This window comes from Westiellopsis prolifica IICB1, from assembly GCF_004323185.1.
GTDB classification, from domain to species: Bacteria; Cyanobacteriota; Cyanobacteriia; order Cyanobacteriales; family Nostocaceae; genus Pelatocladus; species Pelatocladus prolificus_A.
Genome location: NZ_NAPS01000003.1, coordinates 176,844 through 234,514 on the forward strand (window position 1 = coordinate 176,844; position 57,671 = coordinate 234,514).

Annotated in this window: 20 protein-coding genes and 1 pseudogene (1 of these 21 only partly in view); 20 read left to right on the forward strand and 1 reads right to left on the reverse strand. The window is 41.8% G+C overall.

What is annotated here, in order from left to right:
- From B4U84_RS26375 to B4U84_RS26390, 4 genes are all read left to right on the forward strand, one after another.
- A partial coding sequence (locus B4U84_RS26375; protein ID WP_131121311.1) for an acyltransferase domain-containing protein occupies positions 1-3,062 on the forward strand: 3,062 nt, incomplete at its 5' end.
- Positions 3,063-3,621: 559 nt separating this feature from the next.
- Entirely contained in the window at positions 3,622-8,925 is a 5,304-nt protein-coding gene (locus B4U84_RS26380; protein ID WP_131121153.1) for a non-ribosomal peptide synthetase, read from the forward strand.
- Positions 8,926-9,177: 252 nt separating this feature from the next.
- A complete protein-coding gene (locus B4U84_RS26385; RefSeq protein WP_131121154.1) occupies positions 9,178-11,637 on the forward strand; it encodes a penicillin acylase family protein in 2,460 nt (819 codons plus the stop codon).
- Between the two features lie 89 nt (positions 11,638-11,726).
- Positions 11,727-13,364, forward strand: a complete 1,638-nt coding sequence (locus B4U84_RS26390; protein WP_131121155.1) for a cyclic peptide export ABC transporter — start codon at positions 11,727-11,729, stop codon at positions 13,362-13,364.
- Positions 13,365-13,618: 254 nt separating this feature from the next.
- On the opposite strand, the pseudogene B4U84_RS26395 reads toward B4U84_RS26390, so the two are convergent.
- Positions 13,619-13,906 (reverse strand): annotated as a pseudogene (locus B4U84_RS26395) (transposase); the annotation flags it as partial.
- 137 nt (positions 13,907-14,043) lie between these two features.
- Here B4U84_RS26395 and B4U84_RS26400 point away from each other — a divergent pair.
- The 16 genes from B4U84_RS26400 to B4U84_RS26480 all read left to right on the forward strand — a co-directional run.
- Positions 14,044-15,330, forward strand: a complete 1,287-nt coding sequence (locus B4U84_RS26400; protein WP_017308767.1) for an ABC exporter membrane fusion protein — start codon at positions 14,044-14,046, stop codon at positions 15,328-15,330.
- 72 nt (positions 15,331-15,402) lie between these two features.
- Positions 15,403-16,563 carry an ABC transporter permease DevC gene (devC, locus tag B4U84_RS26405; protein WP_017308768.1) on the forward strand — a complete coding sequence of 387 codons (1,161 nt, stop codon included), beginning with the start codon at positions 15,403-15,405 and terminating at the stop codon, positions 16,561-16,563.
- 12 nt (positions 16,564-16,575) lie between these two features.
- Positions 16,576-17,328 (forward strand): DevA family ABC transporter ATP-binding protein, encoded by a 753-nt coding sequence (locus B4U84_RS26410; protein ID WP_017308769.1) that lies wholly within the window; start codon positions 16,576-16,578, stop codon positions 17,326-17,328.
- Positions 17,329-17,440: 112 nt separating this feature from the next.
- On the forward strand, positions 17,441-17,893 hold the full coding sequence (locus B4U84_RS26415) for a transposase (RefSeq protein WP_131121156.1): 453 nt from the start codon (positions 17,441-17,443) through the stop codon (positions 17,891-17,893).
- Positions 17,894-19,498: 1,605 nt separating this feature from the next.
- Entirely contained in the window at positions 19,499-27,157 is a 7,659-nt protein-coding gene (locus B4U84_RS26425) for a type I polyketide synthase (RefSeq protein WP_131121157.1), read from the forward strand.
- A 16-nt stretch (positions 27,158-27,173) separates the two neighbouring features.
- Positions 27,174-31,940, forward strand: a complete 4,767-nt coding sequence (locus B4U84_RS26430) for a type I polyketide synthase (protein ID WP_131121158.1) — start codon at positions 27,174-27,176, stop codon at positions 31,938-31,940.
- A gap of 5 nt (positions 31,941-31,945) precedes the next feature.
- Positions 31,946-34,681 (forward strand): type I polyketide synthase, encoded by a 2,736-nt coding sequence (locus tag B4U84_RS26435; RefSeq protein ID WP_131121159.1) that lies wholly within the window; start codon positions 31,946-31,948, stop codon positions 34,679-34,681.
- Between the two features lie 21 nt (positions 34,682-34,702).
- Positions 34,703-35,929: a hydroxymethylglutaryl-CoA synthase family protein gene (locus B4U84_RS26440; protein WP_131121160.1), complete on the forward strand. Its 1,227-nt coding sequence runs from the start codon at positions 34,703-34,705 to the stop codon at positions 35,927-35,929.
- On the forward strand, positions 35,929-36,708 hold the full coding sequence (locus B4U84_RS26445) for an enoyl-CoA hydratase/isomerase family protein (RefSeq protein WP_131121161.1): 780 nt from the start codon (positions 35,929-35,931) through the stop codon (positions 36,706-36,708). The genes B4U84_RS26440 and B4U84_RS26445 overlap by 1 nt, the downstream gene beginning before the upstream one ends.
- A 4-nt stretch (positions 36,709-36,712) precedes the next feature.
- A complete protein-coding gene (locus B4U84_RS26450; RefSeq protein ID WP_131121162.1) occupies positions 36,713-37,462 on the forward strand; it encodes a polyketide synthase in 750 nt (249 codons plus the stop codon).
- A gap of 130 nt (positions 37,463-37,592) precedes the next feature.
- Positions 37,593-37,853, forward strand: coding sequence for a phosphopantetheine-binding protein (locus B4U84_RS26455; RefSeq protein WP_131121163.1), 261 nt, complete (start codon positions 37,593-37,595; stop codon positions 37,851-37,853).
- A gap of 93 nt (positions 37,854-37,946) precedes the next feature.
- Positions 37,947-40,460 carry a type I polyketide synthase gene (locus tag B4U84_RS26460; RefSeq protein WP_131121164.1) on the forward strand — a complete coding sequence of 838 codons (2,514 nt, stop codon included), beginning with the start codon at positions 37,947-37,949 and terminating at the stop codon, positions 40,458-40,460.
- Between the two features lie 85 nt (positions 40,461-40,545).
- Entirely contained in the window at positions 40,546-47,388 is a 6,843-nt protein-coding gene (locus tag B4U84_RS26465) for a type I polyketide synthase (protein ID WP_165490363.1), read from the forward strand.
- 12 nt (positions 47,389-47,400) lie between these two features.
- Positions 47,401-53,985 (forward strand): SDR family NAD(P)-dependent oxidoreductase, encoded by a 6,585-nt coding sequence (locus B4U84_RS26470; protein ID WP_131121165.1) that lies wholly within the window; start codon positions 47,401-47,403, stop codon positions 53,983-53,985.
- Positions 53,982-57,455: a non-ribosomal peptide synthetase gene (locus B4U84_RS26475; protein WP_131121166.1), complete on the forward strand. Its 3,474-nt coding sequence runs from the start codon at positions 53,982-53,984 to the stop codon at positions 57,453-57,455. The genes B4U84_RS26470 and B4U84_RS26475 overlap by 4 nt, the downstream gene beginning before the upstream one ends.
- A gap of 14 nt (positions 57,456-57,469) precedes the next feature.
- Positions 57,470-57,671, forward strand: the beginning of a protein-coding gene (locus tag B4U84_RS26480) for a type I polyketide synthase (RefSeq protein ID WP_131121167.1). 3,830 nt of this gene lie beyond the right edge of the window; the window shows 202 of its 4,032 coding nt (coding positions 1-202); its start codon is at positions 57,470-57,472; its stop codon lies beyond the right edge, outside the window.

The following is a 57,671-nucleotide window of genomic DNA, read 5'->3' on the forward strand; positions in this document are numbered from 1 at the left end:
CCCCTCACTCTCCACCAGTTCTTACCCAACATCACAAACCCGCTCATCGTCCCATTGTCTTTATGTTTCCCGGACAAGGCACTCAATATGTCAATATGGGACGCCAACTCTACGAACATGAGCCGACTTTCGCCCAACACATCGACCATTGCGCCACTCTTGTCCAACCACTCTTAGGACTCGATATCCGTGAGCTGCTTTATCCGCAAACCGAACAACTCGAGTCRGYGCAGCCACTTCTACAACTAACTGCCCTCACTCAAGTGGCATTGTTTGTCGTCGAGTACGCCCTTGCTCAACTCTGGATGGAATGGGGAGTACACCCCACTGCCATGATTGGTCATAGTATCGGTGAATATGTCGCCGCCACTGTTGCGGGTGTGTTTTCCTTGCCAGATGCCCTGGAGATTGTTGCCTTTCGCGGACAACTCATGCAGCAACTTCCCCCAGGCTCTATGCTTGCTGTTTCTCTAAGTGCTGACGCTTTGCAACCTCTGCTGTCTGACTCACTGTCTTTAGCTGCTATCAATGCTCCAAATGCTTGTGTTGTTTCTGGTTCTATCGATGCTATCTCCTCACTCCAACTCCTACTGACTGAGCAAGGCGTCGCTTGTCGGCGACTGCTTACCAATCACGCTTTTCATTCTTCTATCACCGCCGAGCTTCTCCCCACTTTTATCCAGAAGCTCCAACAATTTCATCTTCAACCGCCACAAATTCCTTTTATCTCTAATGTCACTGGTAGTTGGATCGATTCTCAACAAGCCACTTCTCCAGATTACTGGGCGACTCATCTGCGACAAACTGTCTTGTTTGAYTCTGGTTTACAACTTTTGCTCCAAGAATCTGCACAGATTTTTCTCGAAGTTGGACCTGGTTCGACTTTAAGTAAATTTGCCTCTCGTCATCCTCTCAAACACCCCCATCAGTTATTCTTCACCTGTTTAGCTCATCCCCGACAACAATTTCAATCTGATGTTGCCTTCTTACTACGCACTTTAGGTCAACTTTGGTTAGCTGGCGTATCCATCGATTGGTCTGCTTTTAGTTCTCACGAGTTTCGTCACCGTTTACCTTTACCTACTTACCCCTTTGAACGCCACCGTTACTGGATTGAACCAAAATCATCATTACCTTCTTCAAGTCCAAACTCAATCAAATTAGACATAAAACAGAATATTAGTGATTGGTTATACATTCCATCATGGAAACGTTCACTGCTATCCCATACTCATTCATCCTTTAAAGCCAATATACAGAATAAACCATGGCTGATATTTGCTGATGAGCATGGCTTAGGTCTACAGTTAGCAAATAGACTAAGCGACGAAGGCAAAGATGTGATTCTTGTCAAAATAGGAGAAGAGTTTTCTCATGTAAGTAACGGAAATTATACTATTCATCCTCATACCTGCGAGCACTATCAGACACTGTTTCAAGAACTGATTTCTTTCGAGAAAGTCCCAGAGAATATTGCTTATTTATGGAGTTTAGATTCTTTAAGCCATTCTCAAGAAGGAGAGTTTTTAGAATTTCTCAGTTTACTGTTTCTAGTACAAAGTTTAAATAAACAGAGAATAACAGTTCCACTTCAACTTTGGGTAGTGACTAATCAGACGCAGGTTATTAATGGTGCAGAAATTGTGAAGCCTGACAAAGCAACAATTTTGGGATTGTGTAAGGCTATTCCTCAAGAATATCCTCAGATTGCGTGTCGCAATATTGATGTTGTCTTACCGCAAAAAGAGACTTGGCAAGAGAAAAAACTTGTCAACCAAATTTTGAATGAATTCACAACTTTATCCGCTGATGCTGTTGTTGCTTATCGCAGTCATTACCGCTGGATTCAATCATTTGAATCCGTGCGTTCGCAATCAGATATTTCAGATATTGAAGTCAAAATTCCGCTCAAAAAACACGCGACTTATCTGATCGTTGGTGGATTAGAAAGTATTGGAGGTGTGTTAGCAGAATATTTAGCAGAGACTTTTCAAGCCAAGTTGATTTTTCTAGAGAATAGCGTTTTACCTTGTAAACAAGAATACGTAAATTGGTTAGAAATCCACGGTTATCAAAATGATATAAGTCGTAAGATTATAAAACAACAAGAATTGGAAAAACTAGGGGCAGAAGTCATCGTTATATCTGTAGATATGACAAATGACGAACATGTCCGCACAATTCTAACACCCGAACAAATCAATTCAATTCACGGAGTTATCTACTCAATAAATCATAACCATGAGAATTTGTTTTACCAAATTCATGAAATTGGAGAATCTGAATTAGAGAAGACATTATATCACCAACGCAAGGAAATTGTAGCTTTAGACGGAATTTTTCAAGAGAAACAGTTAGACTTTTGCATTTTCCTCTCTTCATTATCTTCGATATTAGGAGGTTTTGGACAAACCATATCTTCAGCAACTCATCTATTTTTAGATAGCTTAGTTTATCAACATAACCAAGCTACCTCTGTGCCTTGGTTAACTATCAATTGGGATAGATGGCAACTAGCATCTTCTAAAGCACAAGAAACACCTTGGCAGACATCAGGAGCAGAGTTAGCTATTAAACCAACAGAAGGTTTAGAAACATTTCAACGAATTCTATCTTTAGGTGAGGTAAATCAAGTTATTGTTTCCACAGTTAATTTACCAGCTAGGTTTGAGCATCTATATAAACACAAACACCAAATAGAAACAAGAGCATCTGCTCAAAAAGACTCTTCCTCCTATCACTCAAGACCTAACTTAAGCAATCCCTACGTACTGCCAACTAACAACCTAGAACAACAGATTGCTCAAATGTGGCAAGAAATTCTTGGTATTGAAAAAGTTGGGATTTATGATGATTTCTTTGAATTAGGAGGAGATTCCCTCATTGCAGCCCAACTTATATCTCGATGGCGCTCAAGTTTTCCTGTAGAACTATCTGTACGCGATTTTCTAACCGAAGAAACAACAGTTGCAAAACAAGCAGAAATGCTTGAGGCTCTTCTCATCGAGAAAATTAACGATTTGTCTGAGGAGGAAGTACAAGTTCTGTTAGCCAGTAAGTAGGACTCTATTGGAAGATTTTTATCCTAACAATGGTGCAAGATGTTGGATGAAAACCTCACAAATAATTTATACTCACATCTTGCACCAATAAAATTTGATGTAATTTAATTACTCAGTATTAAAGTACAACCCTTAATTTGGCTATAAAAACTAATAAAAATCAGGTAGCCTTATCGTGCATCTTTTTACATTGCCTGGGTTTGTACGGAGAGGTGCAAAATCTGAGCATTTAGGTAATCTATATTAGAACTGAACTTTCCCCCAAGAAAAAAGAGCTAACTGTTGACCAGAGAGGGTTTCAAAGTTTTTTGATTCCCTGTTACTCGGTGCAAATTGTCAAAGGGGCTTGCGGAGCAAGCTTGAGGCGTTGACCCTTGTTTTTTTAGCTTACCACAGATGTGCAAATTGTTGTATCACTTACATGGGTACACATATATTGCCCATAAAGGCTAGGTTCTTTATTTGGCAAAGGTTTAAGGGCTGTTTAGTATATTTGGATCGGGGGAAGTTCAGTTAGAACTGCTGTATCAATTTTGAAAACTCCCAAAAATTATTAACAATGGATAAAGACCTCACAAATTTATCATCTGCAAAAAAAGTCCTACTAGAAAAATGGAAAAGTGGTCAGTTTACAAGTCAAAGAATTCCCAAACGCTCAAGCTTAAACCCTGCTCCCATGTCTTCTTCTCAGCAGCGGTTATGGTTTATCGATCAGTACTATCATGGTAGCCCTTTTTACAATATCTCAGGAGCTATTCATCTTAAGGGAAAACTTAATGTTGCTGCTCTGAAACAAAGTTTAAATGAAATCCTCAAGCGTCATGAGGCTTGGCGAACTTGCTTTGTGTCTGTAGACAAACAGCCAATGCAAGTGATTGCTCCAGAATTAACCTGGGAACTACAAACCGTTAATTTAGAGGATTTAGTCAGTCAGAATTGGGAAATTGAAGTTCAGCAAATAGCACATGAGGAAGCAAAAAAGCCATTTGATTTAACTCAAGCACCTCTGGTGAGAGCAACTTTATTGCAGCTAAACAAAGAAGAACACGTTTTTCTATTGACGATGCACCATATCGTTTCTGATGGCTGGTCTTTAGGTGTGTTCGTGCGAGAACTAACAATATTGTATGCAGCTTTCTCTCAAAGTAAATCTTCCCCCTTACCACCACTTCCCATTCAATACGCGGATTTTGCAATTTGGCAACGCGATCGCCTACAAGGTGAATCGCTCAAAACCCAACTTAACTACTGGAAGCAACAACTGAGTGGTGACTTACCCGTGTTACAGTTGCCTACAGATTATTTACGACCCGCTCAAGCTACTTTTAATGGTAGCAAGCAATACTTTAGGCTATCTAAAACCTTAACGGAAGCTGTCAAACAACATTGCCAGCAAGAAGATGTCACTTTATTTATGGCTCTACTTGCAGCATTTAGTGTATTACTTTATCGCTATTCTGGGCAAGAAGACATCTTAATAGGTTCTCCAATTGCGAACCGCAACAGTGTAGAACTCGAAGGAATGCTTGGCTTTTTCGTCAACACTTTAGTTTTACGTAATAACTTAAGCAACGATCCAGACTGGCGAGAGTTTCTCAAAAAAGTTCGCGAGGTCACTCTTGGCGCTTACGCGCATCAAGAATTACCTTTTGAGAAACTGGTAGAGGAATTACAAGTTGAACGTGATTTAAGCCGTAATCCTCTCTTTCAGGTCATGTTTGCTTTACAAAACGCTCCATTACCCGTTCTAGAGGTTGCCGATCTCAGCTTACGTCTTTTGGAGATAGATAGCGGTACAGCAATGTTCGACATCTTCTTGTCGGTTGTTGAAGGGGAGCAGGGATTAATGGGTTTTGTAGAGTATAATACAGACCTATTTGATTCAACATCAATGACTAGATTAATCAGCAATTTTGAAACTTTACTAGAAAATATAGTTGCTCATCCTCATAAACGAATTTCAGAATTTTCATTACTAACACCTCAAGAAAAAGAGGAAATATTAGTAGAGTGGAACCGTACTCATTTAGATTACTTTCAGGATAACTGTATTCATGACTTATTTGAAGCTCAAGTAGAAAAAACCCCGGAAGCAATAGCAGTAGTTTTTGAAGATGAGCAGTTAAGCTATCAAGAACTGAATTGTCGCGTCAACCAACTCGCTCATTACTTACAATTCCTAGGTGTAGATCCAGACACACTAGTGGGGATATATATGGAACGCTCTTTGGATATGGTCGTAGGACTACTGGGAGTTCTTAAAGCTGGTGGAGCTTATGTACCTCTAGACCCAGCATATCCAAAAGAGCGCTTAACTTTTATGCTGGAAGACACTCAAGTCCCAGTGTTACTGACACAAAAGAGTTTGGTCACAAAATTACCTGAGCATAAAGCGCATGTCCTCTGCTTGGACGATGATAAAAAACTAATTCATTCACAAAACCAAAATAACCCAAGCAGTTATGTGAAACCAACAAATCTAGCCTATGTCCTTTACACCTCTGGTTCCACAGGTAAACCTAAGGGGGTGAGTATCGAACACCGTAACACGGTAGCATTTTTAAATTGGGCAAAAACAGTTTATGACTCTCAACAACTAGCAGGTGTTTTAGCTTCAACCTCAATATGCTTTGACCTCTCGGTTTTTGAGATATTCGTTCCCCTTTGTTGGGGTGGTAAAGTCATTCTTGCAGAAAACGTCTTATATTTACCCAACTTGAGAGCTGCTTGTGATGTCACTCTCGTTAACACCGTTCCAAGTGCGATCGCAGAATTGCTGAGAGTGAACGGCATACCTGAAGGAGTATCTACAGTTAATTTAGCAGGTGAGCCGCTTTTCAATCAACTCGTGCAACAACTTTATAACCAAAAGTCAATTCAAAAAGTTTTCAATCTCTATGGACCCTCAGAAGCCACAACATACTCCACATATACCCTAGTAGGAAAAGGAGCCAATTCCTCACCATCCATTGGAAAACCTATTTCCAACACTCAGGTTTACGTGTTGGACAAAGGCTTACAACCAGTTCCTGTCGGAGTTCCTGGGGAACTTTACATTGGTGGCGCTGGACTAGCTCGAGGTTATCTCAACCGTTCCGAACTCACCCAAGAGAAATTTATCTCCAATCCATTCGCTTGTGAAGCGGAGTCTCGTCTGTATAAAACTGGTGACCAAGTGCGCTACCTGACAAACGGAGAAATTCAGTTTCTCGGTCGCATTGACAACCAAGTTAAAATTCGAGGCTTCCGCATTGAACTAGGAGAAATAGAAACTGTTATCAATCAACATCATGCTGTTCAACAAGCTGTTGTCATTGTTGGCGATCGTACACAAAATAATGACCAAAGTCCTCAGGGTTTAGTAGCCTATGTTGTTCCAAACGCACAAGCCCTAATTAACACAGATGAAAATAATTCTTACATTGAGCAAGTTTCAGACTGGGAAAAAGTTTGGTATGAAATCTACACTCAATCTTCCTCATCCCCAGACCCAACTTTCAACACAATAGGTTGGAATAGTAGTTACACATCTCAACCCATTCCCTTAGAAGAAATGCGTACTTGGGTCAACTCTACAGTTGAGCGCATTCTGGAGAACAAACCCAAGCGTATTTTAGAAATAGGTTGTGGTGTAGGATTACTCTTATTCCGCCTTGCTCCTCAATGTCAAAAATACTGGGCGACAGATTTCTCTGCAACAGCTATTCACTACCTCCAAGAGCAATTACTAAAACTAGAAACACTTTTACCTCAAGTCACCCTCTTCCAAAAAAATGCTGAAGATTTTGAAGAAATTGAACTTGAGAACCCAGATGCAATAGTTGTCAACTCTGTCGTTCAATACTTCCCTAGCATTAACTATCTGTTACGCTTCCTAGAGAAAGCAGTCAACGTGGTGCAAGCAGGCGGATTTATTTTTCTAGGGGATATCCGTAACCTACTACTTTTAGACGCATTTCACACTTCTGTTGAACTTTATAGAGGTTCAAGTAACCTGACAAAAGCACAGTTAGAGCAGCGCCTACAAAAAAGCCGACTTCAAGAAAAAGAATTATTCCTAAATCCTGCTTTCTTTGTTGCACTTAAACAAGTTCTCCCAAAAATTAGTCACGTTCAAATTCAGCCAAAACGTGGATATCATTCTCAAAATGAACTCACAAAATATCGTTACGATGTGACTTTGCATATCGGAACAGCCATAAACTACACAGCAAAAGTTTCTTGGTTGGACTGGCAAAAACAAATGTTAACACTAACTTCAGTTCATCAAATCCTAGAAACAACGCAGCCAGAATTTTTAGGCTTAACCCGCGTACAAAATCTTCGAGTACAGGCGGATATTCAAGCAGTACAATGGCTAACGAATCGTCAAAACGCTCAGACTGTCGATGAATTTCAGTCAATTTTAGCTCTCAATAATTCCGCCATCGATCCGGAAGACTTTTGGGCTTTAAGCCAAAAACTTCCCTATACAGTTGAAATTAGCTGGATTGGTTCTGACAGTTCAGGGAGTTATAATGTACTGTTCAAGAGGGATAAAACTACATTTGTCAGATTTCCTGGTGAAAGTGCAGGGCTTATATCTTGGAGTTCTTATGCAAACAACCCACTTCAAGGAAAATTTACTCGTAATTTCATTCAAGAACTACACAACTACCTGACAGAAAATTTAGCGGATTACATGATTCCATCTGCATTAATACCTTTAGACACAATACCTTTAACACCTAATGGAAAAATAGACAGACGGGCTTTACCATCAGATAACACCATACTACCTCGCATTCAAGAAATTTATGTTCCTCCAAAAGATGTTTGGGAAACAGTTCTCATAAGAATTTGGGAAGAAGTTTTAAACATTAGCCCAATTGGTGTAACAGATGACTTTTTTAACTTAGGTGGTCATTCTCTTTTAGCAGTGCGTTTACTAGCTCAAATTAACAAACAATTTGGGCAAAACCTTCCTCTCTCTACGATTTTTCAAAACCCGACTGTTAAAACTTTAGCTCAAACTATCTGCCAAAAAGTCAGTGCAAATTCTCCTTTAGTTGCAATTCAAGCTTCAGGCTCTAAAACACCTTTCTTCTGTGTACATCCTGCTGGCGGAACTATTTTTGCCTATCTCAATTTAGCAAAACTACTAGACGAAGAACAACCTTTTTACGCATTTGAACAAGGTCCTCATCAAAATGAATGTGACATTTTTAATATGTCAGTAGAAGAAACAGCAGCTTACTATATTCAGCAAATGCGTATAGTACAGCCAAAAGGACCCTATATTATAGGTGGTTGGTCATATGGAGGTGTTGTGGCATTTGAAATGGCACAACAGTTACAAAGAGAGAATGAAAAAATTGCTTTGCTTATTGTGTTTGACACTATACTAACTCAAGGGAGTACTCAATTAGCAGAAGATAATGCAAAATACTTAGTTCGTATGGCAGAATTTGCCAAAATATTTTTTGGTATAGATTGGTCTATATCTTATCACGAACTTCAGCATCTAGAACCTGATGAGCAGTTTCATCTTTTAATGAAGAAAGCCAACATCATCAATGATTTGGAAATTCAGCAACATCTCCGTAGTTATGAAATTTTTAAAGCCCACGTAAAATCAATGCAAAGTTATGTCCCTCAAATGTATTCAAACAAAATTACCTTATTTCGAGCTCATGAGCAAGTTAGCCTGGATATGCAACCTACAGCATCCTTGACTGATGACTCATCATTGGGTTGGGCTAAATATTCTAGAGAAAATATCAATATTATTGATATTCCTGGAAATCACTTCTCAATGTTTACTGAACCTTATGTACAAGAATTAGCTTGGCATTTGAGACACTGTCTTGACAACATTGAGTGAGCCAAGCGAAGAAATAGTAACCTCTCACATCATTAGCCCTGTCAAGGTGGATAAAAACTTCAAGAAACTAATAACTCTCTCTCCTCTTACCTCTGTGCCCTTTGAGGTTAAATAAATTACTTTTGAACAGCACAATACACTCAGAGCGCAGAGAAAACGATGAGGAAATGTCCCCTAAATTAAAATTTTAGGACTCACCTTGACAAGGCTACCTCTCATATCATCTCAACTCTTAAAATTATCAGCGATCGTATGCTAGTTAATGGGTTAATAGCAATATTCGTACTAATCGGAGGAATACTTGGAGGTGGTTACCTGTATCTGCGTCGTTCCCTACCTCCACTTTCTGGAACTTTGAAAATTGCTGGGTTACTAGCTCCGGTTACAGTCTATCGCGATAAATCAGCAACTCCCCATATTGTTGCTCAAAATCGCCATGACCTTTATTTTGCTCAAGGATACATCACAGCAACAGATCGTCTCTTTCAAATAGACGCGACCCGTAGAATAGCATCTGGGAAATTGAGCGAAGTTCTGGGAGAGCGATTTGTTGAAACTGATAAATTTTACCGCAACTTAACACTACGTCGAGCAGCAGAAGCTTCAGTAGCTGCTTATCCAAAAGATATCCTAGAAATTATGCAAGCTTATGCTGATGGAGTCAATGCTTGGATTAATCAAGCTAAAAAAGAAAAACGGCTACCACCAGAATTTTTGCTACTGAGATATGAGCCAGAACCTTGGTCCTTAGCTGATTCGATCATCATTGTTAAGTTTTTGGCTTATAACTTAAGTGGAAATTGGTTTGATGAGATTTGGCGGTACCAACTTATTGAGCGTGTTGGACTGGACAAAGCTGCTGAACTTTTTCCAGAGTATCCAGCCGATGCTACCACGACTATGGCTTACATCAGCCAGAATCATTTACCCTTAGAAAAACTACTAGCAACTGCTCAACCACCCGATCCAGAATTAGGTAGCAATAATTGGGTACTAGCTGGTAAAAAAACTGCCACTGGTTTGCCTTTACTGGCAAATGACCCCCATCTATTCACTAGTGCGCCAGCAGCATGGTATCAAACGCATCTTGTTTTAAAGAGTAAAGAAGGTGAAGGTTTGAATGTTTTGGGAGTCGCGTTTGCTGGAATGCCTGGTATTGTAGTAGGACGCAATCAGCATATTGCTTGGGGCTTAACAAATCTTAGAGCTGATGTTCAGGATTTGTACATAGAAAAGCCAAATCCTGAAAATCCTTATGAATTCCTCTACGATGAGCGCTATGAACCAGCACAAGTTTTGGTCGAAACAATCAAGGTTAAAGGGCGGGAAAAACCTATTTTTCATGAAGTCCTTGTAACGAGACATGGTCCAATCATTACTCCCATGTCTCAAGATGTTGAGAAACCACTAGATGTCAAACTAGCACTCAAATGGGTTTCATTAGAGCCAACGACCGAGATAGCTGCAATTGTCAACTGGAACTACGCTCGCAATTGGGAAGAATTTCGCGAAGCTTTGCGTTCTTTCCAAGGACCAGGTCAAAATTTTGTCTTTGCCAGTGTAGATGGTACTATTGCTTACCGTGCCAATGCTAAGATTCCAATTCGTCGTCAAGGCAATGGTACAATCCCCGTACCAGGGTGGACTCAGGAGTACGAATGGCAAGGATTTATACCTTTTGAGGAACTTCCAGAAGTGGTAAACCCAGTCTCTGGGTTTATTGCTACAGCAAATAATAAAGTCATAGATGATGCCTATCCTTACCTGATTGCTTCTAGTTGGGCTCCTCCATATCGAGAACAATGCATTGTCTCACAACTGCAATCTGCTCAGAATTGGCGGGTTAAGGATATGCAAGCTCTCCAAAATGATTTCACTGATTTACAGGCTGCTAAACTGCTTCCGATATTGTTACCTGCATTAAAATCAACATCATTTGGAAAAGCAGCAGCGTCAAAAAACTCTTTGGAGCAGCAAGCGATCAAGATTTTATCTGACTGGGATTTTGTGAATCGTGCGGACAGCAATGCTTCTGCCATTTGGCATGGATGGTATCAAGAGTTACAAAAAGAACTCTTGATTCCTACAGCGGGAATGAAGCTGTTGCCAAAAATGGTTTTAACTTTTGATATCATTACAGACCACCTGATTGTGAATGCAAGTCAAGGACAAGTTGCTTCCATATTACCTGAAGATGGTTTAGCAGGTTTAGCTAAACGTAGCTTCCACAAAGCTTTGAAGAATCTCAAAAAACGATTGGGTTTAAAAATTGCAGACTGGCAATGGGGAAAACTACACACAGTGACTTTTAATCACCCTCTAGGTATTGTTCCGCTTTTAGACCGATTGCTTAATGTTGGTCCCATACCAATTGGTGGTGGATTCGCTACTGTAAACAATCAAAGTTTTGAGAGAAACAAGCCCAATTTTCCTGTTATCCTCGCTGGTTCTTGGCGGTTTGTTACTGACTTATCTACCAAAGAAAAGAGTTGGACTGTCTTAAGCCCAGGTCAATCAGGACACCCATTCAGTCCTCATTATCGAGATTGGGCAAAAGCTTGGGTAAAGGGAGAGTATCAAGAACATAGTTTAGAAATCTCTAAATTATCTCATCCTTTACAACTCAATTTACTTCCAATTCAAGATGCAAAGAGCGCTTCTCTTCTAAATATGACTTACGCAAAGAAACCCAGTTTCTACAAAAAATCATAGGTTTGAACACAAGTTTTCTACGAAGAAACCGGGTTTATAGCCTCATTTGCGTAAGTCCTGCTAAACTGACCTTGTCATTAATAAATAATATGAATTTAATAGGGTTTCTTTTTCGGGCTTCTTGGAAGATTATAGCATTGGCTGCCTTTACAGGTTCACTCAGTGGAATTTGTAGCGCTATTCTTATCGCTGTTATTAATAAAGCAGTTAGTCACTCCAGCACATTCACAAATCAACAACTGTTTTGGGGATTTGTTGGACTTATAACTGTAGCATTTCTATCTGGTTGGCTCTCACGAGTTTTGCTGATTAGTCTGTCTCAAAAAGCTATTTACAAGTTACGGCTTCGTTTAAGTAGTTGGATTCTTGCTTCTCCCTTGCGCCAATTAGAAGAATTGGGTTCTAATCGTCTTTTGGCAACCCTAACAGAAGACACTGAATCCATCTCTAATGCAGTTTTTGCTATCCCCTTTGTCATTATTGACGTTACGTTAATTATTGGCTGTTTAATTTACTTGGGCTGGCTTTCTTGGGCATTACTGTTAGTAACACTTGTATCTTTAGCACTGGCGATCGCTAGCATTCAATTTTTGATAACAAAAGCTCACGTTCTTATACAACTGGGTCGTGAAGAAAAAGACAGCTTATTTAAGCATTTTCGTGCGATTACAGATGGAATTAAAGAACTCAAACTGCATACTCGTCGCCGTCAAGCTTTCTTAAATGAGGAACTTGAAGTTACTGCTGCATCTTCACGTAATTACAATACAAAGAGCATGGCGATTTTTGCAACCGCTGCTAGCTTTAGTGAACTGCTGGTTTTTATCATTCTTGGCTTTTTAGTATTTGGTCTTCCAAAACTCACCAAAATTGATCTCTCAATTATTTCTGGTTATGTTTTGACCATTACCTATCTTATACGACCACTTCAAAGTATCTTAGAAGTTTTACCTAATTTAAGCCAAGCCAGTGTCGCTTTACAAAAAGTTGATAAGTTGGGCTTGTCACTTACGAGTTGTTCTGAGATAACTTCTGAGGTGACAGATCGCTCGTTACTACCTGTGAACAGCATTGAGCTTTTTCAAATCACTTATACTTATCATAATGAAAAAGAAGAAAGTAATTTTGTGATCGGTCCTATTAATTTAACTTTTCATCCAGGTGAAATAGTTTTTATTGTTGGAGGCAATGGTAGTGGAAAATCTACTCTAGCAAAAATAATTACAGGCTTATATGTGCCAGAAACAGGCGAAATTCGCCTTAACGCACAGCCTATTACTCAGTATAATCGTGAAAATTACCGCCAAATATTTTCCACTGTGTTCGCTGATTTTTATCTATTTGAAAGAATTTTGGGCATTAATCTGCGTAAAATTAGTGGTGAAGCCCAAGAATATCTCCAAAAACTCCAGTTAGAGCACAAAGTTCAAATTCACGAGGATGTACTCTCAACTATAAACCTTTCGCAGGGACAACGCAAACGCCTTGCTCTCCTCACAGCTTATCTGGAAGACAGACCCATTTATTTATTTGATGAATGGGCATCAGATCAAGACCCCTTCTTTCGTGAGATTTTTTATAAGCAACTGATCGTAGAGCTAAAACGTAGAGGTAAAACTGTATTGGTAATTAGCCACGATGACCAATACTTTCACTTAGCAGACCAAATTGTAAAACTAGACTACGGTCAGTTAAAAAACCTCTCTTCTGTCACCTTAGGAAGATAAAAGACATCTCCTGAAAATGCCAACACGCCACTTTGAGTGGCTGTTAATATGCAATCGCTCATCTGCAACATCAGTCGGAGAGCATTTATAAAGTAAATCTTTAGACGGCTAGACAACGTAACATAATACGAGTCATAACGGCATATATGGCAGCTTCACTCATTTGGTGTCAGACGTTACATAATCCTTATTCAAACGATGCTACTGGTTAAACTAACCGAATGTAATTTGTACTACCCAAAGCTTGGGTAAAACTTCCCTAATTTTATGCAAACTTGACCACGTAGTATATGGTTTAATTTTTCCCAAACTCCCTTGCACTGCCATTTACGGTAATAGCTGTATATCGTTGAGCTTGGCGGGAAGTATCCCGGAAGCATATTCCATTGACATCCAGTTTTCAAATGATAATAGATGGTATTGCATATTTCACGCATATCTGTTGTGGGTGGATGACCTCCTTCTTTAGCTGGTGGAATTAAGGGAGCCAAGATTTCCCACTCCATGTCAGTTAAATCTGTGGGGTAAGACTTTCGCACCATCACCGACTATCTATGTAAATACACTGCATATAAAGTATCTTATCGTTATCAGAACTCCTTTCTCCTGGCTTTTAGATTTACTTTATAAATAGCCTTTTACATTAGCAATATCATTACTAACTTTTTTAGCGAAAAAAATGACAGAAAACTTGTTATTCAAACCTACAAATAGAAAGCTATTATTATTGATACTTATAGCTACGGCGGTTACAAGTGGAATCGTTGTTTACGGCATTTCTCTGTTTGAGCAAATGGGACGGACTACTTCACCTAAACCTGTTGTAACCAAGTTTGTACCCAAAGTAACAGCATTGGGTAAGCTAGAACCAGAGGCGGAAGTAATTAGTTTATCTGCACCCTTAGTGTTGGATGGCGATCGCGTCACGGAACTCCGTGTCAAAGAAGGTGATATAGTCCAGTCCGGGCAAATAGTAGCAATTTTAGACGCACGCGATCACTTACAAATTGCTGTACTCCAAGCAGCAAAACAAGTACGAGTCGCCCAAGCCAAACTTGAACAAGTCAAAGCAGGGGCCAAAGTTGGCGATATTCAGGCACAACAAGCCAGCATCGAACGTCTAGAAGCTCAATCCCAAGGAAATGCAATTGAACAACAAGAAGTCATAGCTCGTATAGAAGCTCAATGGCAAGGTGACAAAATTGCTCAACAAGCAACTATCAAAAAATTAGAAGCAGAACTAAACAACGCCCAATCCGAATATGAACGTTATCAAAAACTGTATTCTGAAGGGGCAATTTCTAATTCATTGTTTGATAGTAAACGCTTAAGCTTGGAGACAGCAAAACAACAACTAGACGAAGCTAAAGCAGTTTTGGCGCGGATTAACTCTACAGCTAGCAGACAACTAGCCGAAGCTAAAGTCTCCCTAGTCCGAATTAACGCTACAGGTACGAAGCAAGTTAGCGAAGCCAAAGCCACACTCACCAGTATTGCCGAAGTGCGACCAGTGGATGTGCAAACCGCCAAAATGGAAGTTGAAAATGCGATCGCAGCACTCAAACGTGCCCAGACTGACTTACAAGCAGCTTATATCAAAGCCCCAACCACTGGACAGATACTCAAGATTCATACAAGAGTTGGCGAAAAAATTAGTGAGAACGGTATCGTAGACATGGCGCAAACCGAACAGATGGTTGCCGTGGCAGAAGTCTATCAAACAGACATCAGCAAGGTCAAACTAGGACAATCAGCCGTAGTTACTAGTCAAGCATTTGCTGGAGAACTACGTGGGGAAGTTTTCTACGTTGGGTTACAGGTAAACCGCCAAAATGTATTCAGCAACCAACCAGGAGAAAATTTAGATAGCCGAGTTGTGGAAGTAAAAATTCGCCTGAATCCTGAAGACAGCAAAAAAGTTGCAGGTTTCACCAATTTGCAAGTGCAAACAGCTATTGAAATTTAAACAGTAGAAAATAATGGGTAAATACAAAGAAAAAATGTTTCCAATGAAAATAACAATGATTAGTAAAAAAATATGAAAATATTTCATAAAACGCCGTTAGCATGGCGGCAGTTATTAAAAGAAAGAACTCGTCTATTAGTAGCAGTTGCAGGTATTACCTTTGCCGATATGCTGATATTTATTCAGATGGGATTTGAAGGAGCATTGTTTGATGCGGCCATCCAACCACATCGCAGCTTACAAGCAGATTTGGTATTAATAAACCCTCAATTCCAAACCTTGTTTTCTGTCAAAAGCTTTTCTAGAAAGCGATTGTATCAAACATTAGGTTACGAAGGTGTAGAGTCCGTCAATTCACTTTATATTGGTACAGGACAATGGCGTAACCCCGAAACACGTTTAGAACGAGCCATCTTAGTTTGGGGTATCGATCCAGCAAAATCTGCATTTAAATTTCCGGAAGTTCAACAAAATTTAGACCAAATCAAACAGTTGAATCAAGTGTTGTTTGATCAAGCTGGTCGTCCAGAATACGGCATAGTAGGAGAGATATTTAAAAAAGAAAGCAATTTCAAGACGGAACTGAATAATAAAGCAATCAGTGTTAAGGGAATTTTTAGTAATGGTGCGTCTTTTGCTGCTGATGGTAACGTCATCACTAGTGATTCTACTTTTTTACAAATCTTTCCAGAACGCAAACCAGACCGCATCGAAGTTGGATTAATTACCCTTAAACCAGATGCCAATTTAGAGTTAGTACAATCACAACTTATTGCAGAATTACCTAAAGATGTTAAAGTCCTTACTCCAGAAGAATTTGCACAAATTGAAAAAGAATATTGGGCTAATAGTACAGCTATTGGATTTATTTTCAGCTTAGGTGTGGGGGTTGGTTTTATTGTCGGCATCGTCATTGTTTATCAAATTCTCTACTCTGATGTTTCTGACCACTTGCCAGAATATGCCACCCTCAAAGCAATGGGCTATACCGATTACTATCTGTTGATAGTTTTAATGCAAGAAGCATTGCTTTTAGCCGTTTTAGGTTTTATACCATCATTTTTGCTGTCTTTAGGTTTGTATCAACTTGCCTATATCTCTACTATGCTTCCTATCTTCATGAATATGGAACGGGCTATCACTGTGTTTGTCTTGACCATTATCATGTGTAGTGTTTCAGGATTGATCGCCATGCGTAAGCTACGATCTGCTGACCCTGCGGATATTTTTTAGTTATAAAATTTTATGTTGCCAGAATCTTTGTCAGTAAATTCTTACCAACCGCTTTCTAATTTAGAGCCTGTTATTTTCGTTAGTAACCTAAATCATTACTTTGGTGTAAGTGGACTACGCAAAGAAGTTTTATTTGATATTAATTTAGAAATTAAAGCTGGTGAAATTGTGATTATGACCGGGCCATCTGGTTCCGGGAAAACCACTTTGTTAACGCTACTAGGTGGATTACGCTCTGCCCAAGAAGGCAGTTTAAAAATTTTAGGGCAAGAAATTTGTGGAGCCAGCAAACGAAAATTGACCCGGCTGCGTCGTCAGATCGGCTATATATTTCAGGCGCATAACTTGATGACATTTTTGACTGTCAAGGAAAATGTGCGTATGTCTTTAGAGTTGCATGATGAATATATGAATCAAGACATGGATGCCAAAGTGATCGCTATGTTAGAAACAGTCGGCTTGGGAGAGCATGTAAATTACTACCCAGAAAATCTTTCTGGCGGGCAAAAACAAAGAGTAGCGATCGCCCGCGCCCTAGTCAGTCATCCAAAAATTGTCTTAGCCGACGAACCCACAGCCGCACTCGATAAAAAATCTGGGCGCGATGTTGTGGAATTAATGCAGAAACTTGCCAAAGAACAGGGCTGTACAATTTTGCTAGTTACCCATGACAACCGGATTTTAGATATAGCAGATCGTATTATTTATATGGAAGATGGCATACTCAAAAATGATAGCGCAGATATGATTACAAGTTTACACTAAGTAACGTTTTTTAAAGAAAAATTATCTTATACCAATTAAATATGAAGCTGCATATATATAGTGGAGTTGCAAGCTATATAAATTTCAGTAAACATGAGCCGCCCATTCAAGATTGAGATTACAGAGAGCGAAGAGGAACATTGTTGAGGTTAAATGGAAACGAGACAATTTTTGGATCTATGGCGCGATTCAACCTTTGACGGGAAAACATTTTCAGCACGAGTACCCCAAACTCAACGGTGACTATTTTCAACAGTTTTTGGACTGGTTATCTCAGCAATTAGGCGAAGACTACGCAATTTTACAAATTGACCAAGCTCCTGCTCATACAAGTTCGGCTATTCGCTGGCCAGAAAATATTATTCCTTTGCTTCAACCGCCTCATTCCCCTGAGCTTAACCCGATCGAAAGGCTTTGGGAATTCCTTAAGAAACCACTTAAAAATCAACTTTTCTCTGACTTACAAAATTTACGCGTTAGCGAAGCTCCTCCCTTAGGAGGCTCGCATCCAGGAAATATTCAGCCAACTTACATCGGAGCAGGTGATATCTATTTCCTCTTATAACTTTATTTTAGAAGCTCTTTTCTATGCAGCTTCATATTAAATTGGTATTAGATAACTAATTACTTAGCATAACAAGTCCTGAAGAACCAAAACTTCAGATATTTCCTGATGCAATGCTTGAAATTCACCGTTTTTGAAATTGGAAAATAAATATCGCGACATAAACGCAAAGGATATTATAATCTAACTGTTTATGAGACTGCCCAATTTTGTAACAATTCATTCACAACGCTGCTGAGAATCCAGGATTCAAGACCATCTATTAAAATACACAAAAATATTTTATTGTCAAGATCAATTTTCCAAGTGCTGCTTAGCTACAAAACTGATCTTTCGTCATGTTGTGCGATCGCGTAATCCTAGAAAGATAAAGATTCGCACATTCTCAGCACAGGCGTTGATCACATGGAATAACTTGTAATTATCAAGTTAAGGTTTTGTTACATAGTTGAAAATTGTAGCTGCTCAATTTAAATGTGCCAAATTGGCACATTTGAATATCGGTGTTTCAGTCCTTTATCTTTTAGCGGGGCTTAAACAAAAATGAAACTCAAATGAAGCCCAAACTGGCTTTACAATAGACATCTGCGAAAACTATCAAAACTTCTGTGTGACTAGCTTACAAAGCGCAAATGCAAGCATTGCGAACTAGCTCGTCCATACGATGAAATGAGGTTTTGAGAGATGTATTGATAATAAAACGCAAAAAACGTAGTTATATGCGTTAATTTTATCCTGAAAAAATATGATGTATTTATACTTGTCATATTAATGCTCCAATTCGGAATCTTACTAACCCACAAATTGTCAAAATTACTTGTTCATACTTTTTATAAATTAGCCGAAATCGTTCTTGAGCAACTCGAAAGATTTTTACGAGGGTCTTCTATGTATGCAATAATTCTAATTTTCTTGGATGTTCTTTTATCACAGAATCTTAGTATTTTGGAGATGTCTAGATTACAGCGCATAGACTCTGGTATAGTAATATAGGTTTTGTAATTTACTGCTAAAATCTCAACCATAGGAATCCTATTTGATTTTTGAAAAAATTCCGTACATTTTGATCTTAAGCAGATTGCCTGCTTTCCCTATTGCAAGACTGTCTCTTGCTTCTTACCTACCTCTATGAGTAATTCTCCAAATCAAATCGGATTGCTAAGTAGAACAGCGTAAATAATTAAAGGTTTTTAGTGAGGACTAAAGTCCTTACTACGAACTAGATTGCAGTAATTTTACATTACTTCACATAGTTTGTTTTTTCAAATTGTTCTACTTATATCAAAAGTTGTTTATGTACGGTTTTTTTCCACAAATCATCACATACCTCGCACCGTGGAGACCCCTGCATTTATGCATGGGGGTAAGGTGCAGGCGAATTTATTCGCGACTAAAGCTGGTCAGATGGGCTATGAGCGCCCTCGCATTTATGTGTGGGGTTTCTGACTTAAAACGGCTATATGCAATTCGACTATAGCGTGTTTTTTGATGCATATATATTTCAAAGAAAGTTCGAGCGTAGATACTATCGAATCCTGATAAATTCTTGATGAAAAACACTAACTTAAAAGAAGGCTAAATAACAGGGAGAAAGTAATCTTAAGTATGGAACCCATAGCAATCATTGGTATTGGCTGTCGTTTTCCTGGAGCTATAAATCCAGAATCCTTTTGGAATTTATTAGAAGAGGGTTGGGATATGATTGCTGAGGTGCCGCCAGAACGGTGGAACGTTGACGCCTTTTACGATCCCAACCCAAATAAACCAGCAAAAATGAGTACTCGCTGGGGTAGCTTTCTGGAAAAGGTAGATCAATTTGAACCGAGTTTTTTTGGAATTTCTCCTCGCGAAACAGAACACCTTGACCCTCAGCAAAGGTTATTGTTAGAAGTGGCTTGGGAAGCTTTAGAAAATGCTGGATTGATGTCAAATCAGCTAGCTGGTAGTCAAACTGGAGTATTTATTGGAATTAGCAATAGTGACTATGATCGGCTGATCTACCAAGATTGCACTCATTTAAATGCGTACAGTGGTACTGGTATTAGTCATTCCATAGCAGCTAATCGCTTATCATACGTACTAGACTTGCGTGGACCAAGTATGGCAGTAGATACGGCTTGTTCTGCATCACTGGTGACAGTGCATCTTGCTTGCCAGAGTTTGCAGAATCGAGAGTCTTATCTGGCATTAGCTGGAGGGGTAAATTTAATTTTGTCTCCAGACAGAACTGTTACTTTCTCGAAAGCAGGCATGATGGCACCTGACGGTCGTTGCAAAACGTTTGATGCTAGTGCTGACGGTTATGTACGAGGAGAAGGATGTGGAATTGTAGTTCTCAAGCGGCTTTCAGATGCCTTGAGAGATGGAGACAATATTCAAGCCGTCATTAGAGGTTCAGCAGTTAACCAAGATGGCTTGAGCAACGGGCTTACTGCACCTAACGGGCTTTCTCAGATGGCTGTTATTCGCCAAGCATTGGAAAATGCTAGAGTGGCACCAGCGCAAATTAGTTATGTTGAGACTCATGGCACAGGAACTTCTCTAGGAGATCCTGTAGAGGTGAAAGCTTTAAAAACAGTTTTGATGCAGGATCGTCGTCCAGATCAACCTTGTTGGCTTGGCTCAGTTAAGACTAATATCGGTCATTTAGAATCAGCTTCTGGAATTGCTGGCTTGATTAAGGTGGTATTATGTATGCAACATAGAAAGATACCACCCCATCTGCATCTGAAGCAGTTAAATCCATATATTTCTCTACAAGGAACCACCTTTTCCATTGCCACGAAGTGCCAGCCTTGGTCTACTACAGAGCGTCGCTTTGCTGGACTAAGCTCGTTTGGCTTTGGTGGAAGCAACTGTCATGTGGTTTTGGAAGAAGCACCTGCGCCTACTATAGTAACTGCTGAACTTAAACGTCCTCTGCACATTTTTACCCTATCAGGAAAAAGTGAAAAAGCGCTACTGGAACTCACACAACGTTATCAAGCTTATTTGCAGTCTCACTCAGAAGCATTGCTGGCAGATATTTGCTTTACAAGCAATACGGGACGTAAACATTTTGCATACCGACTTGCTTTAGTAGTTGATACTACTATAAGATTGCGCGAGCAACTAGAAGCTTTTGAAAATGAAAAAAAGGCTGCCAAATCAGCAAGTGACAAATTAGAAAGTGGACAAAACTTCAAAATAGCATTTTTATTTACAGGTCAAGGGTCACAGTACGTAGGGATGGGAAAAGAACTCTACAACACTCAACCAACCTTCCGTGCCGCGATTGACCAATGTGATGAAATTCTGCGCCCCTATGTGCAAAAGCCTTTACTCTCGGTACTGTATCCGAACCCAGAACAAAGCTCTCCTATAGATCAAACCGTTTATACACAAAGCGCTTTATTTGCTCTAGAATATGCCCTGTTTCAATTGTTGACTTCTTGGGGAATACAGCCAAACTGTGTGATGGGTCATAGTCTGGGCGAGTATGTAGCAGCAACTGTCGCAGGAGTGTTTAGCTTAGAAGATGGGTTGAAATTAATTGCCGCACGAGGGCGATTGATGCAAGCACTACCAGAAAATGGTGCCATGGTCGCAATTATGGCAGATCTGGCTCAAGTCGAAGCTGCGCTCGCACCATATAAGCATAAGGTGGCCTACGCCGCGATCAACACTCCCACAAATGTAGTCATTTCTGGTGAAATTCAAGCTGTACAAACACTCGCAACAGCATTGGCTGCCCAAGGGATAAAGACAACCAGACTCAAAGTGTCCCATGGCTTCCACTCTCCTTTGATGACACCTATGCTTGAGGAATTTGAGCAAGTTCTGCGACAGGTCAAATTCTCTCGCCCAGGCATAGATTTAATCTCTAATCTCACAGGTCAACTTGCCACACAAGAGATCGCAACTCCAGAGTACTGGTTGAAGCATATTTTGCTGCCAGTACAATTTGCTACTAGTATGCAAACACTGCATCAGCTAGGGTATGAAGTCTTTGTTGAGTGTGGACCTAAGCCTGTATTACTGACAATGGCAAGACAATGTTTGCCTGAAGATGTGGGAGTCTGGCTACCTTGTTTGCGTTTTGGCACACCCGATTGGCAGCAGATGTTAGAGAGTTTAGGACAATTATATGTACGCGGAGTTGCTGTTGATTGGTCTGGTTTTGACCGGGATTATCCCCGTCGTCGTTTGCCATTGCCTACCTATCCCTGGCAAAGACAGTCTTATTGGATTAAGACAACTAATGCCGCTAATCAGAAAACACAATTGCTTTGGAACGAAACTGCTACCAACCAGAACACTCACCCATTGCTTGGTCAAAAGTTATTTTTAGCAGATGCTCAGAAAATTCGCTTCCAAGCCCAAATTTGCCCTGATGCACCTGCTTATCTCGAACACCATTGCGTATACCAGCAGGTTATTGTTCCTGGTGCTGGGTATATGGAAATGGCTTTAGCAGCGGGTAGCAGGGTATTCAAATCAGACGACCTAGTGCTAACGGATGTGTCAATACCACAAGCATTGCACTTGGAGGACAACACACAAAAAACACTACAGTTGAGTTTAACACGCCAAAAGCAAGGGGGATATCAATTTGAAATCTTTAGCCTCAATCTACAGCCTCAAAGCGAAGAGCCAACTTGGGTACTACATGCCGCAGGAGAGGTACAACAGGCAACACAAGACGAGCTACCATCAGTAGATTTAACTGCATTGCGATCGCGTTGCCAAGTCGAAATATCTGTCAGTGAGTACTATCAACAATTGCAAGCGTGTGGTCTAGAATATGGGAGTTTTTGCCAAGCCATAGAACAACTATGGTCTCACCCACAAACCAAAGAAGCCCTAGCACAGTTACGTTTGCCACAGGCATTAATGGGTGAAGCACAAGCCTACCATCTACACCCAGTGCTTCTCGATGCGAGCTTTCAGGCGGTGGGAGCAGCTTGGAGTGGTCACGGACAACTAGAGGCTTTTGTGCCTGTGGGTTTAGAGCGGTTACACCTTTACCAAAGACTACCTAGTCAATTATGGAGTTATGTTCAGGTTAATGATTCTGAGCAAACATTAACTGCCACAGTACGTCTGTTGACAACAGAAGGACAACTGATTGCCACTGTAGAAAAGCTGCGGCTACAAAGAGCTAGCCCTAATATGCTGACTAGTTCTCAGGATTTACTACAATCTTGGCTTTATCAAATCCAGTGGCAACCGCAGACATTATGGGGTCCGCAATTGCTACAAGATTACCTAACGGCTCCTGCACAAATCTGTCACAGCCTTGCACCTGAAGTATCAAAATTGTTGGGTCAGCCCAGTATAAAATTTTATGAAGCTGGATTGCATCAACTAGAAACTTTAAGTATTGCTTATGTGGTAAATGCTTTCCAAGAATTAGGATGGAAGTTCCAACCTAAACAGCGTTTTGCAACAGCAGCTATGACCACACAATTACGCGTGGTTAGCCAACATCATCGCTTGTTTGCTCGTCTGCTGGAGATGTTGCTCGAAGAAGGAATACTCCAGCAAATTGATCAAGAGTGGGAAGTGACTCGAGTCCCTAAAATCCTAAACCCACAAGAGCAAATGAACATACTCCTAGCCCAGTCTTCAGCCGCTGAAGCGGAATTATCTCTGTTGGCTCGTTGTGGAGCAAAACTGGCACAAATCCTGCGGGGAGAGCTTGACCCACTACAGTTAATATTTCCTGAAGGAGATTTAACAACAGCGACCAAGCTCTATCAGGATTCTCCAGGATCTCAGGTGATTAATACTCTAGTGCAAAGAGCAGTTTCATTAGCTCTGGAGAATCTACCCCAAAGATGCGGAGTGCGAATTTTGGAAATCGGTGCTGGTACTGGAGGTACAACCTCCTATCTTCTGCCACAACTGCCAGTCAATCAGACCGAATATACATTTACTGATGTATCGTCTTTGTTCCTCACCAAAGCGCAAGAGAAGTTTCAGAATTACCCTTTTGTACGCTATCAACTCTTAGACATTGAACAAGTCCCTCAAGAACAGGGATTTGGAGTCCATCAGTATAATGTGATTGTGGCGGCAAATGTGCTACATACTACTAAAAACTTGAGCCAGACATTGCAACACATCTACCAGTTGCTAGCCCCAGGGGGAATGCTGGTCTTACTGGAAGGAACAGGGCGTCAGCGCTGGATGGATCTCACCTTTGGATTAACGGAAGGTTGGTGGCGGTTTACTGACAAAGATTTACGCCCTGACTATCCATTAATGTCAGTGTACCAATGGCAGGAACTGTTACAGAAAAATAACTTTGAACAAACAGTTGCACTTTCTTCTTTGTCAGGAAGCACAACAATGTTAGCACAGCAGGCTGTGATTGTGGCACAAGCTGCTGAGGCTAAACTAGAGGTACCGAGTTCTCAGGCTGGTAACTGGCTAATTTTAGCTGATAGTCAAGGAACTGGTCGGCAGTTGGAAGTTATCTTGCAGTCTAAAGCAGAAGTTTGTACCCTTGTCTTTCCTGGCAAGGATTACAAGCAGATAGGGGAGCAAGAGTTTCAGATAGATCCAACCAACTCAGGTCATTTTGAAAGGCTGTTTGCCGAATCCTTGAAAACTAATCAACTTCCTCTGTGTGGGGTAGTGCATCTATGGAGCTTGGATACGGGAGAAGATGAAAATATAGAGGCAGCCTCACAGAAAGTCTGCAATACTACATTGCACTTAGTTCAGTCTATAGTTAAGGCAGGGTTTTCTAAACCTCCTTCCTTATACATAGTCACCCGCGGTGCAGTTGCAGTGGGGTTAAAACCTCATATTTCAGGGATGGTTCAATCCCCCTTGTGGGGAATGGGGAAAGTTATCGCTTTAGAGCACCCAGAACTCAATTGTGTGCGAGTGGATTTGGATCTTGATGTTCGAGCCGATGAGGCTAAAGCTCTATTCGAGGAAATCTGGTCAAGAACTCCAGAAGACCAAGTTGCTTTCCGAGACCAGATTCGTCGGGTAGCAAGACTGGTACACTTTAGCCCTACTCATGATTTTGTAGTTCAACAGAAATGCGATGTTACTGATCATCAGCCATTTCGACTAGAGATTTCCTCTAGAGGAACTTTAGAAAACTTGAGACTACAACCAACGAAACGCCGTCAACCCAGTATTGGTGAAGTAGAAATCCGGGTACGAGCTACAGGGCTAAATTTTCTGGATGTTTTGGATGCATTAAATATGCTTCCTTTTGAAAGAGGTTGGTTTGGTGGTGAATGTGCAGGCGTTGTGGTAGCTATTGGGGAAGAAGTAGAAGGCTTTGAAATCGGAGATGCGGTTGTAGCCATAGCTCCTGACAGCTTTAGTCAGTATGTTACAGTTAATGCCGCTATGGTGACACCTAAACCAGAGAATATTAGTTTTGAAGCGGCAGCAACTATCCCGGTTAATTTCTTGACTGCTCACTACGTTTTGCACCATGTTGCTAAGATATCTGCCGGAAAACAAGTATTGATCCATGCTGCTGCTGGAGGAACTGGGATGGCAGCAGTCCAACTAGCTCAACAAGCTGGAGCTACAGTTTTGGCAACAGCTAGTCCTAGTAAGTGGGAATCTCTGAAAGCTTTGGGAGTCAAACAAATTATGAACTCTCGAACCCTAGACTTTGCCGAAGAAGTGATGGCAGTGACTAAGGGACAGGGAGTCGATGTTGTCATCAACAGTCTTGCAGGAGAATTCATTCCTAAGAGCCTGTCTGTTTTAAAGGCTAAAGGCTGCTTTGTAGAAATTGGTAAAAGCGGTGTTTGGGATTTAAACCAGGTTGCTCAGTTGAAAGCTGATATATCGTATTTTCTGGTGGATTTGGTGCAGATTTGTCAGCAGCAACCGGACTTAATCCAATCGATGCTGCGCGATTTGATGCAGCAGTTTTGTGAAGGTATTCTCAAACCCCTACCACAAAAAGTATTTCCTATTCAAGATGTAATTAGTGCTTTCCGCTACATGCAACAAGCCAAACATGTTGGTAAGATTGTTGTCATACAGCCGGAAACAAGGGTTGGATCAGCAGCAATAAAGCCAATGACCTTCCGTGAAGATGGTGCCTATCTGATCACTGGTGGATTGGGAGGTCTAGGTTTGTTGGTGGCTCGTTGGATGATAGAACGTGGGGCACAACACTTAGTATTAGTCAGCCGCCGGGATGCGGACGCTGCTATTAGGAAACAGATAGAGGAGTTAGAGCAGACAAATGCTAAGGTTGTGGTAGCAAAGGCAGATGTGTCAAAATCTGAGCAACTTGCTCAAGTTTTAGTAGATATTCAGCGATCGCTACCGCCGTTGAGAGGTGTCATCCATGCAGCAGGAACTCTAGATGACGGTGTCCTAGTACAACTCACTCAAGAACGCTTTGCACGCGTGACAGCGCCTAAGATAAAAGGCGCTTGGAATCTTCACACTTTAACTCAGAATTTACCCATAGATTTCTTTGTACTTTTTTCGTCCGTTGCTTCTTTATTAGGTTCTCCTGGTCAAGCTAACCATGCTGCAGCAAATGCTTTTCTGGATACATTAGCCCACTACCGTGTAGCGCAAGGATTGCCAGGATTAAGCATAAACTGGGGCATTGTGGCACAGATAGGAGCTGCTGCACAGCGCAAAGCTGATGAGCGGATGAAGGTGCAGGGAATTGGAACTATCAAACCACCCCAGGTCTTAGAAGTATTGGAACAATTGCTCCAATATTCTACTGTTCAGGTTGGGGTAGTACCTATCAACTGGTCGCAGTTTTCGGGACAATTTGCTGCTTGGCCCTTCTTAACTAATTTCCAACTAAAATCTGTCCAGCTATTGGAACAAGATTCTCAATTTCTCCAGCAATTAAATGTTGCTCCTGTTAAAGAGCGTCGAGCTTACTTGAAGGCTCATGTTTGCTCTCAGGTAGCAAAAATTCTGGGTTTAAATCCCTCTGATCCAATAGACTCACAGCAAGGGTTCTTCAACATGGGAATGGATTCGTTGACATCGGTTGAGTTGAGAAACTTGCTACAAACCAGTTTAAAATGCTCTTTACCTTCAACTTTGGCCTTTAACTATCCAACTGTGGAAACACTTGTTGATTACCTTGCCCAAAAAGTGCTATCGTTCTCCAGCTCGTCTGAAAGTTTTGAAAGTTTTGAAAGTTCTCAAAAGGCACAATTGCCCCAAGATGAAGAGCTAAACACACTTTTGACGCAAGTTTCTCAGATGTCAGAAAACGATGTCAAGAAAATGCTGCTAACAAAGCGGTTAGAGAGTTAGATAGCAAGGAAGATTTATGAGTAATGTATGGCAAAACATTTCTGAGGTATCACCGCTCAAGCTTGCGTTGCTCGCACAGCAAATGCGGCCTAAGCTTAAATTCATAAATGCAGAACCAATTGCTATTATTGGTATTGGTTGTCGATTCCCTGGAGGGGCAGACAATCCAGAAGCATTCTGGCAGTTATTGCGTGATGGGGTAGATGCCATCACGGACATACCCAAAGACCGATGGGATGTTGATGCTTACTACGACCCAAACCCAGAGGCTCTTGGGAAAATGCACATCCGCTCTGGTGGTTTTGTTAATCATTTACATGACTTTGACCCTCAATTTTTTGGTATCTCTCCTCGAGAAGCTGTCAGTCTTGACCCACAACAACGCTTGCTGCTAGAGGTGAGCTGGGAGGCAATTGAAAACTCAGGTATGATGTTCCAGAAGTTGGCTGGTAGTAAAACAGGCGTGTTTATTGGCATCTGTAGTCATGACTATTTCCAACTCTTAACAGACAGAGGACCGACAGATATTGATGCTTACCTAGCTACAGGTAATTCCCATAGTGTGGCAGCAGGTCGCTTGTCTTACTTTTTAGGTCTGCAAGGACCAAGTTTAGCAGTAGACACAGCTTGCTCTTCCTCGCTAGTCACAGTTCATTTAGCCTGCCAAAGCCTACGCAATGGAGAAAGTGATTTAGCCCTAGCTGGAGGTGTGAACCGGATTCTATCACCGGAACTTAGTATTAATTTTGCCAAAGCTCGGATGTTGTCTCCGGATGGTCGTTGTAAGACTTTTGATGCCTCAGCAAACGGTTTTGTACGTGCAGAGGGATGCGGCGTTATCGTCCTCAAACGTTTATCAGATGCAGTTGCAGATGGGGACAATATCTTGGCTCTGATTCGCGGTTCAGCGGTTAATCAAGATGGTCATACGAGTGGTTTGACAGTCCCTAATGGTCTGTCTCAAAAACTTGTGATTTGCCAAGCTTTAGAGAATGCAGGTGTAGAGCCAACTCAAGTGAGTTACGTAGAAGCTCATGGTACAGGAACATCCTTAGGAGACCCTATTGAAGTAGAAACTTTGGGAGCCGCATTTGGCCAGAATCGCCCTCAAGGTCATCCGCTCGTGATTGGTTCGGTGAAGACAAATATTGGTCATCTTGAAGGAAGCGCTGGCATTGCTGGTTTAATTAAGGTGGTACTTTCTTTACAACATCAAGAGATTCCCCCTCACTTGCATTTCCAACAGCCTAGCCCTCATATTCCTTGGGATGATCTGCCTGTGATGGTTCCAGTGAGGCGGATGCCTTGGGCTTTTGGAGAAAAACGGCGGATTGCGGGGGTTAGTTCCTTTGGCTTTAGCGGTACTAACGCTCATATAATAGTAGAAGAAGCACCCGTATCCGAACCAGTACAGGTGTCAGTGGAACGCCCTTTACATTTGCTGACCCTATCTGGTAAAACTGAAGCAGCCTTGAAGCAGTTGTTAGAGCGGTACGAAAACCATTTAACGACCAATCCAGCTTTAGCCATTGAAGATATATGCTTTACTGCTAACACAAGTCGATTACACTTCCAGCATCGTTTAAGTATAGTAGCCGAATCATCGTATCATCTGAGCCAAAAAATACCTGCTATCCTAGCTGAACAAGAAGCCACAGGAGTTTTTCAAGGACAAGTTCTTAGCGTTACGCAACCTAGAATAGCATTTTTATTTACAGGTCAAGGGTCACAGTACGTAGGGATGGGAAAAGAACTCTACAACACTCAACCAACTTTCCGTGCCGCGATTGACCAATGTGATGAAATTCTGCGCCCCTATGTGCAAAAGCCTTTACTCTCGGTACTGTATCCGAACCCAGAACAAAGCTCTCCTATAGATCAAACCGTTTATACACAAAGCGCTTTATTTGCTCTAGAATATGCCCTGTTTCAATTGTTGACTTCTTGGGGAATACAGCCAAACTGTGTGATGGGTCATAGTCTGGGCGAGTATGTAGCAGCAACTGTCGCAGGAGTGTTTAGCTTAGAAGATGGGTTGAAATTAATTGCCGCACGAGGGCGATTGATGCAAGCACTACCAGAAAATGGTGCCATGGTCGCAATTATGGCAGATCTGGCTCAAGTCGAAGCTGCGCTCGCACCATATAAGCATAAGGTGGCCTACGCCGCGATCAACACTCCCACAAATGYAGTCATTTCTGGTGAAATTCAAGCTGTACAAACACTCGCAACAGCATTGGCTGCCCAAGGGATAAAGACAACCAGACTCAAAGTGTCCCATGGCTTCCACTCTCCTTTGATGACACCTATGCTTGAGGAATTTGAGCAAGTTCTGCGACAGGTCAAATTCTCTCGCCCAGGCATAGATTTAATCTCTAATCTCACAGGTCAACTTGCCACACAAGAGATCGCAACTCCAGAGTACTGGTTGAAGCATATTTTGCTGCCAGTACAATTTGCTACTAGTATGCAAACACTGCATCAGCTAGGGTATGAAGTCTTTGTTGAGTGTGGACCTAAGCCTGTATTACTGACAATGGCAAGACAATGTTTGCCTGAAGATGTGGGAGTCTGGCTACCTTGTTTGCGTTTTGGCACACCCGATTGGCAGCAGATGTTAGAGAGTTTAGGACAATTATATGTACGCGGAGTTGCTGTTGATTGGTCTGGTTTTGACCGGGATTATCCTCGTCGTCGTTTGCCATTGCCTACCTATCCCTGGCAAAGACAGTCTTATTGGATTGAAACCAAAGCCCGACATCAATCACAGTTGACTAGTACTCAGGATTTACTACACTCTTGGCTTTATCAAGTCCAGTGGCAAATTCAAGAGCTGTCTCAACCTGAATTGGTAGTTCAGTCAGGTATAAAAGTTAATGGGGAGGGTTTAGAATCCCAAGAGTGGGAGATAGAGCCAAACAAAGCAGCAACACAATGGCTAATTTTAGCAGATAAGCAGGGTATCGGTCAGCAACTGGTCACAAAGCTACAGGCTTCTGGTCACAAGTGTAGCATTGTCTTTGCGGCTCAGGAGTATCAACAGGTAGAAAAAAAATTCTACATTAACCCTGCTGCGCCTGACGATTGGCAAAAACTACTCTTAGCTGTGCATAGCCAAAAAACTCCTTTACATGGAGTCGTACACTTATGGAGCTTGGATATACAGCAGACACAAACGCAGTTGATTTGTCCCGATGACAATCTTGTTAAAGAGCATAGTTATGGCAGCGTATTACACTTAGTTCAAGCGTTACTACGAACAAGAGAAGCACAACTTCCTAAACTTTGGTTAGTGACTCAGGGAGCAGTATCGGTTACTCAACCCTCACTTGCAGGACTAGTACAATCGCCAGTGTGGGGTATGAGCAAAGTCATTACTAAAGAACATCCAGAACTTAACTGTGTGCGAGTGGATTTAGATTCAGAGGTAATGACGAGGCAAGTGGAAGCTTTATGGACAGAGATTTGGTCTAGTTCTAGCAAAGAATATGAAGTTGCTTTCCGAGGGCAGAATCGGTATGTGGCTAGGTTAAAGCGTTTTGAGCCAATCTCACGAACAGTGTATGCAGGCAGGCTAAAGTTTAGCCAAGATGGAACTTATTTAATTACTGGCGGGTTAGGTGAACTCGGTTTGCTCGTCGCTGATTGGATGGTAGAACATGGAGCAAGGCAATTAGTCTTAGTAGGACGTAGCCAGCCTTCACCTCATGTCAATGCACAGTTACAGGAACTACAACAAGCTGGAGCAAAAGTACTCGTGGCTGAAGCTGATGTTGCACAAACTGAGCAACTCGCGCGAGTACTTTCACAGATAGAAGAAAATGCATTGCCACCGTTACGAGGTATAATTCATGGTGCTGCTGTGTTAGATGATGGAATTGTTTTACAGCAATCGTGGGAACGTCTGGAAAAGGTGATGGCACCTAAGGTGCAAGGAGCTTGGAATTTGCATACTCTGACTTTACATCAGCCTCTAGACTTCTTTGTGTTGTTTTCGTCTGTTGCATCTTTACTAGGCTCTCCCGGTCAATCTAACTACGCTGCTGCAAACGCTTTTCTGGATGCACTAGCTCATTATCGTCAAGGGCAAGGGCTACCAGGACTCAGTATTAACTGGGGAGCAGTCTCACAAGTAGGACTCTTTGCCAAGCGTCACATAAGTGGGCAAGCAAGGATGAAGGGAATCGGCACAATCGAGCCGCAAAAGGTATTAGATGTGCTAGAGTTGTTGCTGTCGCAATCTGCTGCACAAGTTGGAGTCGCCTCTGTTGATTGGTTGCAGTTCGAGGAAAAGTCAAGAAATCAGCAATTTTATACTGATTTCACAGCCAGCTTACAGCAAAAAATAACGCCTTCTGAGCAACAGAATTTTCCTCTGCGGTTACAGGAAATTCCTCTTAGTAAGCGTCGCGAACACTTAGTGTCTTATATTTGCTTCCAAGTCGCAAACATTTTAGGCTTCAATCAATCTCAGCCTTTGGATTTGCAGAAATCATTTTTCGATCTAGGGATGGATTCTCTGATTGCGGTGGAGTTAAGAAACTGTATTCAAACTGATATCGGACATTCTCTCTACCCAACTCTGGTTTTTGACTACCCAACAGTTGAAGCCTTAGTAAATTATTTATCTGAGAATGTATTTTCTGAGATTTTAGATGAATCTGTTGTGGCGTCTCAAAAGAAAATCCGAAAAGCTACCACTTTGGAGAATTTGGAAGCAAAATCTCAGGAAGAACTTGCTGATTTACTTGCCAAAAAGTTGAAATCCCTAAAACGGAGCTAGAGAGAATGGGTCAGAATCCAGAAGCTCAAGACTACAGCGTTTTACTACGAGATGCTCTGGTCGAAATTGAAGAAATGCAATCCAAAATCAAGACATTGGAGCAAGAGAAAAAAGAGCCAATCGCTATTATTGGGATGGGTTGCAAATTTCCTGGAGGAGCTGATAACCCAGAAACTTTTTGGCAAATGCTGTCTCATGGAGTAGATGCAATTCAAGAAGTACCAACAGACCGATGGAATGTTAATGCATACTACGACCCAAATTTAGAAAGCCTTGATAAAATGAATACCCGTTGGGGTGGCTTTTTGAACGGGATTGATCAGTTTGATCCTCATTTTTTTGGTCTCTCAAGAGGTGAGGCGTCAGTTATGGACCCACAACAACGCCTGCTTCTAGAAGTGACTTGGGAAGCTTTGGAAAATGCTGGAATTGCTCCAGAGCGAATTGCTGGTAGTAAAACAAGTGTCTTTGTTGGGATTGCTAGTGCAGATTATTACAAGTCCTTGCTCAACCCTCCGACACGAGGAGGTACAGGAATTGCAAATAGCATTGCTGCCAATCGCTTGTCTTACTTGTTTGATTGGCAGGGACCTAGCGTAACAGTAGACACCGCCTGCTCATCTTCGCTGACTGCAGTTCATCTAGGATGCCAAAGCTTACGAACAAGAGAGTCAAATTTAGCTTTGGTCGGTGGTGTAAATGTTATTTTGATACCAGAATTAGCTATCACCTTATCCCAAGCTGGTATGATGGCTTCAGATGGTCGCTGCAAGACCTTCGATGCGTCTGGTGACGGTTATGTGCGCTCAGAAGGTTGCGGAATGATTGTTCTCAAGCGTCTGTGTGATGCTCTAGAAGATGGCGATCGCATTCTTGCACTAATTCCAGGTTCGGCAGTTAATCAGGATGGTCGCAGTATTGGGTTGAGTGCACCTAATGGTCTGGCTCAACAAGCAGTTATGCGTCAAGCTCTGTCACAAGCTGGAGTAAAACCAAGTCAAATTAGTTATGTAGAAGCTCACGGTACAGGAACTCCTCTTGGAGATCCAATTGAGGTTCATTCTCTCAAAGGTGTACTGACTCAAGGGCGTTCATCAAAGCAGTTATGCTGGATTGGCTCAGTCAAGACTAACATTGGTCATTTGGAAGCGGCGGCTGGTATCGCAGGTCTTATTAAAGTGGTACTGTCTTTACAGTATAAACAAATACCACCTAATTTGCATTTAAAGCAGCTGAATCCGCACATTGACTTAAAAAATAGCCCATTTGCAATTCCAACTCAGTTACAGCCTTGGTTAATTGAAACAACAAATCAACAAAGATTTGCTGGTGTCAGCTCCTTTGGCGTTGGAGGGACAAATGTTCATGTGGTACTAGAAGAAGCATCTACTGATTTAGGATTGAAGACTGACTATTTAGAATCATTGATAGATGATAAATCATCTACCAGTTCACAATTTGAGCAGCTACAAAATTTAAAATCTTTAGTTGAACGCCCTCTGCACATTTTAACTCTGTCAGCGAAAAAAGATCAGGCTCTCAAAGAACTTGCAAATCGCTACGAGCGTCATATAGCAGAAGATTCCAAGAAAGACAAAAAAGAGTTTCCTTCTTTGCCAGATATCTGCTTTACAGCTAATACTGGGCGATCGCATTTTGATTATCGCCTAGCAATTGTTGCTGATTCTCCTGAAACTTTGCAAAAGCAGTTGATTGCTTTCGCCACTGCTCACGAGACTAACGGCTACTTGCAAAATCAAGTCTCAAGACAGAATCGTCCAAAGATAGCTTTTCTATTTTCTGGGCAAGGAACTCAATACATACAGATGGGACGCCAGCTCTACGCTACTCAGCCCACCTTCCAGAAAATTTTAGATCAATGCGATGAATTGTTGCGCTCTTATTTGCAACAACCCCTCCTATCAGTTCTCTATCCAGAATCTAGAGAATTTTCAGCCCTGAATGAAACATCCTATACTCAGTCACCATTGTTTGCCCTAGAGTACGCGTTAGCTCAATTATGGCGTTCTTGGGGAATAGAACCAGATGCTGTTATTGGTTATGATGTGGGAGAATATGTAGCAGCCTGTGTTGCTGGAGTTTTCAGCCTTGAAGACGGACTTCGGTTGATGGCTAAACGTGAGAGAATAATAAAGGAGCAACTAGGCAAAGCAAAAGTAGCAGCGGTACCTGCTGAAAAATCACTGACGACTGAAGCAGTGAGTTTTCACCAAAACTCAGTCTCTATTGCTGCCGTCAATTCCTCTAAATCTAAAGTCGTTGTGGAGTATGAGCAGAGTGTAGATTCCATGAAGTTTACTGCTCCACATCTAACACTCATTTCTCGGCTGACAGGGAAAATAATTCCCTTTGGAGAGGTTCCAGATGCGAATCATTGGCATCACTACACACCAGAGCCAATGATTTTTCATCAAGGAGTGCAGACTTTAGTAGCTCAAGGTTATGAACTGTTTCTAGAAATTGGCCCAACGGATGACTTGATTCACAGGTGTAAGCAAGGTCTACCAAAAGCAACTGCGACTTGGTTAGCCTCTTTGAAGAAAGAACAGGATAACTGGGTAACACTTTTAGACAGTCTCAAAACAATTTACCTCAATGGTATTGACGTCAATTGGGTTGGATTTGACCAAGACTATGTAAGAAACCGAGTAGCACTACCTACCTATCCATTTCAACGAAAACGATGTTGGCTGGAACCAGAGGAAATAAGAACTTATTAGAAGCTAAAGGATAAAGTTAAAATGCCTGTAGGAATAGAGAAAATCAGTTTATATGCAGGGCGCTTCTATCTTGATATAGCCGAGTTAGCAGAGGTCAGAGGTCTAGACTTAAATTACATTGTTAATAACTTAATGTGTGAGCGTCGCTCAGTTTATCCAGCTTATGAAGATGCTGTAACTTTGGCAGTTAATGCTGCAAAAAAGCTTTTATCACCAGAAGATGTTAAAGATATTGAGCTACTTATTGTTGGTACTGAATCTGCGGTTGATTTTGGTAAATCTATATCAAGTTGGGTGCATCGTTTTTGCAACTTGCCAGCTAATTGTCGCAACTTGGAGGTTAAACAAGCCTGTTATGGTTGCACAGGCGGATTGAAAATGGCTGCTTCCTGGGTCGCTTCTGGTATCCGTCCTGGGAAAAAGGCTTTGGTTATAAATGCAGATATCAGCCGCAACGCTGTAGGGACTGAATTTGAACATTTGGGTGGTGGTGGTGCAGTTGCCATGCTAGTCAGCGATCATCCCCAAATTCTTGAAATTGAATTAGAAAAAGCTGGCTACTGGATGAATGAGATTTATGACACTTTTCGTCCTACTGCCAAAGTTGAAATGATCAACGATCAAATAAGCGTTTACTCATATCTTGATGCATTGGATGGAGCTTATGAAAACTACGAACAAATAGTTGGTCAAGTAGATTATGATGCTGATTTTAAAAAGCACATTTATCACGCTCCTTTCCCAGGTATGCCACTTCAGGCTCATCGCACAATAATAAGTAGATTTAACATACAAGATAAAGCAAGTTTCAAACAAAATTATCAGCAAAAAGTCAAAGAAAGCATTTATTTTGCCAAACAAATTGGTGCTTTCTACGGAGGTTCTAACTTCCTTTGTTTACTAGGTTTACTAAATTCATCTACAAATCTCAATCCAAGAGATAGAATATCGTTATTCGCTTATGGTTCCGGTTGCCAAGGTGAGTTTTATAGTGGTTTTATTGGTTCCACAGCTCAAGAAAGGGTAGCAGCGCTTAATCTTGAGCGACATCTTAATGAACGGATGCATTTAACGATAGAGGAGTATGAAGAAATTGAAATCGAGAGAGAAAAGTATATTGATTGCTCTGACTATGAACCGGAACGCAATCTTACCACAAATGCAGCTTATGAAAAGATGTATGAAGGTCAAGGACTTTTAGTGCTGAAGCAATTAGAAAACTACCACAGGAGATACGAGTGGAGTTAATGTCAAAACCTATTAAATATGAACTAACTTCAGGTGTCGCTTGGATTACATTAGCAGCACCTCAATTAGGCAATACAATTAATTGTAAATCGGTTTTTTATCTCAATCAATTCCTCCAACAAGCTACCACTGATGAGTCTTGCCGGGTCATTATTATCTCGGCAGAAGGTTCTGATTTTTGCAAAGGATTTGACTTAGAAACAAGCTGGATTGATGGTCATGAAAAATCAGAGCTATGTACAATGTTTTTGGATTGTTTAAGTTTGATCCATAGCTCTAGCCGACCAGTGATTGCTAGTATAGAAGGAAATGTAACTGCTGGTGGTGTTGGTCTAGTAGCAGCTTGCGATTTGGTATTAGCTAATGAGAATGTTGGCTTCATGTTATCAGAAGTGATTGTAGGCATGATTCCTGCGCTCATAGCGCCATTTCTATTGCGCCGTCTATCGCCAGCGCGGTTGAAATATATGGCTTTGAGTACTTGTAGCATCACGACCTCAGAAGCAAAGGAAATTGGACTCGTCGATGAAGTCGTTGCTGTTGGAGAAATGACTCAACAGCTCAATCAACAATTAAAACGGCTATTTCGTGCTTCCCCTCAAGCCATAGCTGAAACTAAACGATATCTTGAAAAGTTGGAATTTAAGAAGTTCCCTCTACAAAAGAAATTTGCTATTCATCAACTGATTTCATGGTTAGAACAGCCAGAAGTTGTTGCAGGAATCCAAACCTTTGCCCAGGGATTCACTCCTCCATGGTTTCAAAAATATAAGGGTTAAATGAATGACTAAAATTTTAGTAACCAATATTGAGGAAGGAATTTTTCAGCTTAAAATTAACGATCATGAAAATAAGAATCGCCTGAGCAAAGAACTTTTAAGGGAATTCTTGATTGCTTTAGAGACTCTTGCTGCAAAGCCCACACTTAAGGTACTGATTCTTACAGGTTATGAAGAAATTTTCTGTGCTGGAGGTTCACTGGAAATTCTCCAACAAATTTCTCATGGAAAGACTGATGTCAAAAATTTACTTATTCCAGTGATCAACAAAATTCTTAGCTTTCCTGTACCACTTATAGGTGCCTTGCAGGGACATGCATTAGGAGGAGGATTAATGTTTGCTCTTTGTTGCGATATTTTGGTAGCATCTGAAAGTAGTCGATATGGGGTTAATTTTACAGACTTGGGGTTCACCCCTGGCATGGGTGCAACTTCTCTATTACCAGCATTAGTTGGAAGTTATTTTGCCAATGAGATGCTACTGACTGCAAAATTTTACAAAGGTAGAGAACTCAAAGATAGAGGCTTGTTCAATTATGTTGTGTCCTCTGAAGAAGTGATGAGTGTAACTCTGGACATAGCAAGAAGAATAGCAGAAAAACCAAGACATGTTCTCGAAATGCTCAAAGACACCATATCTCTACCGCGACAACAGGCTCTTCAAGAGGCTGCATATCATGAACATTTAATGCACAAAATTTGTTTTAGTTACCCAAGTGCTACAGATTACATAGAAGCTACTTATTTAAGCTAAAGCAGCTGACTTGAAAAAGTGCTGAGTGCTGAGTAAAAGTTAATAAGTACGTACGCAGGTTTTCATGCATCCTGGTCTACGCAGTTCATGGTGACTAATTCATATAACCTAAAATAGTAGGACACAAGCAATGGAACGAGAACAGATACTAAAAGTCGTTGTCAAAAATATTAAGCTCAATATAGATGGTCTTGAGGACATTGAAATTGACCCGGAAAAACCGATGTCAGCTTATGGAGCTGAAAGTTTAGATGTTGTCGAAGTTGTTTCTTCCTCAATGCGTGAATTGAAAATTAAAATTCCTAGAACAGAGCTAGCCAATTTGAGTAATGTTAATGACTTAGTAGAGCTATTTAGTAAGTTTCAAAATAGCACATCTGTAGGAAATTAAATGCATTAGCAAATACGTCAAAACTCGGACGATTTACGAAGCAACCATCCGAAGAGCGATCGCCAAGGTAGTCGTGTTTTTTGGGAGTAGCTCATGACTCAGAATTATGAACATGGTAAGTTGCACAGTTATAAAAAAGAACCAATCGCAATCATTGGCATTGGTTGCCGCTTGCCTGGTGGTGTCAACAGTCCAGAGGATTTTTGGAAACTACTAAGAGATGGTGTAGATGCTATTACTGAGGTACCAGCAGACCGCTGGTACGTAGATAATTTCTACAATCCAGACCCTGCCGAACCAGGCAAAATCTATAGCCGTTGGGGTGGATTCATAAAACACATAGACCAATTTGATGCCAAATTCTTTGGTATCTCACGCCAAGAAGCGGCTTATATAGATCCTCAACAACGAATATTGCTTGAGGTTGTTTGGGAAGCTTTAGAGGATGCTGGACAGATCCCGGAACATCTTGCAGGTACGAAAATTGGTGTATTTATTGGTATATCAAACCATGATTACTGCCATCTACAGTTGGAGGTGAGTAACCACAATTTACTGAACGCATACTCGACCACTGGGTTGGCGACAAACATGGTAGCTAACCGGATCTCCTACTTATTTAATTTTCAAGGACCAAGTATGGTCATTGATACTGCTTGCTCTTCATCACTCGTTAGCGTACATCTCGCCTGCCAAAGTCTTTGGAGCGGTGATTGTACGGCTGCTTTGGCAGGAGGTGTAAATGTCATCCTGAAACCAGAAACAGCTATAGGAATGAGTCGTGCATTTTTATTCTCTGCTGATGGTCGTTGCAAAAGCTTTGATGCACACGCTGATGGTTTTGTCCGGGCTGAGGGTTCTGGTATTATAGTTTTAAAGCCTCTGTCAAATGCCTTAGCTGATAACGATCCAATTTATGCTGTTATCCGAAGTATTGTAGTTAATCAAGATGGCAGCAAAGAAGGAATCATGGCTCCTAAAGGTTTGGCTTTAGAAACCGCAATTCGAGAAGCCTATGAGCAGGCAGGAATACCACCAGAACAAGTTCAATATGTTGAAGCTCAAGGTACAGGTTCACCAGTAGGGGATGTGATTGAAGCAAATGCTATTGGTTCTGTGGTGGGTCAGCATCGTCTTCCGGGAGACTACTGCTTTGTTGGTTCAGTGAAAACAAATATTGGACATCTTGAATCAGCAGCAGGTATCACGAGTTTGATTAAAACAACATTGGCTTTAAAGCACGGTCAAATTCCACCAAGCTTGCATTTTCAGACGCCAAATTCCAAAATTCCTTTTGAGAAATTGCGTTTGCAGGTGCCACAATCCTTAAAATCATGGCCGGAAACTGGCAATAGTTCCCGCTTTGCTAGTGTCAATTCCTATGCAATAGGTGGTACAAATGCTCACCTAGTTCTGGAAAGTGTAAATACTTTCCAAAAAACCTCGTTAACTCAACTTCCTGATGCACAAATCAAGGAAAAAGCTTATGTTGATAGCCAATTAAAACTATTTCCTCTGTCTGCTCGTAGCCCTGAAGCGCTTCTAGCCTTTGCTCGTGCTTATTTAGACTTTTTAGCAGATGAAGGCTCTAGTTCCAAAACCTCATTATTGGATATTTGCTATACTGCTAGCTTACGTAGAAGCCATCATAAGTATCGATTGATATTGTTGGTTCGTTCCAAAAAAGACCTTATGGAACAGCTCAAAAGTTTTCTGTCAGGAGAAATCTATTTAGAATCGGTCCAGGCTTTCTCTAATAATTACACTATAGATAAAGAAGATAAGGAAACAGAGCAAACCATTTTGTTAAAAAATATCAGCAAATTATATATTTCTGGAGATTCAGTAGATTGGAACCATCTTTACCCACAAGGTGGTCGTTTTGTCAAGCTGCCTACTTATCCTTGGCAGCGATCGCGTTATTGGCACGAGACAGAAGCATCCCAGCAAGCTAGACTCGGAAAACCGCACCAATCCCAAAAGTCACTGTTAAACCAACTCATCCAGTATTTAGAGAATTCCGATGATGTAGAGAGCCAACAATTGTGGCAAGTTTTGTTAGCGGTGCCACCAGATCAACTGCTGCTATTGCTCAAACCTTATCTTGCAGATTTAGTATCAAAAGTACAAAATTCTACCTATTTACAAGAAGCCTCTGAATCATTACTCCAGAGGCAACCTAAGTTTCTTCAAAAACTCAATGCAGCACCTTTGTATAATCGCAAAGAGTTATTACAAGTACATATTTGTTCTCAAGTAGCTAAAATTTTAGATTTAGATCCATCCAAACCCATAGACATTAAGCAAGGATTTTTCAACTTGGGAATGGATTCACTCAAATCTGTAGAGTTGAGAAATCAATTAAAAATCAGTTTAGGATGCTCTCTTCCTGCAAGTATAGCCTTTGACTGTCCTACCATTGAAGCACTTGTTAATTATTTAATTCAGGAATTACCTTCACTGGAGTTAACCTCAAACTTTATTGACATACAGAATGTAGATGAGAATGCTGAACTGTCAGCAACTTTAGAAGAACTTTCTAAAGAAGAAGTCGCCAACTTACTTGCTCAAGAACTGGCAGCTACTGAAGAGAGTGAACTTTATTGAACTACAAAGTTATTATCTTGAAGCCAACGTATTTAAAGCAAACGTAGAATCGGCAATTTAGAGATAAGTTTTATAGAACTGTTTTATGAATAAAAATTCGGAAAATACAAATTACGAGTTATTAATGAAAAAGGCACTGCTTCAACTTAAGCAGGTAAAAGCCAAGCTCAATACTTTAGAAAAAGCGAAGACAGAACCAATTGCCATTATTGGATTAGGCTGTCGCTTTCCTGGAGGCGTAAATAACCCAGAAGCATTCTGGCAACTCTTGCATAATGGGGTAGATGCCATCACAGAGGTACCTAAAGACCGATGGGACATTGATGCTTACTATGATCCAGACCCAGATACTCCTGGAAAGATGTACACCCGCTACGGTGGATTTATCAATCAACAGTTACATGAATTAGATTCTCACTTCTTTGGTATCTCTCCTCGAGAAGCTATGAGTATTGACCCCCAACAACGCTTGCTATTGGAGGTGAGCTGGGAAGCCTTAGAAAACTCTGGTGTAGCACCAGAGGGGTTGGCTGGTAGCCAAACAGGAGTATTTATTGGTATTTCTACTAATGATTATTATCAAATCTTAACAGCTAGAGAAGCTACAGAAATTGATGCTTACCTAACAACCGGCCTTGCTCATAGTGTTACCGCAGGTCGCTTATCTTACTTTCTAGGTCTACAAGGACCAAGTTTAGCAGTAGATACTGCTTGTTCTTCCTCTTTGGTCACAGTTCATTTGGCTTGCCAAAGCTTACGCAGCAAAGAGTGCAACCTAGCCTTGGCTGGAGGTGTAAACCGGATTTTGTTGCCAGAAATTCATATTAATTTCTCACGCGCACGTATGCTATCTCCAGATGGTCGTTGTAAAACCTTTGATGCTTCAGCCAATGGCATTGTTCGTTCCGAAGGGTGTGGCATTGTCGTCCTCAAACGCCTATCAGATGCTTTAGCAGATAGAGATAATATCCTAGCTCTAATTCGTGGTTCTGCGGTGAATCAAGATGGTTACACAAGTGGGTTGACAGTACCTAATGGTTTGTCTCAGCAAACTTTAATTCGCCAAGCCCTAGAAAATGCAGGTGTGGAATCAACTCAGGTAAACTACGTAGAAGCTCATGGTACTGGGACATCTTTGGGAGACCCGATTGAAGTCAGGGCTTTAGGAACTGTATTGGGCAAAAACCGTTCTGAGGATCAACCTCTGCTCATTGGTTCGGTGAAAACTAATCTTGGTCACCTAGAAGCTGCTGCTGGAGTCACAGGTTTAATGAAAGTGGTGCTTTCTCTACAACATGAGGAGATTCCTCCCCATCTGCATTTTCAGCAGCCTAATCCTTTAATTGACTGGGATCAATACTCCTTAATGGTTGCAAATAAATCAATACCCTGGCTTTCAGGGGACAAGCGACGAATTGCGGGAGTCAGTTCCTTTGGCTTTAGCGGTACTAATGCTCATGTTGTCTTAGAAGAGGCACCAAAATTAGAACCTTTAACAAAGGTGACGGAAACGACCAACAATTTTACAGGGGAACGTCCGGCACATCTACTAACACTATCAGCAAAGACCCAAGAAGCCCTCAAGCAGCTAGGGCGTTGTTATGAAAACCATTTAGCAACGCATCCAACCTTAGATATAGAAGATATCTGTTTTAGTGCCAATACTGGGCGATCGCACTTTAATCATCGACTATGCTTGTTAACAGAGTCGTCTACCCAAGCACGAGAAATATTAGCAGCATTGATCGCAGGAAAAGAAGTCACAGGCGTTTTCCAGGGGCAGCATACCAGACCGCCCAAAGTAGCTTTTTTATTCACTGGTCAGGGTTCCCAGTATGCAGATATGGGAAAACAACTCTACTCTACTCAACCAACTTTCCGTGCTACCCTTGACCGCTGTGATGAAATCCTCCGTCCCTACTTAGAAAAGCCATTGTTGAAGGTGCTGTTCCCTGAATCTGGTACAAGTCCCTTTTTGGAAGAAACAGCTTATACACAAAGCGCTCTATTTGCCTTGGAATATGCTCTGTTCCAGTTGTGGACATCCTGGGGTATCCAACCCTCTGCTGTTATGGGTCATAGTGTAGGTGAATATGTTGCCGCAACTGTAGCAGGGGTATTCAGCCTGGAAGATGGACTAAAGCTGGTAGCCTTGAGAGGACGGTTAATGCAGGCACTTTCTCCAAACGGGGAAATGGTGGTCGTGATGGCAGATGAAATAAAGGTGAAAGCTGCTATTGAACTATATGTGCAGAACTTAGCAATTGCACGGAGCGCAGTGCCTTTGGCAATCGCCGCCATTAATGGCCCACAAAATGTGGTCATTTCGGGTGAGCGTCAGGCTGTACAAACAGTCGTGACTATTTTGGAAGCAGAGGGGGTGAAGACAACTAAGCTAAAAGTTTCTCATGCCTTTCACTCCCCTTTGATGAAACCAATGCTTGCAGAGTTTGAGAAAGTTGCCCGACAAGTCACTTACTCTAGTCCGCAGATCAATCTAATTTCCAACCTCACAGGACAGTGGGCAAATGCAGAGATAGCAAATCCTGAGTACTGGTTAACTCATGTTTTGCAATCCGTACAGTTTGCCGCAAGTATGAAAACCTTATACCAAGAGGGTTATGAGGTATTTGTAGAGTGTGGACCGAAGCCAACCTTGTTGGGCATGGGGAGACAATGCTTGCCTGATGAGATCGGCGTGTGGTTGCCTAGTCTGCGTTCAAATGGTTCAGATTGGCAACAGATACTTCAAAGCTTGGCACGGTTATATGTACAAGGAATAGTAGTAGATTGGTCAGCTTTTGACAAAGATTATTCTCGTCCTCGTCTTGTACTACCAACTTATCCCTGGCAACGCCAGCGCTACTGGATTGAGAAAACTAACATTACCAGTCAGAAAACACAATTTTTGGCTCATCGTGGTGCCATATGCCAAAACAATCACCCTTTACTGGGTCAAAGGCTCTATATAGCAGATTCTCAAGAGATTCGCTTTGAAGCCCAAATCCGTCGAGATGTACCTGCTTACTTGGAACACCACTGCGTATATGAGCAGTCGATATTTCCTGGTGCTGGATATATTGAGATGGCATTGGCTGCTGGGACACAGGTATTTAAATCCGATGACTTGATGTTAGAAGATGTCTCTATTCAACAAGCTTTGTTATTACCAGCAGACGAAGTTCAGACATTGCAGTTAAGTTTGACGCCACAAGCTGACAAGGAGTATTTGTTTCAAATATTTAGCTGGCATCCACAGTCAGACGCAGATCAAAACAATTGGGTTTTACATGCTTCTGGAAGGGTGCGAGTGCAGAAACAAGACTCAGAATTAGCACCAGTTGACTTAGCAAGAGTGCAAGCCCAGTGCGCCCAAGAGATATCTGTAACTGACTACTACCAACAACTGCAACAGCAGGGACTTGAGTATAGTCATAGCTTTCAAGCAATTGAGCAACTCTGGCGACACCCAGAAACAGGGGAAGCCCTCGGTCAAATTCGATTAGCAGCAGAATTAGTAGAAGGATCTGGAGATTACAAGCTGCATCCAGTCTTACTAGATGCTTGTTTCCAGGTAGTTGGGGCTGCCATCCCACAGGTTGGTCAATTAGAAACTTATTTACCAATAGGCTTAGAGCGCTTACATATTTATCAGCGTCCAGCTAGCCGCATTTTGAGCCATGTCCAAGTAGATTCAATTCCAAGTTCTCATCAAAAGATATTGAAAGCAACAGTACGTTTATTCACAATAGAAGGACAACTGATTGCCATGGTGTCAGGGCTACGAGTGCAGCGAGCTGATCGCGATCTTTTGTTGAGTCATAAGCAAAAATCGGTGCATTCTTGGTTATACCAAATAGGGTGGCAATCACAGGCATTGTGGAGCCAACAACTATCACCAGACTATCTACAGACTCCTAAACAAATCTGCAATCGCCTCCAATCGGCAAGGTCACAGATGATGGCTCAACCAATTGTAGAAGTTTATGCGGAAGGATTGCATCAATTGGAAGCTTTGAGCTTAGTTTATGTGATCAGTGCTTTTCAGCAACTAGGATGGGATTTTTCACTCCAGGAGCGCTTCTCCACTACTGCACTTGCTCAACAGTTAGGCATAGTCAATCAACACCATCACTTACTCAATCGGCTGCTGGAAATGCTAGCGGAAGAGGGGATACTACAGTCTTGGGGTCAAGATTGGGAAGTTGTACAGACACCCACAATACAGAGTCCCGATCAAATGTGGAGTTCCCTGGTTGCTAAGTACCCAACGGCAAAAGCTGAACTCACCTTACTACAGCGTTGTGGTTCTCAACTGGCATTAGTTCTTCGCGGCAAATCTGACCCCATACAGTTATTGTTTCCTGAAGGAGATTTGACTACAACTACTCAATTATATCAGGATTCTCCAGGGGCACAGATTATGAATTCCCTGGTTCAAAAAGCGATCGCCTTAATTCTAGAGCAATTACCCCTTAGACGTAGTGTACGGGTGTTAGAAATTGGTGCTGGTACTGGCGGTACAACCTCCTACCTCCTGCCACACCTGAACCCTGAACAAACTGAATATGTATTTACGGATATCAGTACTGCATTCACTACAAAAGCAGCGAACAAGTACCAGAATTACCCGTTTGTCAGCTATCAAGTTTTGGATATAGAAGCTGATCCTGTCGCCCAAGGCTTTACTCCTCATCAATTTGATATTATTCTGGCAGCTCATGTCATTCATGCTACTGCAGATTTACAACAAAGCTTGAATCACATACAAAAATTGCTTACGGCAAGAGGAATGCTCGTCCTCTTAGAGGGTACTGGTCGTCAACGTTGGGCAGATTTAATCTTTGGGTTGACTGAGGGTTGGTGGCGATTTACTGATCGAGATTTACGTCCTAACTACCCATTAATTCCCTGCTCTCAATGGCAGAAACTATTACTGGAAATGGGATGGCAAGAGGTTATCACAGTTGCAGAGAATGAATTCACTTCTGCAAGGGAAGTGCCTTCAGCAGTGATAGTGGCTCAAGCTCCTCAGCTGCAAACATCGGAAGTCATACCAACTTCACTGCCGAGGCACTGGCTGATTCTGGCAGATCAGCAAGGTTTAGGTCAGCAATTAACCACTCAGCTACTAGCTCGTGGCGAGGTTTGTAGCATTGTCTTTCCTGGCAAGCAGTATCAATCGATAGGAAAACACCAATTTTACATTAACCCAGCCCATCCCCACGATTGGCAACAGCTGTTACAAGCAGTGCAAAATCACCAGCTTCCTCTGCATGGAGTAGTCCATTTATGGAGCTTGGACGCAATCAAATCACAACCAGCTTTAACTTGTCAAGATTTAAAACTATCTCACGAGTGTAGTTGTGGCAGCGCATTATATTTAGTCCAAGCTTTGTTGCAGGCAAGATTGACACAACCCCCATGTTTGTGGCTAGTGACTCAAGGGGCTATGGCTATAACTCAGTCTTTTGTGCCTGGACTCACTCAATCCCCTTTATGGGGTATGGGTAAGGTAATTGCCCAAGAACATCCAGAACTTAAGTGTGTGCGAGTGGATGTCGATTCAGAAACCATAACCGATACAGCACAAGCTCTATTGGAAGAAATTTGGTTTAGCACAACTAATGAAGATCAAGTGGCTTTTTGTAACCAGAAGCGATACGTAGCAAGGCTAGAGTCTTTTCAACCGATTAAAACAGCGGCAAGTAAATATCAGTTGCCATTTCGTGAGGATGGAACTTATTTAATTACTGGTGGGTTAGGTGGACTCGGTTTGCTCGTCGCTGGTTGGATGGTAGAACATGGAGCAAGGCAATTAGTCTTAGTAGGACGTAGCCAGCCTTCACCTCATGTCAACGCACAGTTACAGGAACTACAACAAGCTGGAGCAAAAGTACTCGTGGCTGAAGCTGATGTTGCACAAACTGAGCAACTCGCGCGAGTACTTTCACAGATAGAAGAAAATGCATTGCCACCGTTACGAGGTATAATTCATGCTGCTGGTGTTTTGGATGATGCAATCGTCTTGCAGCAATCGTGGGAACGTCTGGAAAAGGTGATGGCACCTAAAGTGCAAGGAGCTTGGAATTTGCATACTCTGACTTTACATCAGCCTCTAGACTTCTTTGTGCTGTTTTCGTCTGTTGCATCTTTACTAGGCTCTCCCGGTCAATCTAACCATGCTGCTGCAAACGCTTTTCTGGATGCACTAGCTCATTATCGTCAAGGGCAAGGGCTACCAGGACTCAGTATTAACTGGGGAGCAGTCGCACAGGTAGGAGCTTTCGCCGAACGCCAAACAAGTGGACAAGGGAAAATGAGGGGAACCGGAACCATTGCTCCTCAAGAAGTACTGGAAGTCCTAGAACTGTTGTTCTCACAGTCTGCTACACAAGTTGGGGTAGTACCGATTAACTGGTCACAATTTCAGGAACAATCTGATACATGGTCTAATTGGTCGTTCTTGGCTAATTTCCAGCAATTATCCGAACAGCCAACAGAGCAACAATCTGAGTTTCTCCAACAATTGGAAGCTGTCGCTGCTGATAATCGCCGCGCTTATTTGATAGTTCATGTCTGCTCTCACGTCGCTACAGTTTTGGGCTTAAATCGATCGCAGACGATAAATCCACAGCAGGGGTTTTTCGAGCAAGGGATGGATTCATTAATGTCTGTAGAGTTACGAAATCGCTTGCAAAAAACTTTGGCGTGTTCGCTGCCTTCAACGCTAGCTTTTGACAATCCAACAGTAGAAGCAGTTGCAGATTATTTGATTCGGGAAGTGCTGACTTTAGAGTTTTCCTCAAAATCTAGTGCAGAGTTACAACAAGCGCAAGAAGTGGATGGGAAAGCTGAACTTTTGGAAAGCCTATCCCAAGACGAAATCGCTGATTTATTGGCCAAAAAACTAGCAACATTGGGTTAGGATAAGGATTATATGAGCAACAATTCAGCTAACAACGACTACCGCTCTTTAATGCAGAATGCGCTAATTAAGCTGGAACAAATGCAATCCAAGCTCAATGTTCTAGAGCGTGCTAAGACGGAACCGATCGCTATCGTTGGCATAGGTTGCCGATTTCCAGGAGGTGGTGATAACCCCGACTCCTTTTGGGAACTACTACGTAATGGTGCAGATACGATTACAGAGGTTCCTGCAAACAGATGGGATATTAATGCTTATTATGACTCCGATCCAAATGCTCCTCAGAAAATGTACACCCGCTACGGCAGTTTTTTAGAGCAGGTGGATAAGTTCGACCCTCAATTTTTCGGGATTGCCCCACGGGAAGCTGTATTCATGGACCCCCAGCAACGATTACTTCTGGAGGTAACTTGGGAAGCTCTTGAAAATGCTCAACTACCACCCGTTCAACTGCTGGGTAGCAAAACTGGAGTGTTTGTGGGAGTGATGAATCAGGATTATTTCCTGTTAAGTACTAGCACTTCCCAGGCGATTGATATGTATACAGGTACAGGCAATTCTGTTAGCTTTGCTGCTGGCAGATTGTCTTATATCTTTGGTTTTGAAGGACCAAGTTTAGCGGTAGATACAGCTTGCTCATCATCCCTATTGACTGTTCATTTAGCCTGCCAAAGCCTGCGAACGAGAGAGTGTAATTTAGCTGTAGCAGGCGGAGCCAATCTCATATTATCGCCAATCCCCACAATTCTTGAATGCCGCGCCCAAATGTTATCACCTGACGGTCATTGCAAAACCTTTGACGCTGCTGCTGATGGCTTTGTCAGGGGAGAAGGTTGTGGCATAATAGTTCTTAAACGATTGTCAGATGCCTTAGCTGATAAAGATAATATTTTGGCGCTAATCAGAGGCTCGGCTGTAAATCAGGATGGTCGCAGTAGTGGGATGACAGTTCCTAGGGGTCCTGCTCAGGAGAAATTAATTCGTCAAGCTTTGACAAATGCCGGTATTAATGAACCTGCACAGGTCAGCTATATAGAAGCTCATGGCACTGGTACATCTCTAGGAGACCCCATTGAGGTTAAAGCTCTTGGATCTGTCTTCGGTAAAAACCGCCCTCAAAATCAACCATTGATCATTGGTTCCGTCAAAACCAATCTTGGCCATTTGGAAGGAGCTGCTGGGATTGCAGGTTTAATAAAAGTTGTGCTTTCCCTGCAACATGAGGAAATTCCACCTAATTTGCACTTTAAACAGCCTAATCCTTACATTGCCTGGGAAAAATTACCAGTGACAGTGCCAACACAACGCTTACCCTGGCCCCAGGGAGAAAGGCCGCGGATTGCGGGAGTCAGCTCGTTTGGTTTTAGTGGTACTAATGCTCATGTTGTGTTGGAAGAGGCACCAAGATTAGAGTCAGTACAAGCTGAAGCTAATAGCAAAATGCTAATGGAACGCCCCATACATATGCTGACACTCTCAGCAAAGACACAAGAAGCGCTCAAACACTTAGCATTACGATATCAAAACCAGCTAGTTAACAATCCAAATTTAGATATAAAAGATATATGCTTTAGTTCTACGACTGGGCGATCGCACTTTCCCCATAGACTCTGCGTATTAACAGAATCATCAACTCAAGCGCAACAAAAGTTAGCAGCATTTGCTGCTAAACAACACTCAACAGGAATATTTGCGGGACAAGCTATCAGTCAACCTAAAATAGCATTTTTATTTACAGGTCAAGGGTCACAGTACGTAGGGATGGGAAAAGAACTCTACAACACTCAACCAACTTTCCGTGCCGCGATTGACCAATGTGATGAAATTCTGCGCCCCTATGTGCAAAAGCCTTTACTCTCGGTACTGTATCCGAACCCAGAACAAAGCTCTCCTATAGATCAAACCGTTTATACACAAAGCGCTTTATTTGCTCTAGAATATGCCCTGTTTCAATTGTTGACTTCTTGGGGAATACAGCCAAACTGTGTGATGGGTCATAGTCTGGGCGAGTATGTAGCAGCAACTGTCGCAGGAGTGTTTAGCTTAGAAGATGGGTTGAAATTAATTGCCGCACGAGGGCGATTGATGCAAGCACTACCAGAAAATGGTGCCATGGTCGCAATTATGGCAGATCTGGCTCAAGTCGAAGCTGCGCTCGCACCATATAAGCATAAGGTGGCCTACGCCGCGATCAACACTCCCACAAATGCAGTCATTTCTGGTGAAATTCAAGCTGTACAAACACTCGCAACAGCATTGGCTGCCCAAGGGATAAAGACAACCAGACTCAAAGTGTCCCATGGCTTCCACTCTCCTTTGATGACACCTATGCTTGAGGAATTTGAGCAAGTTCTGCGACAGGTCAAATTCTCTCGCCCAGGCATAGATTTAATCTCTAATCTCACAGGTCAACTTGCCACACAAGAGATCGCAACTCCAGAGTACTGGTTGAAGCATATTTTGCTGCCAGTACAATTTGCTACTAGTATGCAAACACTGCATCAGCTAGGGTATGAAGTCTTTGTTGAGTGTGGACCTAAGCCTGTATTACTGACAATGGCAAGACAATGTTTGCCTGAAGATGTGGGAGTCTGGCTACCTTGTTTGCGTTTTGGCACACCCGATTGGCAGCAGATGTTAGAGAGTTTAGGACAATTATATGTACGCGGAGTTGCTGTTGATTGGTCTGGTTTTGACCGGGATTATCAAAGGCACAAGGTAGTACTGCCAACCTATCCTTGGCAAAGACAGTCTTATTGGATTGAAACAGCTGAAGAACCCATAATCAAAAAACAAAAATCTCTGCTTCAAAATCGATATCATCCTTTACTTGGTCAAAGGTTAAAATCAGCGGTCAAAGAGATTTTATTTGAAAATTATCTTGAGCCAGATGTACCCGCTTTTCTCAAACACCACTGTATCTACCAGAAAGTCGTTTTACCAGCTGCTGCTTACTTAGAGATGGCACTAGCTGCTGGTCATGCTGTGTTCAAGTCTAAGAATTTCGCGATCGAAAACTTTGTTATTGGGCAAGCGCTGGTCTTGCCAGAAGATGAAATTCAGACTGTACAATTGATTCTTAATCAGGAAAAAATTGGATCTTCATTCCAAATTTATAGCCTTATAACCAATGGTGAAGAGCCAGAGAATTCACTATGGAAATTACATAGTTTTGGAAAGATTACTGTTAAACAACAAAATTCACAATTAGAAAGTATTGACTTAAGCCAGTTACAAACTCAGATTACTGAAGAGTTATCTGTAGAAGCTTATTATCAATATTGTCGAGAACGGGGCGTTGATTACGGTTCCAGTTTTCAGGCTATTAAACAACTTTGGAAACGATCTAAAGAAGCCTTAGGTTGGATTCAGATACCACAAGACTTAGTACCTGAAGCAGAGAAATATCAATTGCACCCGGTAATACTTGATAATAGCTTTCAGGTAAGTATGGCTGCTTGTCCTGAGTTAGTCAATTCAAACTTAGAATCAGTAGTTTATTTGCCAGTCGGTATAGAGGGCTTACAGGTCTACCGTAGCCCAGGTACAAACTTATGGATTCATGCTCAGGTACGCCCAGTCAATGATTCAAATCCACAGACTTTGACAGTAGATTTACGTTTGTTTGAAGAAACCGGAGCCATTGTCGCTCAGATAGAAGGTCTTTCCTTAAAACAAACAAATCAAGAGATATTATTACAAGGTCTTCATAAAGAGGGAAGAGATTGGTTATATGAAATTAAGTGGCAACCTAAAGTTCACGAAAATAACCAAAATCCATCTTTGTTAAAGGAACCAGGCAGTTGGTTATTATTTGCTGATACCACAGGAGTCGGGGTTAAGGTAGCGCAACTACTAGAAGAGCAAGGAGAACATTGCATTCTAGTTTTTCCTAGTCAATCTTACAAGAGTAACTCTGGAAAAGAATACTACATTAACCCATCTAATTTCACGGATTTTCAGCATTTGCTCTCAGACATCATCAAGGATAATCAACCTCCATACCGAGGTGTTGTCCATTTATGGAGTATGGAAAGTGGAGCAGAAACATCTCTCAGGACTTTACAGCAGGCACAACATTTTACTTGTGAGAGCGTACTATATTTAGTACAAACTTTGGTACAAGCTGAATGGTCTCAACCTCCACGTCTATGGTTAGTGACACGAGGAGCACAGCCAGTGAGTGGAATTTCAGAACAATTGCATCTGCAACAATCTCCTTTATGGGGTCTGGGTAAAGTTATTGCTTTAGAGCATCCTCAACTTAACTGTACACGTTTAGACTTGAACCCATTAGAAGAAAAGGATGAAATTCAAAATTTATTTACACAGTTGTGGTCTCCCGACTCAGAAGATCAAATTGCTTATCGTCAACAAATTCGTTATGTTGCAAGACTTCAATCTGCTACCCTTAGTTCTGAAAGCGAAGGACACATTCAATTACCAATCAACCAACCTTTGCGATTAAAAATATCTAATTATGGCAGTTTTGAGAATTTAATCCTGGAACAAACGACTCGCCGCCATCCAGAACCTGATGAGGTAGAGATCCAAGTTTACGCGACAGGGCTAAACTTCAGAGACGTCCTGAATGCTTTAGGGATGCTCAAAGAATACTATGAAGAATATTTGGGTGTTTCCTCTGCCACTGATATGACCTTTGGGTTTGAATGTGCTGGGAAAATAGTAGCAGTGGGAGAAAATGTTTCAAACTTGGCAGTGGGCGATGATGTTGTAGCAGTCATGACTCATGATGCTTTGGGGAGCTTCATAACCATTCGGGCTGATTTAGTTGCCCTTAAGCCACAAAACTTGAGCTATGAGGAAGCTGCCACAACTGCTCTTGCTTTTTTGACAGCCTACTATGGGCTGCATTACTTGGCGAAAATTCAACCTGGAGACCGGGTGTTGATTCATGCTGCGGCTGGGGGTGTAGGTCAAGCAGCAGTTCAGTTGGCTCAAAGAGCAGGCGCAGAAGTTTTTGCCACAGCGAGTGAAGCCAAGTGGAAGTTTCTCAGATCAATGGGAGTAAAATATGTCATGAACTCCCGTACTTTGAATTTTGTGTCGGAAGTCATGAATCTTACGCAGGAGAAAGGGGTAGATATCGTTCTTAATAGCCTCAACGGCGAATTTATTACTAAAAGCTTTGAAGTTTTGGGTCAGGGAGGTCGATTCGTCGAAATTGGTAAAATTAATATCTGGGATGAAAATCGAGTCAAAGCTAACAGACCCGATGTCTCCTATTTCCCCTTCGATTTAGGAGAAGTAGAGCATCGTCATCCAGGTTTAATTCCAGCAATGCTGAAGGACTTGATGCACCAATTGAAACAAAATAACCTGAAACCGTTGCCTCATAAAGTGTTTTCTATTCAAAATGTGGTAGACGCCTTCCGCTACATGGCAAGTGCCAAGCATATTGGAAAGGTAGTAGTTTCTATGCCAGAAGTTGCTGCTGGTGCTGAAGGTTCAAAGGTATTGATTCAAGAAAATGGTACTTACTTAATTACAGGGGGTTTGGGGGCACTGGGACTTCAGGTTGCTCAATGGATGGTAGAGCAGGGAGTGCAGCATATAGTCTTAGCTGGACGTTGTGGAGCTTCAAAGGCTGCACAGGAGATTATCAATAAACTAGAGCATACGGGAACTCAGATTCTAATTGTCAAGGCCGATATTTCCAACCTCGAAGATATCACTAGGTTGTTGGATGAGATTAAAGTCTCAATGCCTCCTTTACGAGGAGTTGTACATGCTGCAGGTATACTAGATGATGGAGTGCTTTTGCAGCAAAATTGGCAACAGTTTCAGCGGGTCATGGCTCCAAAGCTGGAAGGCGCATGGAATCTGCATACCTTGACTCAGAATTTGCCGTTGGACTTTTTTGTCTGCTTTTCATCAATCGCTTCATTTTTAGGCTCACCTGGTCAAGGAAACTACGCAGCAGGCAACGCCTTTATGGATGCCTTAGCTCATTATCGTCGAAGTTTAGGTCTGCCAGCGTTAACTATTAACTGGGGAGCATGGGGCAGTGTTGGCATGGCATCAGAATTGGATAGTGCCAATCAGCAACGATTAAGGGATTTAGGATTAGATTCAATTTCTCCTAGCAAAGGATTACAGATATTTGGTGAATTGCTGAGACAAAACATCACTCAAGTGGCGGTGCAGCCGATCAACTGGTTGAAATTGGCACAGCAATTCTCAACTCCATTCCTGGAAAATATTACCCAAGCATCTCGACAAACTTTAACGCAGCAAGCGGAGTTGTTGGAACAACTAAAAGCAACTTCTGCTGATAAGCGTCTGGAAGTTTTGACGACTTACGTTCGCTCTCAAGTAGCTAAAGTTTTAGGTTTGAGTTCACCAGAGCAAATCTCATTACGTCAAAGGTTGTTTGACTTGGGAATTGACTCTCTCATGGCTGTTGAGTTAAAAAATCGATTGGAAACCAGTTTAGGGCATTCTCTCCGTTCAACCTTAATATTTGACTATCCTACATTAGAAGCACTTGTTGATTATTTAGCTTTAGAAATATTGAAGTTCGACCGCGAGTCTGTAGATGAAGTTTTTGGGGAACGAGAGGAAATTGATTTATGAAAAGCATTGCTGAGTTTTTGTTTTATCTTAATAAATTAGATATAAAAGTCTGGGCTGATGGCGATCGCTTACGTTGCAATGCCCCCAAAGGAAGACTGACAGAAGCTCTTCGTGCCGAAATAGCCGAGCGTAAAGAAGAAATTCTCAAGTTTTTGCACCAGGGGCAGCATGATTCACACTCTCACCTTGAAGTTATTCAGGCAGTTGCCCGTAATCAAAATCTCCCTTTATCTTTCGCTCAACAAAGGCTCTGGTTTCTCGATCAACTGGAAGAAAACAGTGCTAGTTACAATTTACCAGCAGCAATACACCTGAAGGGACAAATTCAGGTTGCTGCTCTCAACCAGGCCATTCAAGAAATTGTCATGCGCCATGAAGTCTTGCGTACTACTTTTTCAATGGTGAATGGTACTCCTGTGCAGACCATTGCTTCTAGGAGCAATATAAATCTCATAGAAGTGGACTTATCGTCTGTGCCCAATGCAGAACAAGCAGCTGAAGTAGAAAGATTGGCAACACAAGAGGCGAACCGCTCCTTCAATCTTGAAACCGATCCTCTACTGCGTATCGCGCTGCTGCACCTAGCCCAGAAGGAACAGGTGCTACTGATAAATATGCATCACATTATTTCTGATGGTTGGTCGATGGGGATATTCGTTCGCGAGCTATCCACACTTTATAATGCCTTCTGCCAAGGAAAGCCCTCACCCTTGCCCAAATTGCTCATCCAGTATGCTGACTTTGCAGTATGGCAACATCAGTGGCTTAGTAGAGAAGTGCTAGACACTCAGCTGAGCTATTGGAAAGAGCAGTTAGCACGGGTACCCCCAATACTAGAACTGCCGACTGACCGACCACGCCCACCAGTACAGACTTTCCGGGGTAGTACACAATCCTTCCAACTTTCTAAAGAGCTTACTTTAAAGCTAAAAACCCTAAGCCAGCAGTCTGAAGCCACTTTATTCATGACTTTGCTGGCCGCCTTCGCAACTCTACTCTATCGTTACAGTGATCAAGATGACATTGTTATCGGTTCTCCTATTGCTAACCGTAATCGTAAAGAAATCGAGCCTTTGATTGGCTTTTTTGTTAACACCCTAGTACTGCGGGCTAATTTGGTAGGCAATCCTACTTTTGTGGAATTAATGGTTCGAGTCAGACAGATGGCACTAGCAGCCTACAACCATCAGGACTTGCCTTTTGAAAAATTAGTAGAAGCATTGCAACCGGAGCGAAACCTGAGCCATCATCCTCTATTTCAGGTGATGTTCGTACTTCAGAAGACACCGTTAGAACCTTTGGAACTGCCAGGTCTGACTCTTACTCCCCTAGATTTGAATAATACAACATCCAAGTTCGATGTGACTTTATCAATGGTCGAGATCGAGTCGGGACTCACAGGAACATGGGAGTACAATAGCGATCTGTTTGATGCCACTACAATTCACCGGATGATCGGCCATTTTCAGACTTTACTTGAAGCAATAGTGGCCAATCCCCAATTGCAAGTATCGGAATTGTCTCTAATAACAGAAGCAGAGCGACACCAGCTGTTAGTAAAATGGAACGATACTCAGGCCGAGTATCCAGCAAAATGTATTCATCAGCTGTTTGAAGAGCAAGTGAAGCGGATTCCAGATGCAATAGCGTTAGTGTTCGAGAACCAGCAGTTGACCTACCGCGAGTTGAATATCCGAGCTAATCAGCTGGCACATTATCTACAAGATCTGGGTGTGGGACCAGAGATATTAGTAGGAATATGTTTAGAGCGATCAGTAGAAATGTTGGTCGGAATCTTGGGCATTTTGAAAGCTGGTGGAGCTTATGTACCCATGGATCCGGCCTATCCCCAAGAACGCTTGGAATTTATGCTGTCACATACCCAGATGCCAGTGCTGTTAACTCAAGCGCAGTTTGTCACTGCCTTGCCATCCCATACAGGAAAGAACATTTGCTTAGACACTGACTGGAACCAAATCAATCAAAAGAGCGTAGAAAATCCTATTAGTTGGGTTAAGCCTGAAAACTTAATTTATGTGATTTACACCTCTGGTTCTACAGGAAAGCCCAAGGGAGTTCAAGTTCTTCATCAATCCGTGAGCAATTTCTTAAATTCCATGCTCCACAAACCTGGATTGAGAGATCGAGATTCTTTGCTAGCTGTTACTACTATCTCTTTTGATATTGCTGTTCTGGAACTTTTCTTGCCCTTGATTGTCGGGGCGAGAGTCGTCTTAGTCAGCCGTGAAGAGACCACAGACGGTGCAAAGTTGTTAGCAAAATTGATTGACTCACAAGCTACAGTCATGCAAGCCACTCCAGCAACCTGGCGTCTACTTTTAGCTGCTGGCTGGGAAAGAACTCCCCAATTAAAAATTCTCTGCGGTGGTGAAGGTTTACCTAAAGAACTCGCTCATCAGTTACTAAATAAAAGCAATTCTGTTTGGAATTTGTACGGGCCTACTGAGGCTACTGTATGGTCTACTGTTCATCAAGTTGAGAAAAGTCAATCAAGTGAATCGATCGACTCTTTAGTTCTTATTGGTCGCCCCATTAATAATACTCAAATCCATATTTTAGACCGTAATTTTCAACTATTACCTATTGGAGTTTCAGGAGAATTGTTTATAGGCGGCGACGGACTAGCCCGAGGATATTTAAATCTTCCAGAGTTGACCGAACAAAAATTTATTTCTAACCCCTTTAGCAATAAACTTTCTCCTCACCTGTATAGAACCGGAGACTTAGCTCGGTACTTACCCGATGGTAATATCGAATTGATCGGTCGTATTGACTCTCAGGTAAAGATTCGCGGCTTTCGCATAGAACTAGGAGAAATCGAAGCAATACTGAGTCAATACCCCCAGGTACGGGAGACGGTAGTCATCGCCCACGAAGATCAACCGAGCAACAAGCGTCTAGTAGCTTACGTGGTTGCTCACCAAAAATCACTAACCAGCAGTGAACTGCGTAGATTCCTTAAGAAGAATTTGCCCGAGTATATGATTCCAAGTACCTTTGTGCTGTTAGAGGCGCTACCTCTGACTCCCAACGGTAAAGTAGATCGTAGCTCTTTACCTATTCCACAAACTTTTCGCCCCCAATTGGAAGCAGCTTATGTTATGCCCCAGACAGAATCTGAGCGGCTCATTGCAGCTGTTTGGCAGGAAACGCTGAAGCTAGAGCGAGTGGGAATTCATGACAATTTCTTTGAGTTGGGAGGTCATTCATTACTTACAGTTCAGATTTATAACAAACTGCAAGAAATATTTGGGCAAAAGCTATCAATAATAGAAATGTTTAAATATCCAACTATATATTCTTTGGCTCAACATTTAACTCAGCAGCATAGTGAACGAGCTTCTGATCAGCAAAGCCGCAACCGCGCTAATAACCGTAGTACTCGTCAAGGTCTCATAAAGCAACAAAGGCAAGTCAGACAAAAGCATCACTCTACTAACAAATATTAAGTGAGAACTTCTTGATGAATGAACTGTACCTAGCCAATTCCAATCATAATTCAGCAATAGCCATTATCGGTATGTCCTGTCGTGTTCCAAAGGCAAAAAATATTGATGAATTCTGGCAAAATCTTCGAGATGGCGTGGAATCTATTTCATTTTTTTCTGCTCAAGAACTAGAGTCTGAAGGCATAGACCTTAGCCTACTGGATAATCCTAATTATG

Bases quoted from the DNA above. Each gene is read 5' to 3' on its own strand.
- B4U84_RS26450 (WP_131121162.1), top strand. From the start codon at position 36,713: ATGACTAAAATTTTAGTAACCAATATTGAGGAAGGAATTTTTCAGCTT.
- B4U84_RS26425 (WP_131121157.1), top strand. From the start codon at position 19,499: ATGGAACCCATAGCAATCATTGGTATTGGCTGTCGTTTTCCTGGAGCT.
- B4U84_RS26445 (WP_131121161.1), top strand. From the start codon at position 35,929: ATGTCAAAACCTATTAAATATGAACTAACTTCAGGTGTCGCTTGGATT.
- B4U84_RS26380 (WP_131121153.1), top strand. From the start codon at position 3,622: ATGGATAAAGACCTCACAAATTTATCATCTGCAAAAAAAGTCCTACTA.
- B4U84_RS26435 (WP_131121159.1), top strand. From the start codon at position 31,946: ATGGGTCAGAATCCAGAAGCTCAAGACTACAGCGTTTTACTACGAGAT.
- B4U84_RS26475 (WP_131121166.1), top strand. From the start codon at position 53,982: ATGAAAAGCATTGCTGAGTTTTTGTTTTATCTTAATAAATTAGATATA.
- B4U84_RS26400 (WP_017308767.1), top strand. From the start codon at position 14,044: ATGACAGAAAACTTGTTATTCAAACCTACAAATAGAAAGCTATTATTA.
- B4U84_RS26465 (WP_165490363.1), top strand. From the start codon at position 40,546: ATGAATAAAAATTCGGAAAATACAAATTACGAGTTATTAATGAAAAAG.
- devC (WP_017308768.1), top strand. From the start codon at position 15,403: ATGAAAATATTTCATAAAACGCCGTTAGCATGGCGGCAGTTATTAAAA.
- B4U84_RS26410 (WP_017308769.1), top strand. From the start codon at position 16,576: ATGTTGCCAGAATCTTTGTCAGTAAATTCTTACCAACCGCTTTCTAAT.
- B4U84_RS26470 (WP_131121165.1), top strand. From the start codon at position 47,401: ATGAGCAACAATTCAGCTAACAACGACTACCGCTCTTTAATGCAGAAT.
- B4U84_RS26455 (WP_131121163.1), top strand. From the start codon at position 37,593: ATGGAACGAGAACAGATACTAAAAGTCGTTGTCAAAAATATTAAGCTC.
- B4U84_RS26460 (WP_131121164.1), top strand. From the start codon at position 37,947: ATGACTCAGAATTATGAACATGGTAAGTTGCACAGTTATAAAAAAGAA.
- B4U84_RS26440 (WP_131121160.1), top strand. From the start codon at position 34,703: ATGCCTGTAGGAATAGAGAAAATCAGTTTATATGCAGGGCGCTTCTAT.
- B4U84_RS26385 (WP_131121154.1), top strand. From the start codon at position 9,178: ATGCTAGTTAATGGGTTAATAGCAATATTCGTACTAATCGGAGGAATA.
- B4U84_RS26390 (WP_131121155.1), top strand. From the start codon at position 11,727: ATGAATTTAATAGGGTTTCTTTTTCGGGCTTCTTGGAAGATTATAGCA.